42 protein-coding genes, 1 tRNA gene and 2 pseudogenes (1 of these 45 running past the window's edge) are annotated in these 57,671 nt (G+C 73.2%); 25 read left to right on the top strand and 20 right to left on the bottom strand.

Annotated elements, in window-relative coordinates; translation table 11 throughout:
• The 3 genes and pseudogenes from ACFQ79_RS03730 to ACFQ79_RS03720 all read left to right on the top strand — a co-directional run.
• A pseudogene (locus ACFQ79_RS03730) lies at positions 1 to 713 on the top strand (IS5 family transposase); its annotated part reaches 31 nt to the left of the window's first position; the annotation flags it as partial.
• Positions 714 to 939: 226 nt separating this feature from the next.
• Positions 940 to 1,248 carry a hypothetical protein gene (locus tag ACFQ79_RS03725; RefSeq protein ID WP_383579189.1) on the top strand — a complete coding sequence of 103 codons (309 nt, stop codon included), beginning with the start codon at positions 940 to 942 and terminating at the stop codon, positions 1,246 to 1,248.
• A gap of 424 nt (positions 1,249 to 1,672) precedes the next feature.
• Positions 1,673 to 2,236: pseudogene (locus ACFQ79_RS03720) on the top strand (tyrosine-type recombinase/integrase); the annotation flags it as partial.
• A gap of 99 nt (positions 2,237 to 2,335) precedes the next feature.
• Here ACFQ79_RS03720 and ACFQ79_RS03715 read toward each other — a convergent pair.
• Positions 2,336 to 2,409, bottom strand: a tRNA-Pro gene (locus ACFQ79_RS03715).
• Positions 2,410 to 2,462: 53 nt separating this feature from the next.
• Positions 2,463 to 5,369 (bottom strand): AAA family ATPase, encoded by a 2,907-nt coding sequence (locus ACFQ79_RS03710; RefSeq protein ID WP_383579188.1) that lies wholly within the window; start codon positions 5,367 to 5,369, stop codon positions 2,463 to 2,465.
• Between the two features lie 146 nt (positions 5,370 to 5,515).
• On the opposite strand from ACFQ79_RS03710, the gene ACFQ79_RS03705 reads away from it, so the two are divergent.
• Complete coding sequence (locus tag ACFQ79_RS03705; RefSeq protein ID WP_383579187.1) at positions 5,516 to 6,142, top strand: DUF309 domain-containing protein; 627 nt, start codon at positions 5,516 to 5,518, stop codon at positions 6,140 to 6,142.
• 3 nt (positions 6,143 to 6,145) lie between these two features.
• Here ACFQ79_RS03705 and ACFQ79_RS03700 read toward each other — a convergent pair whose 3' ends face one another.
• Entirely contained in the window at positions 6,146 to 6,553 is a 408-nt protein-coding gene (locus ACFQ79_RS03700; RefSeq protein ID WP_383579186.1) for a DUF488 domain-containing protein, read from the bottom strand.
• A gap of 29 nt (positions 6,554 to 6,582) precedes the next feature.
• Positions 6,583 to 7,311, bottom strand: a complete 729-nt coding sequence (locus tag ACFQ79_RS03695) for a TetR/AcrR family transcriptional regulator (protein ID WP_383579185.1) — start codon at positions 7,309 to 7,311, stop codon at positions 6,583 to 6,585.
• Positions 7,312 to 7,512: 201 nt separating this feature from the next.
• On the opposite strand from ACFQ79_RS03695, the gene ACFQ79_RS03690 reads away from it, so the two are divergent.
• The 7 genes from ACFQ79_RS03690 (at position 7,513) to ACFQ79_RS03660 (ending at position 18,573) form a co-directional block, all read left to right on the top strand.
• On the top strand, positions 7,513 to 8,328 hold the full coding sequence (locus tag ACFQ79_RS03690) for a phosphatase PAP2 family protein (protein ID WP_383579258.1): 816 nt from the start codon (positions 7,513 to 7,515) through the stop codon (positions 8,326 to 8,328).
• Complete coding sequence (locus tag ACFQ79_RS03685) at positions 8,325 to 9,707, top strand: DMT family transporter (RefSeq protein WP_383579184.1); 1,383 nt, start codon at positions 8,325 to 8,327, stop codon at positions 9,705 to 9,707. The genes ACFQ79_RS03690 and ACFQ79_RS03685 overlap by 4 nt, the downstream gene beginning before the upstream one ends.
• A gap of 118 nt (positions 9,708 to 9,825) precedes the next feature.
• On the top strand, positions 9,826 to 10,833 hold the full coding sequence (locus ACFQ79_RS03680) for an SPFH domain-containing protein (protein ID WP_383579183.1): 1,008 nt from the start codon (positions 9,826 to 9,828) through the stop codon (positions 10,831 to 10,833).
• Positions 10,830 to 11,729 (top strand): hypothetical protein, encoded by a 900-nt coding sequence (locus ACFQ79_RS03675; protein ID WP_383579182.1) that lies wholly within the window; start codon positions 10,830 to 10,832, stop codon positions 11,727 to 11,729. Before ACFQ79_RS03680 ends, ACFQ79_RS03675 begins: the two co-directional genes overlap by 4 nt.
• 290 nt (positions 11,730 to 12,019) lie before the next feature.
• Positions 12,020 to 12,895, top strand: a complete 876-nt coding sequence (locus ACFQ79_RS03670; protein WP_383579181.1) for a GNAT family N-acetyltransferase — start codon at positions 12,020 to 12,022, stop codon at positions 12,893 to 12,895.
• Positions 12,896 to 13,713: 818 nt separating this feature from the next.
• Positions 13,714 to 15,408 (top strand): S8 family serine peptidase, encoded by a 1,695-nt coding sequence (locus ACFQ79_RS03665; RefSeq protein ID WP_383579257.1) that lies wholly within the window; start codon positions 13,714 to 13,716, stop codon positions 15,406 to 15,408.
• A 228-nt stretch (positions 15,409 to 15,636) separates the two neighbouring features.
• Complete coding sequence (locus tag ACFQ79_RS03660; protein ID WP_383579180.1) at positions 15,637 to 18,573, top strand: AAA family ATPase; 2,937 nt, start codon at positions 15,637 to 15,639, stop codon at positions 18,571 to 18,573.
• On the opposite strand, the gene ACFQ79_RS03655 is transcribed toward ACFQ79_RS03660, so the two are convergent.
• Entirely contained in the window at positions 18,563 to 19,390 is an 828-nt protein-coding gene (locus tag ACFQ79_RS03655; RefSeq protein WP_383579179.1) for a caspase domain-containing protein, read from the bottom strand. The genes ACFQ79_RS03660 and ACFQ79_RS03655 overlap by 11 nt on opposite strands.
• 118 nt (positions 19,391 to 19,508) lie before the next feature.
• On the opposite strand from ACFQ79_RS03655, the gene ACFQ79_RS03650 reads away from it, so the two are divergent.
• The 3 genes from ACFQ79_RS03650 (at position 19,509) to ACFQ79_RS03640 (ending at position 27,094) form a co-directional block, all read left to right on the top strand.
• A complete protein-coding gene (locus ACFQ79_RS03650; protein WP_383579178.1) occupies positions 19,509 to 20,396 on the top strand; it encodes a DNA/RNA non-specific endonuclease in 888 nt (295 codons plus the stop codon).
• Positions 20,397 to 20,577: 181 nt separating this feature from the next.
• A complete protein-coding gene (locus ACFQ79_RS03645) occupies positions 20,578 to 26,007 on the top strand; it encodes a trypsin-like peptidase domain-containing protein (protein ID WP_383579177.1) in 5,430 nt (1,809 codons plus the stop codon).
• A gap of 7 nt (positions 26,008 to 26,014) precedes the next feature.
• Entirely contained in the window at positions 26,015 to 27,094 is a 1,080-nt protein-coding gene (locus ACFQ79_RS03640) for a trypsin-like serine peptidase (RefSeq protein ID WP_383579176.1), read from the top strand.
• 24 nt (positions 27,095 to 27,118) lie between these two features.
• Here the strand turns inward: ACFQ79_RS03640 and ACFQ79_RS03635 are convergent, their stop codons facing one another.
• A complete protein-coding gene (locus ACFQ79_RS03635; RefSeq protein ID WP_383579175.1) occupies positions 27,119 to 27,790 on the bottom strand; it encodes a 1,4-alpha-glucan branching protein in 672 nt (223 codons plus the stop codon).
• Positions 27,791 to 27,948: 158 nt separating this feature from the next.
• On the opposite strand from ACFQ79_RS03635, the gene ACFQ79_RS03630 reads away from it, so the two are divergent.
• A complete protein-coding gene (locus ACFQ79_RS03630) occupies positions 27,949 to 29,232 on the top strand; it encodes a serine hydrolase domain-containing protein (protein WP_383579174.1) in 1,284 nt (427 codons plus the stop codon).
• A 44-nt stretch (positions 29,233 to 29,276) separates the two neighbouring features.
• Positions 29,277 to 29,744: a GreA/GreB family elongation factor gene (locus ACFQ79_RS03625; protein ID WP_383579173.1), complete on the top strand. Its 468-nt coding sequence runs from the start codon at positions 29,277 to 29,279 to the stop codon at positions 29,742 to 29,744.
• Here the strand turns inward: ACFQ79_RS03625 and ACFQ79_RS03620 are convergent.
• Genes ACFQ79_RS03620 through ACFQ79_RS03605 form a run of 4 tightly spaced genes read right to left on the bottom strand, consistent with a single transcriptional unit; the run spans position 29,686 to position 33,755 of the window.
• On the bottom strand, positions 29,686 to 31,185 hold the full coding sequence (locus ACFQ79_RS03620) for a phytoene desaturase family protein (RefSeq protein WP_383579172.1): 1,500 nt from the start codon (positions 31,183 to 31,185) through the stop codon (positions 29,686 to 29,688). The two genes, ACFQ79_RS03625 and ACFQ79_RS03620, sit on opposite strands and share 59 nt — an antisense overlap.
• A gap of 41 nt (positions 31,186 to 31,226) precedes the next feature.
• Positions 31,227 to 31,862 (bottom strand): DUF1345 domain-containing protein, encoded by a 636-nt coding sequence (locus ACFQ79_RS03615; RefSeq protein WP_383579171.1) that lies wholly within the window; start codon positions 31,860 to 31,862, stop codon positions 31,227 to 31,229.
• A 39-nt stretch (positions 31,863 to 31,901) separates the two neighbouring features.
• Positions 31,902 to 32,762, bottom strand: a complete 861-nt coding sequence (locus tag ACFQ79_RS03610; RefSeq protein ID WP_383579170.1) for a family 1 encapsulin nanocompartment shell protein — start codon at positions 32,760 to 32,762, stop codon at positions 31,902 to 31,904.
• Positions 32,763 to 32,768: 6 nt separating this feature from the next.
• Complete coding sequence (locus ACFQ79_RS03605; RefSeq protein WP_383579169.1) at positions 32,769 to 33,755, bottom strand: Dyp-type peroxidase; 987 nt, start codon at positions 33,753 to 33,755, stop codon at positions 32,769 to 32,771.
• A 252-nt stretch (positions 33,756 to 34,007) separates the two neighbouring features.
• Between ACFQ79_RS03605 and ACFQ79_RS03600 the strand changes: the two genes are divergently transcribed.
• A complete protein-coding gene (locus tag ACFQ79_RS03600; RefSeq protein WP_383579256.1) occupies positions 34,008 to 36,290 on the top strand; it encodes an FdhF/YdeP family oxidoreductase in 2,283 nt (760 codons plus the stop codon).
• 7 nt (positions 36,291 to 36,297) lie between these two features.
• Here the strand turns inward: ACFQ79_RS03600 and ACFQ79_RS03595 are convergent, their stop codons facing one another.
• The 4 genes from ACFQ79_RS03595 to moaA form a co-directional block, all read right to left on the bottom strand.
• Positions 36,298 to 38,190: an FUSC family protein gene (locus tag ACFQ79_RS03595; protein ID WP_383579255.1), complete on the bottom strand. Its 1,893-nt coding sequence runs from the start codon at positions 38,188 to 38,190 to the stop codon at positions 36,298 to 36,300.
• Positions 38,191 to 38,435: 245 nt separating this feature from the next.
• A complete protein-coding gene (locus ACFQ79_RS03590) occupies positions 38,436 to 38,882 on the bottom strand; it encodes a molybdenum cofactor biosynthesis protein MoaE (protein WP_383579254.1) in 447 nt (148 codons plus the stop codon).
• 86 nt (positions 38,883 to 38,968) lie between these two features.
• A complete protein-coding gene (locus ACFQ79_RS03585) occupies positions 38,969 to 40,414 on the bottom strand; it encodes a molybdopterin molybdotransferase MoeA (protein ID WP_383579168.1) in 1,446 nt (481 codons plus the stop codon).
• A gap of 70 nt (positions 40,415 to 40,484) precedes the next feature.
• Entirely contained in the window at positions 40,485 to 41,504 is a 1,020-nt protein-coding gene (gene moaA, locus ACFQ79_RS03580; RefSeq protein WP_383579167.1) for a GTP 3',8-cyclase MoaA, read from the bottom strand.
• 296 nt (positions 41,505 to 41,800) lie between these two features.
• Here moaA and ACFQ79_RS03575 point away from each other — a divergent pair, with 296 nt between their 5' ends.
• From ACFQ79_RS03575 to ACFQ79_RS03565, 3 genes are all read left to right on the top strand, one after another.
• Positions 41,801 to 44,113 carry an FdhF/YdeP family oxidoreductase gene (locus tag ACFQ79_RS03575; protein ID WP_383579166.1) on the top strand — a complete coding sequence of 771 codons (2,313 nt, stop codon included), beginning with the start codon at positions 41,801 to 41,803 and terminating at the stop codon, positions 44,111 to 44,113.
• Positions 44,114 to 44,215: 102 nt separating this feature from the next.
• The gene (fdhD, locus tag ACFQ79_RS03570; protein ID WP_383579165.1) at positions 44,216 to 45,052 is read left to right on the top strand and encodes a formate dehydrogenase accessory sulfurtransferase FdhD; all 837 of its coding nucleotides are present in this window, start codon (positions 44,216 to 44,218) and stop codon (positions 45,050 to 45,052) included.
• A gap of 142 nt (positions 45,053 to 45,194) precedes the next feature.
• On the top strand, positions 45,195 to 46,112 hold the full coding sequence (locus tag ACFQ79_RS03565; RefSeq protein WP_383579164.1) for a LysR family transcriptional regulator: 918 nt from the start codon (positions 45,195 to 45,197) through the stop codon (positions 46,110 to 46,112).
• 136 nt (positions 46,113 to 46,248) lie between these two features.
• On the opposite strand, the gene ACFQ79_RS03560 is transcribed toward ACFQ79_RS03565, so the two are convergent.
• Together ACFQ79_RS03560 and ACFQ79_RS03555 are read right to left on the bottom strand one after the other, a co-directional pair.
• Positions 46,249 to 46,413: a hypothetical protein gene (locus ACFQ79_RS03560; protein WP_209497789.1), complete on the bottom strand. Its 165-nt coding sequence runs from the start codon at positions 46,411 to 46,413 to the stop codon at positions 46,249 to 46,251.
• A 5-nt stretch (positions 46,414 to 46,418) separates the two neighbouring features.
• Positions 46,419 to 48,971: an ATP-dependent Clp protease ATP-binding subunit gene (locus tag ACFQ79_RS03555; protein ID WP_383579163.1), complete on the bottom strand. Its 2,553-nt coding sequence runs from the start codon at positions 48,969 to 48,971 to the stop codon at positions 46,419 to 46,421.
• A 213-nt stretch (positions 48,972 to 49,184) separates the two neighbouring features.
• On the opposite strand from ACFQ79_RS03555, the gene ACFQ79_RS03550 reads away from it, so the two are divergent.
• Complete coding sequence (locus ACFQ79_RS03550; RefSeq protein WP_383579162.1) at positions 49,185 to 50,462, top strand: YhgE/Pip domain-containing protein; 1,278 nt, start codon at positions 49,185 to 49,187, stop codon at positions 50,460 to 50,462.
• Between the two features lie 39 nt (positions 50,463 to 50,501).
• On the opposite strand, the gene recQ is transcribed toward ACFQ79_RS03550, so the two are convergent.
• Positions 50,502 to 52,580: a DNA helicase RecQ gene (recQ, locus tag ACFQ79_RS03545; RefSeq protein WP_383579161.1), complete on the bottom strand. Its 2,079-nt coding sequence runs from the start codon at positions 52,578 to 52,580 to the stop codon at positions 50,502 to 50,504.
• Between the two features lie 233 nt (positions 52,581 to 52,813).
• Between recQ and ACFQ79_RS03540 the strand changes: the two genes are divergently transcribed.
• Positions 52,814 to 53,065 (top strand): EF-hand domain-containing protein, encoded by a 252-nt coding sequence (locus ACFQ79_RS03540; protein WP_073904417.1) that lies wholly within the window; start codon positions 52,814 to 52,816, stop codon positions 53,063 to 53,065.
• Between the two features lie 78 nt (positions 53,066 to 53,143).
• On the opposite strand, the gene ACFQ79_RS03535 is transcribed toward ACFQ79_RS03540, so the two are convergent.
• The gene (locus ACFQ79_RS03535) at positions 53,144 to 53,437 is read right to left on the bottom strand and encodes a hypothetical protein (protein WP_383579160.1); all 294 of its coding nucleotides are present in this window, start codon (positions 53,435 to 53,437) and stop codon (positions 53,144 to 53,146) included.
• Between the two features lie 217 nt (positions 53,438 to 53,654).
• Between ACFQ79_RS03535 and ACFQ79_RS03530 the strand changes: the two genes are divergently transcribed.
• On the top strand, positions 53,655 to 54,383 hold the full coding sequence (locus ACFQ79_RS03530) for a YoaK family protein (protein ID WP_383579159.1): 729 nt from the start codon (positions 53,655 to 53,657) through the stop codon (positions 54,381 to 54,383).
• Here ACFQ79_RS03530 and ACFQ79_RS03525 read toward each other — a convergent pair.
• Positions 54,373 to 54,948, bottom strand: coding sequence for a carboxymuconolactone decarboxylase family protein (locus tag ACFQ79_RS03525; protein ID WP_383579158.1), 576 nt, complete (start codon positions 54,946 to 54,948; stop codon positions 54,373 to 54,375). The two genes, ACFQ79_RS03530 and ACFQ79_RS03525, sit on opposite strands and share 11 nt — an antisense overlap.
• Before the next feature lie 110 nt (positions 54,949 to 55,058).
• On the opposite strand from ACFQ79_RS03525, the gene ACFQ79_RS03520 reads away from it, so the two are divergent.
• Positions 55,059 to 55,982 carry a pirin family protein gene (locus tag ACFQ79_RS03520; RefSeq protein ID WP_383579157.1) on the top strand — a complete coding sequence of 308 codons (924 nt, stop codon included), beginning with the start codon at positions 55,059 to 55,061 and terminating at the stop codon, positions 55,980 to 55,982.
• A 208-nt stretch (positions 55,983 to 56,190) separates the two neighbouring features.
• Complete coding sequence (locus ACFQ79_RS03515; protein ID WP_383579156.1) at positions 56,191 to 56,535, top strand: GNAT family N-acetyltransferase; 345 nt, start codon at positions 56,191 to 56,193, stop codon at positions 56,533 to 56,535.
• Positions 56,536 to 56,581: 46 nt separating this feature from the next.
• Here ACFQ79_RS03515 and ACFQ79_RS03510 read toward each other — a convergent pair whose 3' ends face one another.
• Positions 56,582 to 57,379: a VOC family protein gene (locus ACFQ79_RS03510; protein WP_383579155.1), complete on the bottom strand. Its 798-nt coding sequence runs from the start codon at positions 57,377 to 57,379 to the stop codon at positions 56,582 to 56,584.
• Positions 57,380 to 57,671 lie beyond the last annotated feature (292 nt).

Here is a 57,671-nt window from a genome sequence, read left to right as displayed (position 1 = left end):
CAGATCCGGTCCGCGGCCGGCGGTGGGCCGACCACCGCCGAACCCTGGAGGCCATCGCGTGGAAGTACCGCACGTGCTCGCCCTGGCGGGACCTACCCCACGAACTTGGCGCGTTCCAGACCGTTCACAAGCGCCTGATCAGGTGGGCTGCCGACGGCACCTGGCAACGGTACTTCGCCGCTGTGCTCGCCCAGGCGGACGCGGCTGACGAAGTGGAGTGGGCGGTTTCCGTGGATTCCACTGTCTGCCGGGCCCATCAGCACGCGGCCGGGGCGAGGAAAGGGGGCGGACAGGGCGGAACCTGCCGATCACGCACTCGGACGCTCCCGAGGCGGCCTGAGCACGAAAGTGCACCTCGCCAGGCACGGCCCCTCGCCGTCCATGTCACCGCTGGTCAGGCTGGCGACGCGCCTGCTTTCGAGGCGGTCATGGCTCGCATCCGAGTCCCGCGCACCGGCCTGGGCAGGCCACGAACCCGACCCGATGTCGTCCTTGCCGACCGGGCCTACTCATCCCGCTCAATCCGCCGGCACCTTCGCCGCCGAGGCATCCGGGCCATCATCCCGCAGCCTTCTGACCAGGTCGGACACCGTCTCCGGCGAGGCCGGGCCGGCGGGCGTCCGCCCAGCTTCGACGCGGAGGCGTACAAGCAGCGCAACACCGTCGAGCGGTGCATCAACCGTCTCAAGCAGTGGCGCGGCCTGGCCATGCGAACGGACAAACTCGCCATCGCCTACGAGGGCGCACTCCACCTCGCAGCCATCTTGACCTGGACGCGCCCTCGAAAGACTGAGGACGTCGGCTCACCAGGGAAGTCCTAGGGCGTTTCTTTCGGATCAGCGATGGGAGTGCAGGCGGCTTGCGAGCCGATGTTCGGTTGTTCCGAGGTGGGGATGGCTGGTGGCCGCACGTGTTCGAGGAAGCCGTACGATGCCTGCCGTGGATGCCTCACAAGACAACTTGCGCTGCGGTCTCTGTGGGCAGGTTATGGATGCCCGGCACGAGCAGAACCACGAGGAATCGGTGGCCAGCGCCGACAGGCGCGTGGAGTACGTAGTGATCGAACTGCGGGGCGCCACTGCCCACTGTCAAGCTGCCGATGACCCCTCTCGGACATCCAAGACCGGTGCCGCCGGGCTCGCGGAGCAACTGGGGATTGACCTGCCCGATCTTCTTGGCCGCCACTACACGTGCTGGGAGACGCCTGGGGAATACGGTGTCATCCGGAGGGGCTTCGAGCTGGTCTGACATGCAACAGCGCTGAACCGTTTCCGGCGGGATCATCTGATCGTTGGTTGATATGTGTCGTTGACTGACGCGCAGTGGGCGCGGATCGAGCCGATGCTGCCGGACCGGACGCCGAGACGTGGCGGTCGGTCAGGGCTTCGGCATTGTCGACGGATGTCCGATTCGTGGGCATGTGGCCTCAAGAGGGTGAGAGGCGTTCACGGATACGGATGTCCAGCCCGAGCTCCAGCCCTTACGGCAGCTTCAAGCTGTCGACCAGTTGCACCTGGGGATCCCACCCCGCCGGTCGTTCGCTCACCGATCCGCGCCAGGGACAGCCGGCCTCGATCCATGCAGCTCGCGCGGTCATGACCCCCGCATTCGAGGCGTCCTCGTAGCCGAACTCGATGACACAGCAGCCGCAGATCGCGAACGACGGCGTCAGTCCGTCCTCTTCGCCGCGTGTACGGCCGCGCGTATCGGCGAGGTCTCCGGCTGCCGAGTCGGGGACATCGACACCACCAACTGGATCTGGACCGTCCGGCGCCAGACCACCCCCGCTCCCGGCGGCCTCGTCGACAAGGGGACGAAGGGCAAGCGGGCCCGCCAAGTGCCCATCATCGAGGAGATCCGCCCCCTCGTCGCCCAGCGCATCCTGGCTGCCGGCCCCGATCCGGACGCCCGCATGTTCACCGGCCCCCGAGGCGGCCGCATCTCCACCGCGGTCCTGCGCGACGCGACGCACTGGGACGACGTCGTCCTGAAGCTCGGCTACGAGCACCTGCGCCGCCACGACCTCCGTCACACCGGACTCACCTGGTTCGCCGACGCCGGGGTCCAGGTGCACGTCCTCCGCAAGATCGCCGGCCATGGCTCGCTGACCACCACCCAGCGATACCTGCACCCCGACGTGCACAAGATCACCGCAGCCGGCGCCGCACTCTCGGCACACCTCAGCGTGCTCCGCGCGCCCCGGTCCCTGCCGAGCCCGATCGTGGTCGCCCGCTGACGCGGTCAAGGCGAGTTGGTCCCCAAGTGGTCCCCAAAAACGAGTCAGAGGCCGTTTCAGATTGCTCTGAAACGGCCTCTGACCTGCGACTCTTTCGAGTCGGGACGACAGGATTTGAACCTGCGACCCCTTGACCCCCAGTCAAGTGCGCTACCAAGCTGCGCCACGTCCCGATGCGCGTCTCCTTGGGGTTTCCCCCGCGTCGGCGTGCAGGGAAAACATTACCTCACTCCGGCGGGTGGGTTGACGCACGGGCTGTCACGGCGCCGCAGGTGGTGGCCAGGGACGTCGCCTCGGCGAGGGTGGTGGCCGAGCCCGTCGCGCGGGCGAGGTCCAGGCGGGCTCGGGACTCCTCGTAGCGGGACGGGGACGCCGCCAGGTGTGCGACGGCGCGGGCGAGGAGGCGGCGGGATTCGGCCGGGGTGGCGAAGAGGGCCAGGCAGCGGAGCGCTTCGCCACGGGCCGTCGGGGTGCCGAGGCGTTCCGCGTGGGCGTGGGCCTCGGCGGCGATGCGGGCCCCGCGGTCCGGGTCCGTCGTGGCGAGGGCGCGGGCGAGGTCGAAGGACCAGGGGGCCCAGACGACGTGGTGGCGGCCGCGGACGGTCAGCGCCTCGGCCGCCGCCTCCAGCGTGAGGACCGCCTCCTCGTGCCGTCCTTCGGCCAGCAGGAGGCGGCCGAGGACGCTCGGGCCGTCGGGCAGCACGATCGCGCCCGGCCAGGGCGGGCCGAAGGCGTACCGGTCGGCGACGTCCCGGGCCTCGGCGGTACGGCCCCGGGCGAGCAGCGTGTCGACGAGGAGGCAGGCCGTGTCCCAGTGGACGGGGAGCCCGCTGCCCACCCGGTCGGCGAGGCGGAGACCCTCCTCCAGGTGGTGCTGCGCCCCGGGCAGGTTGCCGCGCCTGCGGTGGGCCAGGCCCAGGAGGGTGTGGGCGAAGGCCAGGTGGGCTCCGCTCCAGCCGGAGATCTCGTAGGCCCGCACGGCCTCGCCGAACAGTGCCTCCGCCCGGTCGGGACGGTCGGCGAACGCGTACGCGATGCCCGTGAGCGCCGGGATCTCGAAGCCCCAGGTGGTGTCGGTCCAGCCGAGCCCGCGCGCTGGCGCGCCGTCGACGAGGGCGCTGTCGCAGAGGCGTACGACCTCGGCCGCCGGTTCGCCCCTGAGCATCGCGTCGAAGGCGCGCACCGCGAGCAGGGCCCGTTCCGCGTTGTCCGCGCCGGTGAAGTCCGCGGTGAGCGAGGCGAGGCGGCGCGAGCGGCCGGGCCCGTCGTCCTCGGCGGCCTGGAACCCCTCGTACATGAAGTGCGCGGCCTGGAGGCGCCGTCGGCCGGTGCCGGGCGGGGTGCGGACCGCCTCGGCCTCGACGGTCCTCGCCGCCTCCCCGAGCTGGTTGCTGTGGGCGAGGACCTGGGCGAGCCGGTAGGTGGCGTCGACGCGGAGGGTGTCGTCCAGGCCGGGCAGGTCGAGCGCCGAGCGGAGGTGCCGGACCGTGGCGGCCGGCGCGGTGAGCAGCGAGGCGCAGCCGAGTTCGTACAGGACGGTGGCGTACGCCTCCGGGCCCGGCGGCTCGGCGAGGGCCCGGCCCAGGCAGCGGCGTGCCGCGTCGGGGGCTCCGACGGCCAGGTGCTCGACGGCCGCGGCCCGCAGCCGGCGGACGACGTCCTCGTCGTCCGCCGGGTGCACGTCGAGGAGGTGCCGGGAGGCGGCGGCCGGACCGTGGCCCGCCTCGGCCAGCGCCCGCGCGGCGCGCCCGTGCAGGGCGGTCCGGGTCGCCGCCGGCACCGATCCGTAGACGGCCGTCGCGATCAGTGGATGTGTGAACTCCAGCGGGCCCGTGGGGGTGGGAGTCGTCGGCGTGGGCGTGGTCGGTGTGGGGGTGGTCCGCGTGGGAGTCGTCGGCGTGGTCGGCGTGGGGGTGGTCGGTGTCCCTGTCGGACTCGCCGCCGTCACGATCCTCGCCCGACGGAGACGGTCCGCGTGCGCCGCCACCTCGCTCCTCGCCATCCCCGTGAGCGCCCCCAGGAGCTGCGGCGTACTGTCCGTGCCCAGCACGGCGATCGCCCACGCCAGACGCGTCGGGCCGGCGCCGAGCGCCTCGAGCCGGGCGACGAGGCCCCTGCCGCGCGCCCCCGCACCCAGTTCGCGGAGGAGGCCGGCGGATCCGGCCACGGGCTCGACCTTCCGCTCGCGGGCCTTCGCGAGCAGTTCGACGGTCTCGTACGGGTTCCCCGACGTCACCGTCCACAGTTCGTGGCAGAACGGCTCGTCCGCGTGCCCGCCGAGTGCGTCGCGCGCCAGTACGGCGGTGGCCTCGGGCGTGAGCGACTCAAGGCCCAGGGTCAGGACCGCGCGGTCGCCGAGCGCCGCGAGGCCGGCGGGCACGCCGGGGTCGTACGGCTCGGACGACAGCGGGCGGTGGGCGAGGACGACCAGGACGGGGAGGCCGCCGTCCTGTCGGGTCCGCGCGTAGGCGTCGAGCCAGGCCAGTGATTCCGCGTCGGCCCACTGGGCGTCGTCGACCAGCAGCACCGGAGGCCGGTCCCTCAGCCGCTCGGCCAGGCCGTCCAGAAGCCGGACGAGCCCGCCGCGTACGCCCTGCGGGTCGGCGGGAGCGGCCGGGGGCGGAGGCGGAGGCGCGAGGCCGAGGGCGGGCGCGACTCGGTCGAAGTCGGCGGCGCGGTCGTCGTGGTCGTCGTGGTGGTCGTGGTGGTCGTGGTCGATGTGATCGACGTGGTCGTCGTCGGGCCGGTCGGGACGGTCGGGGAGCAGGTCGACCGCCGTCTCCGCTCTCAGGCCGTGCAGGGCCTCCAGGGCGGGTTGGAGCAGTTGGCGCGTGACGTGGAACGGGACCGACGCATGCGTCTCGTCGCCGCGGGCCGCCAGGACGGTGCACCGGTCCCGGGCGTCGCGGCCGATCGCGGCGAGGAGCGCGGTCTTGCCCACGCCCGGTTCGCCCCGGTAGACGAGAACGCCCCCACCGTGCGCGGGTTCCGCGACGAGGCCCTCGACCGCGCGGGCGGCCGCGGCGAGTTCCGGGCCGCGTTCGAGGAGGAGGCTCCCTCGCGCCGGGTCGGCGCCGGGCTCCGTACGCTCTGTGCGGGCTCTCGTCCCCTCCTCCAACGACTTTGCGGACACGAGCTGTTCAGGATCCGACGGCACCGGTGACTCACTCTCCCCACAAGAGCTGCTGCCGTAACCGGGCGGCGCGACCCACGCGGTCCGGTGTGCGGTGGACCGTCGAGCCTAGCGGTCCTGATCGTCCCGGGGGCGACAATGGAAGGGTGAACCGGACAGCGAGTGACCGCGGCAGGGATCGCGACGGAGAGGGGCGGGCCCGTAGCGCACGTCCCCGCGACGGGCTCGGCCGGCCGCTGCCGTACGGCGCCGAGGGCGTGCCCCGGCAGCCCGAGGGTGTCGTCCGCACTCCCGAGGAGACCCTGTGCGAGGCGCAGCGGCTGCTGGACGCAGGGATGCCCTTCCACGCGCACGAGGTCTTCGAGGACGCCTGGAAGTCCGGCCCCGAGTCGGAGCGTGACCTGTGGCAGGGCCTCGCGCAGCTCGCCGTGGGTCTGACGCACGCCGCCCGCGGCAACACGGCGGGCGGGGCGCGACTGCTGCGCCGCGGCGCCGACCGCCTCGCCGACGGGCCGGGGAGCGTGAGGGCGGCCGCCGCATACGGGATCGACGCCGGTGGACTCGTGGCGTGGGCCCGGGAGTTGGCCGACCGCGCCTCCGGCGGCAGCCGGGCCGAAGGAGCCGATGCGGGCGGAGCAGCGGATGGGGGCGGAGGGACCGATTCGGGCGGAGGGACCGTCGCGGCCGGAGGCGCCCACCCGGCCGCCATGGTGGACCCTGTCGCCGTCGACGCCGCAGCCGAGGCGCCCCGGCTGCGGCTGGACCAGGTCTGAGGGTTACGCCCCCGCGCCCGCTCCCGCCCCCGCTGCCGGGTCCAGCTCCCGCACCAGGACCGACGTATGGCTCACCGACGGGTCCTTGGCCGCCGTCAGGAGGGTGATCGTCCCCTTGGCCGCGAGGCTCCTCAGGCGGTCGAGGGCCGCCGCCGCGTCGGGGGCCTCGAGTTCGGCCTCGTACCGCCGGCTGAACTCCTCGTACGCGCCCTCGGTTGCGTGGTACCAGCGGCGGAGTTCCGTCGACGGCGTGAGGGCCTTCGGCCATTCGTCGATGTGGGCGTCGGTCTTGGCGAGTCCGCGCGGCCAGAGCCGGTCGACGAGGACCCGTACGCCGTCGTCCGGCGAGGGGGTCTCGTAGACCCGGCGGACGCGGACACGGTGGGCGGGCTGTGCGGGCTGTGCGGGCATGGTTCCAGCCTGACAAACCGGCCCGCTGCTCACCCCTCGACGCGCAGCGCCGGAAGGAGGACGGCGTCGACGAAGGTCCGCATGGTCGAGACGTCCGTGAAGCGGTCCTCGAAGAGCCGCTCGATGCGGAGCATGCCCAGGAAGCAGGGGGCGACGAAGCCGATCGCGGGGTTGTCGGCGGCGACCTCGCCCCGCTCGACCGCGCGCGCCACGACCGCGTCGATGGCCGCGACCTCGGGGGCGATGACGGTCTCGCGGAGTGCGGCGCGCAGGTCGGGGTGCTGGATGAAGGCCTGCGCCACGGCCTCCATGAGTTCGGCGTCGCGCTCACGGTGGGAGGCGGCGATCCGGCCCGCCTCGCGCAGGTCGCCCGCGAGGGTTCCGGTGTCGATGCCGGTGAAAACGGTGCAGCGGCGCTGGGCGAGCGCGGCCGTGACGAGCTGCGGCTTGGTGCCCCACTGCCGGTAGAGGGTGGCCTTGCCGCACTTGGTGCGGGCCGCGACGCCCTCCATGGTCACCGAGTCGTAGCCGCCCTCGCGCAGCAGGCAGAGCACGGCGTCGTACAGCTCCGTCTCGCGCTCCGGCGTGATCTTGCTGCGGCGGGCGGCCGCGGTGGCGGCCTCCGTGGACGCCGACCCCGACGTGACCCCCGTCGCGGACGCCGCGATGGGCGCCGACCCCGGCGTGGACGCCGATGCGGACGCGGACGCCGACGTGGACGTCGATTCGGACTCTGACCTGGACGCGGACGTGGACATCGATCCCTCCCGGACACCTCTGTCTCTGCACATACGAGAGTAGGGGGTGCACAATCGAGACGCAAACGTATCGAGACGCTTGCGTCTCGCTGAAATCGGATCTAGGCTCACTCCGTTTGTTGGCGATTTGACTGATTAGAGGGCCGCGCGATGGCTGCCGGGATACGCGGGATACGAGGACCACGTCCTGCCGGGTCGGGGCTGACGCCTACCCCCGCCCCCTCCGGGCTCGACGAGCACGGGAGCGGCGAGGGGGACGGCGGCGAGTCCGTCAGACCGCCCCTGCTGCGCGAGCTCGCGCTCGTCACCGCGCTCTTCCTCGTCTACAAGTTCGGCCGGCTCTTCGCCAACGGCCACGAGTCCCGCGCCTTCCGGAACGCCGACCGCGTCTGGGACGCCGAGCGCGCGCTCCACCTGCCGGGCGAGGAAACGATCCAGCAGCTGCTCCTGCACGGCGAACCGCTGATACGGGCCGCGAACACGTACTACGCGGCCGTGCACTTCCCGGCCACGCTCGCCTTCCTCGTCTGGCTGTACCTGCGCCGCCCCGCCCACTACGTGTGGTCCCGTCGCGTCCTCGCACTCGTCACCGGCGCCGCGCTCGCCCTGCACCTCCTGATGCCGCTCGCGCCGCCGCGGATGCTCGCCGCCAGCGGGCTCGTCGACACCGCGCGGGTCTACGGCCCCTCGGTGTACGGGGCGACGCCGGAGACCGACTCGATGGCCAACCAGTTCGCGGCCATGCCCTCGCTGCACTTCGGCTGGGCGCTGATGGTGGCGATCGGACTGATCGCCGCCACCCGGTCCCGCTGGCGGGTCCTGTGGCTGCTGCACCCGCTGTTCACCCTGCTCGTCATCGTCGGCACCGCCAACCACTACTGGTTCGACGCGCTCGCCGCCGCCGTGCTGCTCGGTCTCGCCCTGCTCGCCGTCCGCGCCCCCGGCCGCCGGACGGCGCCCCCACCCGTACCGCGTCAGGTCGGTACGGCCCCTCTCCCGGTCGGAGCCCTCCGATGAACCCCGCCACCGGCACCGTCGTCGCGGTGCTCCTCTCGCTCGTCTCCGCCGCCGGATACGCGCTCGCCGCCGTCGCCCAGTCCCGGCTCGCCGCCGCCTCCCCCGTCCAGGACGGACGCGGGGCGCTGCGCGCCCTGCTCGCCCGCGGGCAGTGGTGGTCGGCGGTCGGCCTCAACGCCGCCGGAGCACTCGCCCACGTGGCCGCCCTGCACTACGGGCCGCTGACACTGGTTCAGCCGCTCGGCGCGCTGACCCTGGTGGCGGCGCTGCCCCTCGGCGCGTACGCGGCACGGCGCCGGGTGACCCGCACCGAATGGCGCGGGGCGCTGTGGACCCTGACCGGCCTCGTCGGGCTGGTCGCGGTGACCGGCCCCACCGAGCCCGGCGAGGCGCTCAGCCTGCGCGAGTCCCTGGTCGTCGCCGCGGCGACGGCGCTCCTCATCGTCGCGCTCGCCTCGGGCCGGCACCCGGCCAAGGGGCACGCGCCCCGCGGGCTCGGGCACGCCACCGCCTCCGGGATCGCCTCGGGCGTCGCCTCCGCGCTCACCCAGACGCTGACCGCCGCGTTCGCGCTCGAACTCCCGGGCGGCAAGCCGACCTGGTGGCAGACCGCGCTCCTCGCGGTGCTGATCTCGGGCTTCGCGACGGGTGGCCTCCTGCTCTCCCAGGCCGCCTACCGGGGTGGCCTCGCGGCCCCGCTCGCCGTGGTCAACCTCTCCAACCCGGCGGCCGCCGCGATCATCGGCGTGGCACTGCTCGGCGAGACGTTCCGCGCGGGCGCATGGGGCTGGCTGGTCGCGGCCGGCGCGTCGCTTGTCGCGGCGCGCGGCGTGGTGCTCCTGACGAAGGGCGGCTCCCCGGAAGCGGCCCCTGCCGCCCGCCCTGAGGCGGCGACGGGGGCGGGGGCCGGGACGGCAGCGGTGGCAACGGTGGCAGCACCCGAGCCGGTGGCCGTGGCGAGGGCGGTGCCCGAGTCGGCGGCTGTAGCGATGACGGTGCCGGGGTCTGCGGCCGTGGCGATGACGGGGCCCGAGACGGTGGCGGTGCCGGCGTCCGCACCCGAGGCCGCGCCCGTACCCGCACTCTTCCCCGTACCCGTACCCGCACTCGAGCCCGTGGCGTTGCCCGATCCCGCGACGTCGTCCCGTCCCGCAGCACCGTCCGGGCCCGGAAACGCAGACTCCACGCGCACGCGTACTCCTGCCCGGTGGACCATCCTCCGGTCGGTTCCCACACCACGCTCGAAGACCGACGACCTCACCGTCCGCCGTTCGACCCGACCCGATCCGGCCACACCCGCGACGGGCACGACCCGGCTCGACCTGCCCGATCCGGCCACACCGGGCGCCGAGCCCGCGCACGCGCCGGCGGCGGGCTGAGCCCCCTCACACGGCGACGAGATGCCTCCTCCCACCCAGCGAACGACCTTGAATTCGTCATCTTGACGACAACCAGTGAACCCCCCTATCGTCAGCATGACGACAAGGGGGTTTCTTCATGGCCGACATCACCCGGCGGGCCGGCTGGCGCCATCTGCGCTCCGCGCCCACCGCGCACATCCGCCATCAGCGCCGCGGCAAGCTCGTGCACGACGGCGAGGGACTGAGCTTCTGGTTCCGCCCGCTCACCGCGGCCCTCTCCGAGGTCCCGGTCAACGACCGCGAACTGGCCATGGCCTTCCACGCCAGGACCGCCGACTTCCAGGACGTCAGCGTCCAGTCCACCGTCACGTACCGGATCGGCGCCCCGGCGGCCGCCGCCACCCGGCTCGACTTCTCCATCGACCCCGACACGGGCGCGTGGCGCGGCACCCCGCTGGAGCAGATCGCCACCCTTCTCACCGAGACCGCCCAGCAGCACGCCCTCGACGTCCTCGCCCGCACCGCGCTGGCCGAGGCGCTCGTCGACGGCGTGGCGGCGGTACGGGACCGCGTCACGGCCGGACTCGCGGCCGAGCCCCGCCTGCCGTCCACCGGCATCGAGGTCGTCGCCGTCCGGGTGGTCGCGATCCGCCCCGAGCCCGAGGTCGAACGCGCCCTGCGCACCCCCGCCCGCGAGCAGATCCAGCAGGAGGCCGACCGGGCCACGTACGAGCGCCGCGCGGTCGCCGTCGAGCGCGAGCGCACCATCGCGGAGAACGAGCTGGCGAGCAAGATCGAGCTGGCCCGCCAGGAGGAGCGGCTCGTCGAGCAACGCGGCACCAACGCCCGCCGCGAGGCCGAGGAGAACGCCGCGGCCGACGCCGTACGGGCCGAGGCCGAGGCCGTACGGAAGGTCCGCCTCGCGCGGGCCGAGGCGGAGGCGGCGCGCGAGGTCGGGCAGGCGCGCGCCGGAGCGCAGTCCTCCTGGCTGCGGGCGCACGCCGAGGTGGAACCCGCCACCCTGCACGCCCTCGCCGTGTCCCGCGCCGCCGAGAACCTGCCCCGGATCGAGCACCTGACGCTCTCGCCCGACGTCCTGACGGGGCTGCTCGCCAAGCTCGGCGAGGGCGGGGCCCGGCCGTGAGCCTCGCGCCGCGCGCGGTGCTCGTGCACCGGACCACGGAGTACGAGGAGTTGCTCGCCCGGCACGGTACGCACGGGCAGGCCGCGTTCTTCCTCTCCGCGCGCGGCCGCTCGGTCGACGCCGTGCGCGAGCGGCACGAGCGGAGCCGCCGGGCGCTGGCCGAGGTGGCCGCCGCCGTGCCCCTCACCTGGCGGCAGACCAGGGTGGAGCGCGCCGATCTGGACCGTTTCCTGTTCGGGCCCGAGGACGTGGTCGTGGTGGTGGGGCAGGACGGTCTGGTCGCCAACGCGGCGAAGTACCTCAGCGGGCAGCCCGTCATCGGGATCGACGCCGACCCGGGGCGCAATCCGGGCGTCCTGGTCCGCCACCGGGCGGACCGGGCGCGGCGCCTGCTGCCGTACGCGGCGGAGGCCGGGGCGACGGTCGACGAGCTGACGATGGTGGAGGCCGTCACCGACGACGCGCAGCGGCTCCTCGCGCTGAACGAGATCTACGTCGGGCCGCGGAGCCATCAGACCGCCCGGTACACCCTGGACCTCGACGCGACGGACCTTCCGCCGGAGACGCAGGCCTCGTCGGGGGTGCTCGTCGGCACGGGTACGGGGGCCACGGGCTGGCTGCGGTCGCTGTGGGGGCAGCGCTCCAGCGCGCTCGTCCTGCCGGCGCCGGCCGATGCCCGGCTCGCCTGGTTCGTCCGGGAGGCGTGGCCGTCTCCGACGACCGGAACGAGCCGGGTCGAGGGCCTCCTCGACCCGGGTCAGGGGCTGCGCCTCACCGTCGAGTCGGACCGGCTGGTGGTGTTCGGCGACGGCGTCGAGTCGGACGCGCTGGAGCTGACCTGGGGTCAGACCGTCCGCCTCACGGTCGCGGGGCCGCGCCTCCGCCTCGTCCACTGACGGCGGCCGGTCCGGTGCCGGAACCCGATCCGGCCGCGGGTCCCGGTCCGGTGCCGGGATCCGGTCCGGCGAGTCGCGGCCGGAATCGATCGGCCGCGGGCGGAGTCGGTCGCGCGGGGCGCTATGCTCGGCGCGCTTTGCCCGGCTTCCCTCGGGGGTTCTGTCCGCGTTTCACCTGGTTCCCCGTCCACGGGTCACCGCGCCCCAAGGCCCCGGTTCCCGGTGCTCCAGGTCCCGTTCCCCGGCTCCCGATCGAGTACGCGCCCGCTCCCGGCTGTTGAAGGATCCCCATGGCCTCCACCTCTTCCGCCTCCTCCGCCTCGCTGTCCGTCTCCCCCGCCACCGAGCGGGACTGGGCGCTCGTGCGCACCTGGGCGGCCGAGGAGGGGTGGAACCCGGGGCTCTCGGACGCGGCCTCGTTCTTCGCGCAGGACCCCCGGGGGTTCTTCCTCGGCCGGGTCGACGGGGAGCCCGTATCGGCCATTTCGGTCGTCACCTATGACGACGCGTACGCGTTCCTGGGCTTCTATCTCGTACGACCCGAACTCCGCGGCCTCGGTCACGGTCTGGCCACCTGGCGGGCCGCGCTCGCGCACGCGGGCGACCGCTCCGTCGGGCTCGACGGGGTGCCGTCACAGCAGGACAACTACCGGCGCTCCGGCTTCGCGACGGCGTACCGCACGGCGCGCTACGTGGGCGAGGTCCCGGCCGCGGACACCCCGGTGGCCGGGGTGGTGCCCGCCGGGTCCGTGAACCCGGCCGCGCTCGCCGCGTACGACAACGCCTGCCATCACGCCGACCGGCCGCGCTTCCTGGCCTCCTGGCTGGCCACGCCCGGCCATCGTGCGCTGGTACGGATCGTCGACGGACGCCCGGCCGGCTACGGGGTGGTCCGGCCGGCCCAGGACGGGGCGCGGGTGGGGCCGCTGTTCGCGGACACCCCGGCCGACGCGGCCGCCCTGCTCGACGCGCTCGCCGCCGAGGCGCGGGAGTTCGGCTCGGCGCGGATCGCGGTCGACATGCCGGAGTCGAATCCGGCGGCGGCGCGACTGGCCGAGGAGCGGGGCCTGGAGCCGACGTTCGAGACGGCCCGGATGTACACGGGCCCGGTCCGCCCGGTGGCACGCGAGCGCGTGTACGGGGTGACGACGCTCGAACTCGGCTGAGGCCAAGCCCGTCCAGGCCTCGCCCTCAACCGACACCAACCGAAGCAGGTCACCGCCGGCCACCACCACGCACCACCGGTCGTCACCGGCCGCCGCAGGGCATCGCCGAGCACCGCCACGCACCACCGGTCGTCACCGATCACCGCCGGCCACCACCGACCACCGCCACTCGTCGCCGCCCACCACCGGCCGCCGACCGCCGACCCTGGCGGCTTCGTCGTGGGGCCACCCTCAGGCGCCCGCCGAGAGGTGTGTACCTTTCCCGTTGAGCAGGTACGTACCTGCTCGCCGACACGTGCCTGCTCAGGCCGCCGACCGGGCGTACTCCCGCCGCTCGGCGCGCGGGTGACGTGGCGCCGCCTCCCGTGCCCGCGCCCCCGGTCGCACCTCCCCTCACCGGACCCCCGCCGCCCCGTGAGGGGTGACAAGGGTTTTCCCCGTATCGGGTTCACCCCCCCGTTCCCTACTGTCCTCCGCACCGGCAGATATCATCCCCCGACCGCACCCTGACAGGTGCATGCGGAGGGTGGCATCCGCCGGGGACGGCCTTGACCCGGGCCGTCGCGCCGGTGGCGGCGCACGGGCCCCCCAGCCCAGGGAATGCCGGATCGCGACCCCACTTCGCACCGGTGTCCCGCGCCGCCGCCACTGCTTCGCAGCTACGTCGTACTCGAAAGGGCCACACCTTGAACGGTTCCAGGCGGAGAGTCATATCCGTGGTCGCGAGCGCCGCGATCCTCGGCGCCGCTGCCACGACCGGGGCGATCGCCGCCGCCCCGGGCGCTGCCACCCCGAAGCCCGCACCGGCTTCGCAGACGATGCGGGCGCTCCCCAGCGCCCCGGTCGAGAAGGTCATCGTCACCTACAAGAGCAAGGCCGCCGAGGCCGGCTCGAACACCGCCGCGAAGAGCGACACGGCCGAGAAGGCCGCGAAGACGGGCGAGAAGCTCTCCTTCGAGCGTCGTCTCGCCGGCGGCGGCGCCCTGGTCGACCTGGGCGACAGCGCCAGCAAGCAGGACGTGACGGAGGTCATGGCCGCGTTCCGCGCCGACCCGTCCGTCGCCTCGGTCGAGCCCGACATCCGCGCCTACGCGATGGCGGTCACGCCGAACGACACCGACTACAGCAAGCAGTGGGACCTGTTCGAGCCCACCGGTGGCATGAACGTTCCTGCCGCCTGGGACAAGACGACCGGTTCCGGCGTCACCGTCGCCGTCATCGACACCGGCTACGCGGCCCACTCGGACCTGGCGACCAACGTGGTCTCCGGCTACGACTTCATCTCGACCTCCGCCGACGCCCGCGACGGCAACGGCCGTGACGCGGACGCGAAGGACGAGGGCGACTGGAACGCCACCGACAACGAGTGCGGCACCGGCTCCAAGGCGTCGAACTCCTCCTGGCACGGCACCCACGTGGCCGGCACCATCGGCGCCGTCACGAACAACACCAAGGGCATCGCGGGCATCGCGTACAACGCGAAGATCCAGCCCGTGCGGGTGCTCGGCAAGTGCGGCGGCTCGTCCGCCGACATCGCCGACGCCATCACGTGGGCCTCCGGCGGCACCGTGCCGGGCGTCCCGGCCAACGCCACCCCGGCGAAGGTCATCAACCTGAGCCTGGGCGGCGCGAGCGCGACCTGCCCGAGCGTCTACCAGACCGCGATCAACGGCGCCGTCTCGCGCGGTACCACCGTCGTCGTCGCCGCGGGCAACAGCAACGCCAACGCCTCCGGATTCACCCCCGCGAACTGCGCGAACGTCATCAACGTGGCGTCCACCAGCCGTGAGGGCAACCGGTCGTACTACTCCAACTTCGGCGCCATCGTGGACGTGGCCGCGCCCGGCGGCGAGACCCGCCGCTCGACCGACACGCCCGGCACCGTCACCACCCCCGAGAACGGCATCTACTCCACGCTGAACTCGGGCGCGACCACCCAGTCGGCCGAGAACTTCAAGCCCTACCAGGGCACCTCGATGGCGGCGCCGCACATCGCCGGCCTCGCCGCCCTCCTGAAGTCGGCCAAGGGCACCCTCACCCCGGCCGAGATCGAGTCCGCGATCAAGGCCAACGCCCGCCCGCTGCCCGGCACCTGCACCGGCGGCTGCGGCACCGGCATCGCCGACACGGCGAAGACGGTCGACGCCGTCACCACCACCCCGCCGGCCGGCACCGTCTTCACCAACGCGACCGATGTGACGATCGCGGACAACGCCACCGTGTCGTCCTCCATCGCCGTCACCGGCCGCACCGGCAACGCTCCCGCCGCCCTCAAGGTCGGCGTGGACATCAAGCACACCTGGCGCGGGGACCTGGTCATCGACCTGGTCGCCCCCGACGGCACGGTGCGCAACCTCAAGGCGTCCTCCTCCTCGGACAGCGCCGACAACGTCCTGACCACGTACACGGTCGACGCGTCGAGCGAGGTCGCCAACGGCACCTGGAAGCTTCAGGTCCGCGATGTGGCCACGGGTGACACCGGCTACATCAACTCGTGGAGCCTGACCTTCTAAGGCACCACCGCTCCACCACTGAACCACCCCCCACATCAGCATCATTGCTGGTCAGCGACGCGCTCGTGGTCTACACCACGGGCGCGTTCTGGCGTTTCGGGGTGCCGACCCGCCGGGGCACCCTGTCCGTATGCCGGACACAGGGCCTGGACTCCACCGGTGGGCTCCGTATTCTCTGCCCACGGGGCTCATGGGCCGGGGGCCCGAGCGCGCCGGAGGTGATGGACAGTGACGACAGCTCCGTACCTCGCCCTGCGCCCCACGGGTCCGGGGGGACCCCCGGCGCCGGTGGGCCGCGAGGAACTCCTCGCCCGTCTCGAACGCGCCCTCCACACCCGGGGCCGCGCCCTGCTCACCGGGCCCGCCGGCGTCGGCAAGACCGAGCTCGCGCTCGCCGAGGCGAGCCGCGCCGAGGCCCGCGGCGAGACCGTGCTGTGGCTGGCGACGCTGCCGTCCGACCGCGAGATACCCGGGGCGTCGGCCGCCGCGCTCGTGGCCTCGGTGGCGGCGACCGTGCACCGGCCGGAAACCGGCGGGGGCAGGCGCCGTGAGCCACGACCGGCCGACAAGGCACCCGCGGGCCCCGAGGCCTCCGCGGTCTTCGACGAACTGCCCGGGCCCCAGCGCACCGCCGTCGCCATGCTCTGCCGCGAGGCGCCGCTCGACGCCGGCGGCTGGGACCCCATCGCGCTCCGGCTCGGCATCGCCCAGATCCTCCGCACCCTGACCCGCCGGGGCCCCGTGCTCCTCGTCGTCGACGGTGTCCAGCACGTCGACGCGGACAGTGCGGACCTGCTCCGCTTCGCCCTCCACCTCGCGCCGCCCGCGCTGCGGGTGGTGGCCGTCGAGACGCCGGAGCCGTACGGCGAGGCGGGCGAGCCCTACCGTGCGTCCCACCGTCCCGACGATCCGCACGCCGCCCACCTCTGGGTGCCGTCCGAGGCGGACGTGCTGCTCGTGCCGCCGCTGCACGCCGACGAGATCGCCGAACTCCTCATCCACCACCGGCTGCCCTCCCGGATGGCCGGCCGCATCCACCGCGCCAGCGGCGGCAACCCGCGGCTCGCGCTCGCCGTGGGCCGCTCGCTGGCCGACGCGCGGACCCCCGTGCACCACGCCGAGGCGCTGACGCTCTCCGGGCGCGCCCGCGACCTCGCCCGCCAGCTGCTCGGCGCCGCGCCCCTCGCCGTACGGGAGACGCTGCTGCTCGCGGCCCTCGCGCTGCGCCCCTCGTCGACGCTGGTACGGCGGGCGGGGCGGCCCAACGCGGAGGCGGACCTCGCGGCGGCCGAGCGGGCCGGACTCGTATCGCTCGCCGAGGACGGGTCGGTGACCTTCACGGCGGGGCTGCTGCCCTCCACCCTGGTGCACGACGCCTGCTGGGCCGAGCGGAGCGCCGGGCACGCGGCCCTCGCGGAGGTCGTGGACGACCCCGTGGAGGCGGTGCGGCACCGGGCGCTGGCCACCGACAGCCCGGACGAGGAGCTCGCGGCCGAGGTCGCGAACGCCGCCGATCTGGCGCGGCGGCGCGGGAACAGCGCGCTCGCTGCCGAACTCGCCCTGCTGGCCGCCGAGTCGACGCCCGGACGGCACGGGACGCGGCGGATCGCGCGGCTCGTCGACGCCGCCGAGGAGGCCGCCCGCGCGGCCCGTGCCGACCTCGCCATGCGGGCCGCCACCGATCTCCTCGCCCGCGACGCGGTGCCCTCCGACCGGGTCAGGGCGCGGCTCGCCGTCCTCGACACCGCGGGTCAGGGGCTGACCGGGCTCGACGAGATGTACGTCCACGCCATGGAGGACTCGGAGGGCGACACCGCCCTGCGGGCCGCCGTGCAGCTCCGGCTCGCCGTCAAGTACGTGCTCGCGGACGGCGATCCGCAGCGCTCGCGGACGGCGGCCGTCGAATCGGCCGCGCTCGCCGCCTCCATGGGCGATCCGCGTACGGCGGCGCAGGCGCTGACCGTACAGGCGCGGATGGAGCGGGCGCTCGGCGCGCCGGACGCGGAGGCCGTGCTCGCGCAGGCCCGCGCCCTGGAGCTGGCCGAGCGGCCCCTCGGAATCCGCAACGCCGCACAGATCCTGACGATCCGTCACGCCCTGTTCGACGACCGGCTGACGGATGCCCGCGACGAACTGAACGCGCTGCTGCCCCTGGTCCAGCGGCGCGGTTCGGTGGAGGACACGATCGAGCTGTTCTCCACGCTGGCCGCCGTCGAGTCCCGCAGGGGAGCCTGCGCGGCCGCCCTCGCGCACGCCGGGCAGTCCCTCGCGCTCACCCTGGAGGCGGGCCTCTCCCCCGGCCCCGCCTGGTACACGCTGGCGCTGGCGGAGACGGCCGGCGGCAGCTTCGCGCGGGCGGCGAGCTACGCCCGGCGCAGCGTCCAGGCCTCGGAGGAGGAGGGCGACCGGGTGTTCCTCTCCCGCAGCCGGTACGCGCTCGGCCGGGTCCAGCTGATCAACGGGGACGTCGCCGCCGCCCTGGAGACCCTGCGGCGCGTCCAGGCCGACGAGCGCGCCCAGTCCACCGTGGACCCGTCGATGCTGCGCTGGCACGAGGAGCTGGCCGAGGCGCTGCTCGCCCATGACGCGGGCGAGGAGGCCCTGGCGCTCCTCGACGAGGTGCGGCCGGTGGCGGCCCGGCTCGGCCGCTCGACGGTCCTGCTCGGCTGCGACCGGGCGTACGCCCTGTGGCTCGCGGCGGAGGGGCGCACGGACGAGGCGGCGCAGCTGCTCACCCGCACGGCCGAGGCCTTCGGCCGGGCCGGGCTGCCGCTGGAGCGGGGGCGGGCGCTGATCGCCCTGGCCCGGGTGGAGCGCCGCAGACGGCGCCGGTCGGCGGCGCAGAGCGCGCTGCAGACGGCGGCCTCGGTGTTCGAGCGGGCCGGGGCGACGCCGTGGCTGGCCCTGGCGTGCGAGTCCCCGGCGGGCGCGGTGGGCGAGAGCCCCGGGGGCGGCTCCGGGGGTGAGGAGGCGCTGCCGGCGCTCTCCTCGCTGACGGAGGCCGAGCTGCGGCTGGCCCGTCTGGTGGGGCAGGGCGCCAGCAACCAGGAGGCGGCGGCGAAGCTGTATCTGAGTGTGAAGACGGTCGAGGCGCGGCTGACGCGGATCTACCAGAAGCTGGACGTCCGCTCGCGGGCGCAGCTCGCGACGGCGCTCAGACCGTGAACGGCCGCTGATCCACGAACTCCTGGTCCGGGCTGCCCGTGAGGTGGAGGTTCGGGCTCTGGGTCGGGGGCAGCCTGCGCTGGATCGCCCGGTGGAAGTCGCGGTAGCCGCCGCGGAAGGCGCCACCGTCCCACACCTGGAGCAGCGCCTCGGTGAAGGCGCCGTTGACGTCGCCGTCGGAGGCGACCTGGTTGTCCTGGCAGGCCGAGACGAGGAGCGCGTCGGGGCCCGCTCCGGCCGCGGGGCCGGACTCGGCGAGGGAGCGCCGGAGCTCGGCGTAGAAGCCCCGGTCGCGGTCGTAGAGCTGCCGCTGCCGGGGTTCGGGCATGAAGCGGGCGGTGGCGTCGGCCTCCGGTCCGCCGGGGATCTCGATGCTGCTGCCGCTGTGGCAGCAGTCGAAGAAGGACACGATCCGTACGTCGTCGGCGAAGGCGCCGAAGGCGTGCCGGACCTCGTCGTCGAGGAACTGCCGGTCGTAGAGGACGAGGGTCTCGTCGAGCGCGTCCGGTTCGTCGTCCGAGCCCGCGGCGGTCGGGCCGAGGTCCGCGTCGGGCACTTGGCCGCCGTGGCCCGAGTAGCTGAAGAGCAGGATGTCGCCGGGGCCGAGCCGGGCGGCCGCGTCGCCGAGCACGGCGGTGACGTTGGCGGCGGTCCCTTCGTGGGTGAGGAGGACCGTGCTCTCGAATCCGGCGCCGCGGGCGAGCCGTGCCATGTCGTGGGCGTCGTTCTCGCAGGCGACCAGGGTGCCTTCCCAGCCCTCGTAACGGGCGGGGTCGACGCTGTTGAGTCCGACGTGAAGGGCGAGTCCGGTGGTCATGGGGTGCCTCCTGGCGGAAGAGGAGGAAGGTGGAGGGCGGAGGGGAACCGGGGCGTCTGATCGAGTGGCCTGTGGTCCGGCGCCGAGCGCGCCCTTCTCCACGCGGTACTTACATCGTATGAACCCTTCCGATCCCCCGCCCCCTCCGGGCACGGACGGCGCCCGCGGCTCGGCGCTCGCCGACCGCGCCGGCTATGACGAGGCCTTCCTCGGACCCGTCGTCCCGCTGCCGCTGCCGGTCCGGCCGGCGATCGGGACGGTGATCCTGCCGTACACCCACTTCACCGTGGTCTTCCGGCCCGACCGGCGTCTCGCCGCGTCGACGGCCGTGTGCATCGAGGGACGGGAACTCCTGGAGGACGTACCCCGTGAAGACGTCTGGCGGTTCGACCCGCGGCTGCCCGAGGAACAGCAGGCGGGCGACGACGTCTACCGGAACAACAGCCTCGACCGAGGCCATCTGGTCCGCCGGCTCGACCCGGTCTGGGGGCCCTCGGCCCTGGCCGTCCGCGCCAACGCGGACACCTTCCACTTCACCAACGCCGCCCCCCAGGCGGATGTCTTCAACCAGGGCAGGCAGCTCTGGCAGGGCCTGGAGAACCACCTGCTCGACCATGCCGCCGCACATGACCGGAGGCTGACCGTCCTCACGGGCCCGGTCCTCCACGACTCCGACCCGCCGTACCGGGGGATCCAGGTGCCGATGCGCTTCTGGAAGGTGGCCGCCTTCCTCCAGGACGGGGCGCTCGCGGCGGCCGCGTACGTGCTCGACCAGAGCCCCGACCTGAGCCGCGACGCGGAGCGTGCGCTCGCGGGGGCGACGACCGGCGCACCGCCGCCGCTCGGCCCGTTCCGTACGTACCAGGTGCCCGTCTCGGACGTCGCGGAGATCACCGAGCTGGAGTTCGGGCCGCTGCCCGACGTGGACGTGATGCCGGCGACACGGGCGCCCGAGGAGCGGTGGCGGCGGCTCGAGTCGTACGAGGACATCGTGCTGCACCCCTGAGCCGCGGGCGCGCCCCTCCCCGGTCCGTCCCCGGTCCGCACCCTGCCCGCCCTTTCCCCACAGCGATTGCGACCCCTTCGGGCCGGTGAAACGATGGGAGGGACGGGCCGTCCGGCCCGATCACTCACGTCCCGGCGCCGGAGCGACCGGCGCTGCGCCAAGAGCGCCGGGCAGGTGCGGTATGCCGCTCACCGAGACCGAGTGGGGACTCGTCGCCAGCTGGGTGAGAGATCTCCTCCTCGACACTCCCGAACCACGCGAGAAGCTGCTGCGCTCCGGCCTCCCTGCCGACTTCGTCGACGACCTGCCGCTCACCCCGGAGGCCGACCGGAACGCCCATCTGGTGGTCTCGGCCGCCCGCCGGGACATCGCCCACCAGCGCCGGCTGCTCACCGTCCTCACCGGACTCGACGCGCTGGCCGCCATCGACGCCCCGCACGCCTTCGAACAGGGCGCCGAAGCCCGGAACCTCCTCACCCGGCTGCGGGAGGACGAGAGCCTGCGGCGCTCGCCGCGGGACCCCTTCGACAGCCACCTCCTGAAGCACGGTACGGCGGTCTTCCTGAACCGGTCAGAGCTCCGCGAGAAGCTGAGGGGCTTCCTGGCCGACCCGGAGCAGACGGTGCTGATCGTCGACGGTCCCCCCGACAGCGGCCGCTCCTACACGTACGAGTTCATCCGTCACATCGGCCAGCACGAGGACTTCCGGCCGGTACGGGTCACCCTGTCCCGCACGTCGACGGCGGCGGGACTGATGGAGCGCCTGGCGGCCTTCGTCGCGGGGCCGGAGGCCGACGGATTCCCGTTGAACCCCACACGGTTGAACGATCCACTGCCGTGCCTCGAGGACGCCGCGCACCGGATCGTCGCCCGCGCCAGCGCCGCCGAGAGCCGCCTCTGGCTGGTCCTCGACGACTGCGACCGGCTCGACCCGCACTCGGACGTGTGGGACGCCATCGGCGTCCTGGCGCGGGCGATCTACGAGCACACCCCGGTGCGCACCGACAGCGTGCCCCGTCTGGTGCTGCTCGGGTACGCCACGACGATGCGCCAACTCCCGTACGAGATCCGCAGGAACGAGTGCCGTGACACCACGCGCGTCGCCGACGAGGGCGATCTCCGCGCCTTCTTCGAGGAGTTCTTCACCGACTCGGCCTCCCCGGGGCACGAGGACACCGTCCGGGCACTGACGGAGACGGCCGTGGCCGAGGTGCTGCGTGCCGTGAAAGCCCCTTCGAACGGCGACCCTCACATGCGCCGGATGTGTACGGCGGTGGAGGACGTCGTACGACTCCACCGGACGCTTCCCCCATTGTCGCCGCGGTCCAACGGAGCCGCCCACGTCCTGCGCGACGCCCTGCGCGCGAGCCTCGCCGCTCCCGCGGCCACCCTGCCCGATCCGCGCCGCTCCTACCGTGAGGCGGCCTGCCTGCTCCAGGAGTTCGACCCGGCGCTGCTCCGCCTGCCCGGCGAGGAGCGGTCCACCGGGCGGGCCGTCCTGGAACTCGTCGACGACTGCACCGCGCTGCCCTCCCCCCGGGCCACGGTCTGGACGCTCAAGCCCGAGGTCCGCGACGCGGCCCTCGCGGGCCTCGCCGGGCCCGGAGCCGCGCTGGACGTCCTGCGAACCAACATCGGCCTGCGCCCCGGGGGCCCGGGCCCCGAGCGCACCGCCCTCGCTCTCCTCACCGGCGCCGGACCGGTCCTGCCGCCCGCCGACCCGCGCCCCCAGGCACAGGTACAGGCCCCGGCCAGGCAGGACGACGTCGAGGAGCTGTCCCACACCCTTCAGGCCGTGCTCTGGCTGAGCCGGGTGCCCGGCGTGACCGGCCTGCCCCCCGTCGACGAGGTCCAGCACCGGATCGAGACGGCCCGGCTGCTCCAGCCGATGCACCGGCTGATCCGGGGCACCTTCCACGGGCGCACCGCCGAACTCGACTCCCTGCGCGCCTACATCGCGCTGCCCGAGGAGCCGGCCGAGCCACCGGTGCTCCTCCACGGCATCGGCGGCATCGGCAAGAGCACCCTGCTCGCCAAGTTCCTCGTCGACGCCCTGGCCGCCTCGCCCACCGGATTCCCCTTCGCCTACATCGACTTCGCGCGTCCCACGCTCTCCGTCCACGAACCCTCCACCCTGATCGCGGAGATGGCACGGCAGCTGGCGGTCCAGCATCCCGCCCTGCACACCGACTTCGAGGCCCTCGCCGTCGAGTGCGAGCGGACGGCGGCGGCCCATCGCGGGGAGCGCAACGAGCTCGACGAGCTCCACCAGCTGGCCGGCACCCGCGCCACGCTCGCCCGCGACTACTCGGCCGACTTCCACACCCGCGCCAGCGCGCGGGAGCAGGAACTCGCGCGCCGGATCGCGTCCCTGGTCGCCGAGGCCTTCCGGCCGGCACCCGGCGGGACGAGGCCGCCGTTCGTCGTCGTGCTCGACTCCGCCGAGGAGGCCCAGTACCGGGGCTCCCCGCTGATCTCCCGGATGTGGGCCATCTGGGCGGCACTGAGGGCGGGCTACTCCCGCCTCCGGTACGTCGTGTCCGGGCGCGCGCCGTTCGACCATCCGGCCCGGGTGCTCACCCCGCGCACGATGGAGCTCACCGAGCTCGACCACCAGGCCTCCGTGGAGCTCCTCATGTCCTCCGGAGTCGCCGACGAGGCGCTCGCCCAGGACCTCGCGGAGCGGATCGGCGGCCATCCGCTGAGCCTCAAGCTGGCGGCCCGCACGGCGGTCACCGTGGGCAACGACTCCCCCGCGATCGGTGGACTCCTGCGCGGACTCCCCTCCCGGCGACGCTACTTCGACCGTCAGGTCGACCAGATGCTCATCCAGGGCACGCTGTACGACCGCATCCTCAAGCACATCACGGAGGACGACGTCCGGGCCCTCGTCCAGGCGGGACTCGCACTCCGCTTCATCACCCCCGACCTCGTCCAAGAGGTCCTCGCCGGTCCGGCGGGCCTGCAGGTGGAGACCGCCACGGAGGCCCGGCGGCTCTACGGACTGCTCACCTCGCGCGTCGACCTGATGGAGTCGGCCGGCCCCGACGCGATCCGCCACCGGGCCGATCTACGGGCGATCATGCTGCGTCTCTCGGACAGTGCGCGGACCGATCTGATGCGGGCCGTGGACCGCAGCGCCGTCGCGTACTACGAGGTCCGCTGGGGAGCCAGGAACCGCGCCGAGGAGATCTACCACCGGCTCCGGCTCGGCGAGAACCCCCGTACGGTGGAGGAGCGCTGGGATCCGGGCGTCGCCGTCTACCTGGGCGGGTCGACCCACCTGGAGATGCCGCACCGCTCGGCCGCCTTCCTCCTCGGCAGGATCGGCGGCCACGTGCCCGACCAGATCATGGCCGACGCCGACCAGGAGGACTGGGAACGGATCGCCGCGCGCGAGGTCGAGGACCTGCTCACCCAGGGGTACGTGGAGGACGCGGCGCAGCGGCTCGCCGAGCGGCGCCCGTGGACGCCGTGCAGCCGGCTGCACGCGCTGCTCGCCGAGACCCTCGCCCGCTCCGGACGGACGGCGGAGGCGCGCGAGAGCGCCGAGCGGGACGCGGACCGGGCCGAGGAGGCGGGCTGCGCGGAGACCCAGCTCGAACTGCTGCAGCTGTCGGCGCGGCTCGCCCAGGACACCGGCGACTTCGCGGCCGCGGACCGGGACCTCCAGGAGGCCGAGGAGATCGCGGCGGGTCTGGGACTGCGGTTCGAGTCCCTGGGCATCCTCGTCGCCCGGTCGAGGCTCGCCGACCTCGCGGACCTCACGGACGTCGACGCGGTCCCGGCGCGGGAACGGCTCGCCCGGACGCTGCGCGGGATGCCCGACGCCGACCTGGCCCGGCAGCCGTCGCTGGCCCGCACGGCGGCCGCCACGGCCTGCCCGGAGGATCCCCGGCTCCTGGAGCACACCCTGCGGCTGGTGGGGCTTCCGGCGGACGAGGAGGCGGTGGTCACCGAGCTCGCCCGCTGGATCGACACCACCCTCACCGACGAGCCGGGACTGCGTTGGCCGCTGACCCGCATCCTGGAGACGGCCGCCGGAAGGGCCGCCGTGTACCCGGACGACACGACGCGCCTGGACCGCGAGCGGATCGAGTGGGACCTGCGGGAGGCACGGCGGCGCGGCACCCTGGACAGCGTCGCCCGGCAGGCGCTCACGCTGCGGGACGACAGCGGGGCCCTGCTGCTCGGGGTCGCCTCCGCGATGGACGCGGGTCCGCACGTGCGCGCTGCGGGGGCCCGGGCGGCGCCGGGGTCCACGGCCGGGGGCGTACCGCAGGACGGTGCCGGAGACGCCCGCACTCCCGCCGGAACACCGTCGGAGCCCTGGGCGGGCCCGCGCCCCCGTCATGGCGGTACGGGTCTGTGGACCCGCCCGCCGCCGACCGCCGCCGGGGCCGCGGTCCGCAAGGAACCCTTCCTCCGTCAGCAGGAACTCGTCCGGGTCCGCAACGCCGCCATGGAGGCCGGGCTCGCGGACCGGGCCGTCCGGTCGTCCCTCCTCAAGGGCATCCCCGGCTACTTCACGGCCACGCTCGAATCCCTGGAAGACCCCCGGGAACAGATCCACGCCGACCTGAACACGATGAACCAGGTCGAGCGGCTCATCGACGGTCTGGTGCCGCTGGAGATCTGGCTGCACAACGCCATCGAGCAGACCCGTGAACCCGGCCCCCGCGCCGTCCTCCAGGGCGCCCTCGACACCGTCGCCCGCGCGAACACCGGGGAGGCGGAGCTGCCGGCGGAGATGCTGCCCGGGGAGCTGAAGGAGGAGATCGTCCTCCAGGACGACACCGTGCCGTACGAGTTCCTGCACGGCGGGATCCGGGCCGGCGCCTCCGTCGCGCTCCTGCGCATCCCCCCGTACGAGTCGGGCGCGCCGCTGCTGCCGTCCTATCCGCACGGCGGCACGGGGTGGATGATCGCCCCCGACCTGCTGATCACCAACCACCACGTGGTGATGGCCCGTTCGGCCGAGCAGCCGGGCGTCCGTCCGTACGTGAGCGACGAGGACCTGCGTCTCCAGGCGCTCATGTCCCGCTCCCGCTTCGACTTCGTCGAGAACGCGGCGGTCGCCCCGGAGGCCACGGCCGGTGAACTCGCCGCCTGGGACGCGGGCCTGGACTACGCCATCGTCCGGCTCGCCGCCGACCAGGAGCGCCGCCCCACGCTCCGGGTCGCCACCCGGCCGCTGCTCGTCCGCGAGCGGCAGCGCGTCCCGGTCAACATCATCCAGCACCCGGGCGGGCTGCCGAAGCGGGTCGCGCTGCGCAACAACCTGGTCTACCGGGCCGACGATCACGACATCCTGTACTTCACCGACACCCGCGGCGGCTCGTCCGGCTCCCCCGTCTGCCTCGACGACTGGACCGTGGTGGGGCTGCACCGGGGGACGCGGAAGGTGGACGAGGTCGAGTTCCAGGGCGCCAGGACGCGGTTCGTGAACGTCGGCACCCAGATGAGCGGCATCCTCGCCCATCTCCAGGAGTTCACGCCGGAGTTGTACGAGGAGATCATGGCGGCCCAGTCGGGCCGGCCGACTCCGGGACGCACGGCGAGCGCGACGAACGGCACTGAAGGCACGAACGGCAACGGGAAGCCGAGGTGAGTGAACCATGCCGAACGGATCACAGGGCGTGTCGCCGGTCGCGACCGCGACCGAGCAGATCTTCGGGGATCTGCAGGAGGTCGCCGCGCGGGTGCGCGGCCGGCTGGAGGCGGAGATCACCGAGTCCACCTTCGAGCTCCCCGCCGACGTGGCGCCGGCCGCCGAGATCTCCCGCTTCGCCCGCGAGGAGCGGGCGCGCGTCCTGGAGGCCGGGGTCAGCGGTCTCGAGAAGCTGGCCGCGCACCGGGAGGACGAGCTCGACGGCGACGAGTCCTTCGGCGTGGAGGCGATCGTGCTCATGGAGGGGCGCCCGGCGATCCTGGTGCAGCGCCAGGACTTCGCCCCGCAGCACGACGAGTGGGCGGTCCTCGACGGCCAACGGCCCGCGATCCGTGAGTCCCTGGCCCGGGTCGGCCGCGTGGAGGTGTCCGGCCATCCGCGTCTGGACTGGATCGGCACGGCGTTTCTCGTCGGGCCGCGCGCCGTCATGACGAACCGTCACGTGGCGGTGGAGTTCGCCCGGTCGGCGAACGGCGACGGCCGGTGGACCTTCGACCACGGGATGTCGGCGCGGGTCGACCCGGCGGAGGAGCTTCCCCTGGCGGGTGAGCCGCCCGGGGCCTCGGTGCCGTACGAGATCACGGAGATCATCGGCATCCACCCGGACGTCGACATGGCGCTGCTGCGGATCGAACCGTCGGCGGACGGCTCCCTGCCCACTCCGCTCGCGGTCGCGGCGGACGCCCCGGCGAGCGTCCCCGGCCGCCGGGTGTACGTGGTCGGCTATCCCGCCTGGGACGGCCGGCGCAACGAGCCCGAGTCGATGCGCCGGATCTTCATGGACGTCTACAACGTGAAGCGGCTCCAGCCGGGTGCGGCCACCGAGTTCACCCCGGGCGGCCTGGTCCTGAAGCACGACTGCTCGACCCTCGGCGGCAACAGCGGGTCCCCGGTCCTCGACCTCAGCGACCACCGCGTCCTCGGCCTCCACTTCGGCGGCCGCTACGGCACGGGCAACTTCGCCGTCCCGCTCTGGGAGATGGTGGACGACCCGCTGCTGACCGCGGCGGAGGTCAACTGGGTCTAAGAGAGGCCGATCGCCGGGGCCGCGCTAGGACCCGGACCCGGCTGCCACGACGGCGAACACGCCTCGGACGGCGGTTCCGTCGGGGAGCCGCCACTCGGCGGTGACCCCGCCGGCGGCGCCCGGGTCAAGGTCCGTGCCGGCGTCGAGGACCCGCCGTACGCGCAGGGTCAGCGGGGCGGGCGCGCCGGGGGTCCGGACCACCACGTCCGTGTGGTCCGGGCCGTCCGTGACCCGTACGAGCTCCGCATCGGCCGCGGCCGCCGCGCCCTCGACCGTCACCGGCGAGACGGCGACGGTGAGGTCGGGCACGTCGCTCAGGGACTGGGCCTGCGCCTGGGTGCGACCGGCGAGGAGCGCGTACAACTGGCCGGCGAGCACCGGGTCGTGGGCGCCGTCGTAGATCCAGCGCGTGCCGAGGACGCCGTGCTCGGACGTGCCGACCAGGGCGTGCTCGGCGCCGTCCAGCGGCGCTCCGCGGTACGTCAGGGGGACCAGGTACGTGGTGGCTCCGTCGCCCTCGCCGTCGGTCACCGCCATGAACTCGATGCCGACCTCGCCCGCCGGGTCGTCGAGCCGGAATCCGCCGGCGCGCTCCGGTCGCGCCTCACCTCCGGCGTACCACTCCCGGGTGGGGAGCCACTCGGTGAGCAGTTCCAGTTTGGTGGGCTGCATGGTGGTCTTGTGGACGACGGCCATCGTGCGGGTCTCCCTCTCGTTCGCGGGTCCGGCCCACCTCCTCCGTGGCCCGGCCATCGGCAACGTAACAGACCGTGCCGCGGAGCCGCCGTGCGAGGCCGGGCACCCCGGCCTAGCCTGGGAGTGGAGTGTTGTCCCCGGCCGGCAGGAGGCCCGCCGTGAGGTGTTCACGCACATGCCGCAGGCGCGTCTGCGCGGGCATCGCGGCTCTCGGAATCTTCGCGGCACCGCTGGGCGCGGGCACCGCCCTCGCCCAGGATCCACCCGTCCCCGGTCCCTACGCGGCGGCCCAACCACCGGTTTCCGGAACCTACTCGGTCCCCGCGGCACCCTCGGCGCAGGACGACTTCCCCGAACTCACCCCGGCGGTCACCGAACGTCTGGACAAGGCGATCCAGGACGTCATGAAGGAGGCCGGCGTCCCCGGTGTCACGGTCGGCCTCTCGGCGCCCGGCAAGGGCACCTACATCCGCTCCTTCGGCGTCGCCGACAAGGACACCGGGCAGCCGATGCGGCCCGACCTGTACATGCGGATCGGCAGCGAGACCAAGACGTTCACGGTGACCGCCCTGCTCCAACTCGCCGACCAGGGAAAGCTGAACATCGACGACCCGATCTCGAAGTACGTCGACGGCGTGCCGAACGGTGACAAAATCACTCTGCGCAACCTCGCTTCCATGCGCAGCGGGCTCTTCAACTACTCGGCGGACGAGGGCTTCTACAAGGCGTTCACCTCGAACCCGGATCGGCCGTTCACCCCGCAGGAGTTGCTGGACTTCGCGTTCAAGCACCCGATCCAGTTCCAGCCCGGGGCCGAGTTCGACTACTGCAACACCAATCTGATCCTGCTCGGACTCGTAGTGGAGAAGGTCGGCGGCACGCCGCTGCACGAGTTCATCCAGAAGAACGTGCTCGACCCGGCGGGCCTGGACCACACCGTCTTCCCGACCGACGCCGCGTTCCCGGACCCGCACGCCCACGGCTACACCATCCAGACCGCCTCGGGCCAGGTCGAGGACGCCACGAACTGGAACCCCTCCTGGGCCTGGGCGGCCGGCGCGATGATCTCGAACCTCCAGGACCTGCGCACCTGGGCCCGGGTGGTCGCCACCGGCACGCTGCTCACGCCGGAGACCCAGGCGGAGCGCCTCAAGGTCTATCCGACGGCCATCCCCGGTGCCGGATACGGGCTCGGCATCTTCAACATCCAGGGCTGGATCGGCCACAACGGCTCCCTGCCCGGGTACGAGTCGCTGACGATCTACCTGCCGGAGGCGCGGGCCACCCTCGTCGTCCTCCTCAACACGGACATGCTGCACGACGGCAACGAACCCAGCACCCTCTTCGGCCAGGCGATCACCCGCATCGTGACCCCGGACCACGTCTTCGACATCCCGGTCACGCCGGCGGCCCCGAGCAGCCCGAGCCCCAGCAAGAGCTGACCACCCGCGACACATCATCGTGCCGCCGCACCACGGGAGCAGGAATGACCGGTGGACCCGAGCCCATCAGCACCGTCGCCCGCGAGGCACTGGAGCGGGAGCTCGACGACCTCCGCACCGAACGCGCGGCCGTCGCCGTCACGCTCGAGGGCGGAGGCGGCGACCAGACGGGCGACCGGGCCGACCAGGCCGACGAACTGGAGCGCGCCACCGAACTCGACCGCCTCGACCGCCGCATCGACGGCATCGAAGGACGGCTGCGCGAGGCGGACGCCGCGGGTGCGCCGCCCACCGACGCGGTCGGCGTGGGCAGCACCGTGACCGTGCGGTTCGAGGACGGCACGGAGTCGACCGTGCAGATCGGCGAGGTCGCCGCCGTACTCGACCGGACGATGGTCACCGCCGACAGCCCGCTCGGCGGCGCGCTGCTCGGCCGTCGCGCGGGCGACACCGTCAGGTACGTGACCCCCGAGGGGCCGGCCACGGCGGTCGTCCTGTCCCTCGGCGGCTAGCCGGCCGGCCGGCCTGCCACGAGGCCCGCGCCCCGAGGTGGCGCAGCGCCGACGCCGCCGCTCCCGCGCCGCACATGCCGTGGGCGCCGGGACCGGGCGGGGTGGCGGCCGAGCAGAGGAACACGCCGGGCAGTCCGGTGGCGTACGGGTCGAGCGCGGGACGTGCGCCGAGGAGGAGCTGGGGGACGGTCTTGGCTCCGGTGAGGATGTCGCCGCCGGCGAAGTTGGGGTTGGCGGCGGCGAAGTCGGCGGGGCGGGTGAGGTGTTGCCCGACGACGCGTTCACGGACGCCGGGCGCGAAGCGTTCGAGCTGTCGCAGGACCGACTCCGTCGCGTCGCCGTCGTAGCCGTACGGGACATGGGCGTACGTCCACACGGGGTGGACGTCGCCGACGGACCGGGAGGGGTCGGCGAGGTACTGCTGGCCGACGAGCACGAAGGGCCGCTCCGGCATCCGACCTTCCGTCACCTCCTTCTCGGTGAAGGCCACTTCGGCGAGCGGACCGCCGAGGTGCACGGTGCCGGCGCGCCGGGCCCGTTCGTCCGTCCAGGGCACCCCGCCCTCGACGGCGAGGTCGACCTTGAAGGCGCCGGGGCCGCGCCTGAAGCGCCGGTACGCGGCCGCCACCCGGGCCGGCAGCCGGTCGCCGTAGAGGCGGACGACCTGGCCGGGGTCCAGGTCGAGGAGGGTCACGTCGGCGGGCGGGAGCTGCCCGCGGTCGGTGATCCGTACGCCGGTGCGGATCACACCGCCGTGCTCGGCGAGGACGGCGGCCATGCCGCGCGTGATGGCGTGCGAGCCGCCCTCGGCGACGGCCCAGCCGGCGGCGTGTCCCGCGGTGAGGATGCCGAGCCCGATGGCCGAGCTGAACGGGTCGGAGAGCGGGCGGAACGAGTGGGCCGCGATTCCGGCCCACAGCGCCCGGGCCTGCGGCGTGCGGAAGAGCCGGGCGAGGGCGGCGGCGGGCAGGACGGTCGGCAGCCCGAAGCGGGCGAGCGGCAGCGGATGCGCCGGGATCCGGAGCAGCGGGCCCATCACGTCGTCGGCGAGCGCGTCCCACCGTCGCACGGAAGGCTCCACCAGGGCCCGGTAGCGGGCGCCGTCGACGCCGAGCCCGGCGGCGGTCTCCGCCACGGACCGGAGCAGGACCCCGGCCGTGCCGTCGTCGAGGGGGTGGACGCAGTCGATCTCGGGGAGCCGCCAGCGCAGCCCGTGGCGCTCCAGGCCGAGCGAGCGGAGGGCGGGCGAGGTGACGGCCATCGGATGGATGGCGGAGCAGTGGTCGTGGAGCAGACCGGGCAGGATCGCCTCGAAGCTGCGGGTGCCGCCGCCGATCTCCTCGGCGGCCTCCAGGACGGTGACCTCCAGGCCTTCGCGCGCGAGCAGGGCGGCGGCGGCGAGCCCGTTGGGCCCGGCGCCGACGACGACGGCCGTGGTCATGACGTGGTCTCCAGGGGGCGGAGTCTCCGTGCGGAACTGCCTCAGCCCGTGACGATGCCCGTGACGAGGTTGATGGTGGTGGCCAGGATACTCGCGCCGAAGACGTACGAGAGCAGGCAGTGACGGAGCGCGATCGCGCGGATCGTCGTGCTGGAGACATCGGTGTCGGAGACCTGGTAGGTCATGCCGAGGTTGTAGCTGAAGTAGAGGAAGTCGCTGTAGCGGGGCGGTTCACGGGAGTTGAAGTCGATGCCGCCGCCGGGCTTCAGGTAGTACACGTACGCGTACCGGGTGGCGTACATCAGGTGCAGCGCCGCCCACGACATGAACACCCCGGCGAACGCGGTCGCCGCGGCGGCGTGGCTCAGGTCGGACCTGCCGACCAGGAGCAGGACGACGATGCCGACGAGTCCGGCCACCGCCGTTCCGACGACGGCGAGTTCCTCGACGACGGGCCGGAACTCCTCGCGGCGTACGTTGCGATGGGTGGTGGCGGCGTCCATCGGCCACAGCGTGACCCACCCGGCGACGACGAAGAGGGTCTCCCCGACGGCGATCGCGGAGAGGACGCCCAGCGGCGCGTGGGTGGTGGCGCCGACGACGGCGCCGACCGCCGCCGCGACCAGCGCCGAGACGGCGAGCCGGGGCACGGCGGAGAGCGGCAGCGGACTCTTCATGGCGTCGGGCCTCCCGGCTCTCGATCCGCCGGACAGGCCCTAGGGGGCCTCCAGGACGACCACGGCCTCGTCCGTGTACGTGCGGAAGGTCAGCGTCTCCTGGAAGTACAGCTGCACGCTGTCGGCGTCGTGGCCCGTGTAGCCGATCGCCAGGTCCTGGCCGAGGATCAGCTCGAAGTCGCCGCCCCGGGTGGACAGGACGAAGCCGCCGCTGAGGGCGGGGGCCCAGATCGGCGAGCCGTCGAGCATCCGGCCGAGGTGGGCCGCGATCGGGTAGCCGTGGTCGGAGGTCTCGCTGACCGCCCGGTACTCGTCGGCGCCGAGGAGCAGCGCGTAGGGGCCGTCGACGCCGGCGAGGCGCAGGGCGGTCAGGGCGCGGCTGACGGCGTCGGGGTAGTCGCTCGGTTCGGTGGGGAGCTGGACGACCGGGTTGGACGACCGGGCGCGCAGGCCGTCGACACCGGCCGCCCCGTACCCGTCGAAGATCGTGCGGTCCTCGACGAACGCCATGGCGCGCGCCGCGTCCTTGACGGGCTGCCAGTCGGAGTCCTTCGAGCCGCGCTCGACGTCGTCGACGGCGGCCCGGTCGACGGTGAAGGGCACCCGGAGTTCGAACAGCGGCTTGGCCTCGCGCAGCCGCGCGGTGACGCCGGGGGCGGGCGAGCCCAGGTCGCCGAGGTGCCCGGTGCCGACGGCGGCGAGGCCCGGACCTCCGGGGTCGGGGACGTCGACGACGCGGCGGCCCGCGACGTTGCGGCGGAAGGTGCGGCGGGCCTCCTCCTCGATCTCGGCCCAGGCCGCCGGGGTGATCGGGGCGAGTTCGCGGTGCAGGTTGTTCGTGTCGGGGCCGAGGTACGGGGCGCTCGTGGGGCCGGGGGTCGTGGCGTCGGGGGTCGTCATGGGGAGTCAGGCTCCTTTCAGGCCGCCGATGCCCAGGGAGTCTCCCTGGCGGACGGCGGCGTCCGGCGGCGCGGCGGGCAGGTCGTCGAGGAGGTCGGCGCTCGGCACGAAGAAGAGGCCGCCGGTCAGGGCACGGGAGAAGTCGAGGATGCGATCGGTGTTGCCCGGGGGATCGCCGAGGAACATGTTGCGCAGCATGAGCTCGGTGACGGCGGGTGTGCGTGCGTAGCCGATGAAGTACGTGCCGAACTCGCCGCCGCCGATCCGGCCGAACGGCATGTTCGCGCGGAAGATCTGCCGGGTGACGCCGTCCTCGTCGACGACGGTGTTCAGCGCGACGTGCGAGTTCGGCGGTTTGACGTCATCGGGCATCTCCACGTTGGACGCCTTGCCGCGTCCGATGACGTGCTCCTGCTGCTCGACGGTGAGCGCGTCCCAGGCGGGCATCTCGTGCAGGTACTTCTGCACGATGACGTAGCTGCCGCCGCGGAAGTCGGGGTCCTCGTCGCCGATGTGGACCGCCGCGGCGGCCACCCGGCCGCCCGGGTTCTCGCTGCCGTCGACGAAGCCGAGGAGGTCGCGCTCGTCGAAGTACGCGAAGCCGTGCACCTCGTCGACGACGGTCACGGCGCCGCCCAGGCTCTCCACGATCAGCCGGGCGAGTTCGAAGCAGAGGTCCATGCGCCGTGCACGCACATGGAACAGCAGGTCGCCCGGGGTGGCCGGGGCCCGGTGGCGGGGGCCCGTGAGGGCCGGGAAGGGGTGGAGTTCACGGGGGCGCGGACCGCCGACGAGCCGGTCCCAGCCCTCGGAGCCGATCCCCGCGACGCAGGTGAGGTCGGAATCGGGATACCGGAAGGACACCGACCGGACCAGCCCCGACAGGTCCTGGAGCGCCTCCCGCACCGTGTCCTCGCCGCCGGGGTTGACGGTGGCCACGAGGAAGACGGCCGCCCGGGAGGGCGGGGCGACGACGGGTTGTACGACGACCATGGGACTCCCGCCGAGAGACAATGTGGCAAAAGATTACAAAAAGGACAGCGCCAGCGTAGGCGCCCATGATCCGGTACGCAGCCCGTGCGGCCCGCCTGGGCCGAGTGGCACCCGGGAACCGGCGGGCATAGCCTGCCCGAAGGGGTGACTTCTGCCCCGTCATGCCCCGAATCTCCGCAGGTGAAAGGGTGAACGGCCGTGAGCACCGACCAGGACGCGCAGGAACCTCCGGCGCCCGGCGCCCCGGAGCCCGTGGAGGCCCGGGTGGGGCCCACCCCCGAGGGCGACCCGGAATTCCACCCCTACCACCACCCCGCGGCGGGCTGGGGCGCGGCCAAGAGCGTGACCGGCTTCCTCGTCCGCGAGGGAGCCCTCGTCGACGGCCCGCGCGCGATCATGCGGATGAACCACGAGAACACCGGCTTCGACTGCCCCGGCTGCGCATGGCCCGACGACACCAAGGGCCTGCACCTGGACATCTGCGAGAACGGCATCAAGCACGTCACCTGGGAGATGACCCGCAAGCGCGTCGGCAGCGAGTTCTTCGCCGCGCACTCGGTGTCCGAGCTCGCCGAGTGGAGCGACTACGACCTCGAGAACGAGGGCCGGCTGACCGAGCCGATGGTCTACGACCCGGAGTCGGACCATTACGTCCCGATCACCTGGAAGGACGCGTTCGAGGTGGTCGGCCGTGCCCTGCGCGGCCTCGACACCCCCCACCAGGCGTCCTTCTACACCTCGGGACGGCTCGGCAACGAGGCGACCTTCCTCTACCAGCTGATGGCCCGCGAGCTGGGCACCAACAACCTGCCCGACTGCTCCAACATGTGCCACGAGGCCAGCGGCCGCGCCCTCCAGGCCTCCCTGGGTACGGGCAAGGGCACCGTCGACCTCAAGGACTGGGAGACCGCCGACGCGCTGTTCATCTTCGGGGTGAACGCCGCGTCGAACGCGCCCCGGATGCTCACCGCGCTCGCCGAGGCACACCACCGCGGCGCGCAGATCGTCCACGTCAACCCGCTCGTCGAGGCCGCCGCCACCCGGACCATCGTGCCGCACGACTTCACGGACATGGCCCTCTTCAAGACCACGAAGACCAGCACCCTGAACCTCCAGCCGCGCATCGGCGGCGACATGGCGCTGATCCGCGGCATGGCCAAGGCGGTCCTGGAGCAGTCGGGTACCGACCCCAAGGCCCTCGACCAGGAGTTCATCGACCGCCACACGAGCGGCTTCGAGGAGTACCGCGCGCTGTGCGAGGCCACACCGTGGGAGGAGATCGAGCGGCAGTCCGGACTCAGCCGCGCCGACATCCTCAAGGCCGCGCGGGTGTACGGCGAGGCGGACCGCTCCATCGTCAGCTGGTGTCTGGGCCTCACCCAGCACGAGCACGGCGTCGACACCGTGCGCGAGATCGTCAACCTGCTGCTGCTCCGCGGCAACCTGGGGCGCGAGGGCGCCGGCCCCTCCCCCGTACGCGGACACAGCAACGTCCAGGGCAACCGCACCTGCGGCATCGACCACCGCCCCAGCGAGGCGTTCCTCGACCGTCTCGCCGAGGTCTGCGAGATCGATCCGCCGCGCGAGCACGGCATGGACACCGTCCGCACCATCGAGGCGATGCGGCGCGGCGAGATCAAGGTCTTCGTCGGCATGGGCGGCAACTTCGCGCTCGCCGCCCCCGACACCCCGCTCACCTACGCGGCGCTGCGCACCTGCGACCTCACCGTCCAGGTGAGCACCAAGCTGAACCGCAGTCACATCGTCCACGGCAGGCAGGCACTGATCCTGCCCTGCCTCGGCCGCACCGAGAAGGACCACCAGCGCAGGGGCGTCCAGAGCACCTCCGTCGAGGACTCGATGAGCATGGTCCACCTGTCGATCGGCATGAAGCGCCCGGCCTCCCCGCACCTGCTGTCCGAACCGGCGATCGTCGCCGGCATGGCCCGGGCGGCGCTGCCCGACAGCGCGACGCCCTGGGAGTGGTACATCGAGGACTACGACCGCATCCGGGACACCATGGCCAAGGCCCTCGACGGCTTCGAGGACTTCAACCGGCGGGTACGCCTCCCGCTCGGCTTCCGCATCAAGCAGCCCGCCCGCGAGCTGGTCTTCCTCACCCCGTCCGGGCGCGCCGAGTTCTCCAGCGCCCCGCTGCCCGACGTCGTGCCCGAGCCGGGGACCCTGGCACTCGGCACCATGCGGTCCCACGACCAGTGGAACACCACCATCTACTCCGACAACGACCGCTACCGCGGCATCAAGAACCTGCGCACCCTGGTCTTCATGAACCGGGCCGACATGAGGGAACGCGGGATCGCCGACATGGGGCCGGTCGACATCACGAGCACCGCGAAGGACGGCAGCCAACGGTCCGTCAGCGGCTACCTGGCGGTGCCGTACGACATCCCCCGGGGCTGCGCCGCCGGCTACATGCCCGAGATGAACGTGCTGTGCGCGCTGGTCGACTACAGCACCCAGAGCGACCAGCCGATCATGAAGCACGTCAAGGTGACCATCGTGCCCACCGGTTGACCTTCCCTCACCGCCGGCGGGCGAGCCGCTCCAGGAGGACGTAGCCGCGGTGCTCCGCCGCGGCGAGTTCGGTCGGGTCGATCTCCGCCGGCCACAGCTCGCCGGCGGCGGCATCGTCAGCCTCCCTCAACTCCACAACAGCGGCGGCCAGTTCACCCTGCACCGCCGGGAACGACTCGAGATCCCGCTCGTCCAGGGCCCGTTCGGCACGGGCCGACACCGAACGGCACGCGGTGAGCGCACGCTGCGCCCGTACGGCCGCCCGGTCGTGGACCACGACGAGCGCGCACACCAGCGCGATCCCGACCCCGAGCAGACTGCTCAGCGCCCGGTCCTGGACGAGGTCCCCGGCCGGCGAGGGCGCGGCCAGATCGGTGAGGAGCAGGGCGAGCGGGGTGAGGAAGACGACGCCGAGACCGTAGTTGCGGGCGACGACGTACTCCAGGAGGAACTCGAGGAGCACGATCACCAGGACGAGGACGACGGGATCGGGGCGCGCGGCCAGCACGCCGAGCGCGAGCATCAGGCCGGCCATCGTGCCCAGGGTCCGCTGCACGGCCCGCTGCGCCGCCGTCCGTACGTTGACGGAGTGCAGGACGGCGGCGGCGGAGATCGCCGCCCAGTAGCCGTGGCCGAGCCCGAACAGCAGGGCCGCCCCGCCGGCGAGGCCGGTCCCGAGGACCATCCGCAGGGCGGGAACGAGCAGGACGGCCGTACGGCCGGGAGCGACCCGGCCTGGTGCGACCCGACCTGGACCGACCCGGCCTGGATCGACCCGGCCTGGATCGACCCGGCCTGGATCGACCCGGCCGGCTGCGCCCGCGCCGGAAGGGCCCTCGCCGGAAGGGCCCTCGCTGGAGGCTGCCGCGCCGGAGGCTGCGGTGCCGGAGGCTGCCGCCCCGGAAGCTCCCGAGCCGGAGGCTTCCGCGCAGGCAGCATCCGCGCGGGGAACCTCCGCGCGGGGAGCGTCCCGCCCCATCACGAGTTGCGTGGCCCGCAGTTCGGTGGCCCGCGGCGTGGTGGGACCGGGCGCTGTCGCCCCGGGCGCGGCGGTGCCCCGGGCGATCAGGGAGGGGACCGCGAGCTCCGGCAGCATCCGGGGCAGGCGCCGGCGGCGGCTCACCAGCAGCCGGACCTGCCGGCGCAGGTTCCGTGCCAGGCCGGCGGGGTCGTCCGGCACCCCCCGCGCGGACCCGACGAGGAGCGCCCACGCGAGGTCGGTGAGGCGGAGGCAGGTGTCTCCCCGGCCATCCCGCCGGGCGCCGCTCGAGGGCAGGACGCCGAGCGTGCGGTACGCCTGGAGGACCGCGGCCGTCGCCCGGTGCCGTACGAGCCCGTGGCCGTTCCCCGTGCCGGCCGCCTCCCACAGGTCCGCCAGCTCGCGCAGCGCCGCCGCCACGGCGAGGCGCTGCGGCCGGTCCGGGTGCGCGAACCACCCGAGGACGGCGAGGGCCCAGGCCACGGCCGCGCCGATCGCGGCCAGGGCCGTCTGCAGGAGGACGTCGGCGGGATCGGTGGAGCCGTTGGCCGCGACGGCGAACGAGAAGAGCAGCAGGACCGCACCGAGGCCGCTCAGCCGGGCCGCGTCACAGGCGAACTTCGCCGCACCGGCCACCACCGCCATCGCCGCGACCGTCACGGCGGCGCCCGCTCCCCCGTCCCGTGGCTGCGCCCACACGGCGAGCGCCGAACCACCGCCCACGCAGGCCGTCATGGCCACCGCGACGAGCGCGAGCACACGGGCCCGCCGCGCGTAGGGCAGGTTGCGGCCGAAGGTGGTGGTGAAGGAACCGAGCATCGTGTAGACGGCGTGATCGGCGCGTCCGGCCAGGGCCAACGGCAGCGCGGGCACGGCCATGGCGAGGGCGGCGCGCAGCGCGAAGGACAGGGCGCCGTCCACGCTCTGGAGCGCGAGCGCGCCCCGAGGGGAGAGCGCCCGGCCGACGGCCCGCCGCCAACCACCCTTCGTGTCAGCCCTCTTGGACCCGCTCTCCGAGCCGGGCCGCGTCCGACGGTCCGACTCCCCCCGGCCACCCGACCCGTCCCTGCCACCCGACCCGTCCCTGCCACCGGGCCCGTCCTGGCCGCCCGACCCGTCCCCGCCACCCGGTTCCTGCCGGTCGTCGCCCGGCTCCTCCCGGTCGCTCAGCACGCGCCGACCCACTCCTCAGCACCGTCCACGAAGATCTGCCGCTTCCAGATCGGCACCTCGTGCTTGAGGTCCTCGACCAGGCGCGCGCAGGCGGCGAACGCCTCCGCGCGGTGCGGGCAGGAGACGGCAGCGATGACCGCGACGTCGCCCACGGCCAGGTGACCGGTCCGGTGTACGGCGGCCACCGCGCGTACGGGGAAGTCCGCGGCGACCTTCCCGGCCACCCGCCGAAGCTCGGCCTCGGCACCGGGGTGCGCGCTGTACGCCAGGGACGCCACCGGCCTGCCGCCGTCGTGGTCACGCACGGTGCCGACGAAGAGGGCGGTGCCACCGGCGGCGTCGTCGCCCACGGCCGCGTACACCTCGTCGAGGGAGAGCGGGGTGTCCCGTACGGCGAGCAGCCGCATCGGGCCGCCGGAGGCGTCGAGCGGGTGCGCCATGCGGTCGCGGATGGTGTCGGCGGGTGTCGTGGACGACGTCACGTGTGGGTCTCCTCGCTGCTCGGACGGGTTCTCGTGCGTGCCGGTCAAGGCGCCGGGCACGGTCCGGGGACGGGAAGGACCTGGACGTCGCCCCCGGCGGCCACTCCGCCGGGAGGCACGACCGCGAGCCCGTCGGCGACGGCGAGGCCGCGCAGCATGGCCGGGCCGTCGAAGGGCAGCGCCGCCACCTCGCCCCCGGCGCGGCGTACCGGCAGCAGCCGGGTGTCCTTCGGGTGCCCCGGCAGGGCGGCGGCGCAGGGCGCACGGAGCGGCTCGGCGTCCTGGTGGCCGCCGAGCCGGCGCAGCAGCGGTACGGCGAGGGTCACCGTGCCGGCCACGGCGGCCAGCGGGTTGCCGGGCAGGCCCACCAGCCGGCGGGGGCGGCCGTCGGCGCGCGGGGGCAGTTCGGCGAGCAGCATGGGGTGGCCGGGCCGTACGGCGACGGAGTCGACCAGGAGCCGGGCGCCCAGCCGCGCGAGCGCGTCGTGGAGGAAGTCCACCGGCCCGGCGGCGGTGCTTCCGGTGGTGACGACGACATCGGCGGTGGAGTCGCGCAGGGCCTCGTACAACGGCCGCAGGTCGTCGGAGACCAGGCGGCGACCGGTGACGTCCGCGCCGCCCGGTCCGCGCAGCCAGTGCGGCAGGAGGGGCCCGAGCGCGTCGCGCACGCGGCCGGCGCGGGGCAGCCCGGACTCCAGCAACTCGTCTCCGAGGACGAGGAGTTCGACGACGGGCCGTCGGTACACGGTGAGTCGGTCGTACCCGGCCGCCGCGGCGAGGCCGAGGACGACGGGGGTCACGGTCGTACCGGCGGGGAGGAGGACGTCGCCCGAACGGCCCTCCTGCCCCTGGGGCCGGATGTCGCGGCCGGGTGCCGGGGAGCCGGGGCCGGCGGTTCGGTCGAGCAGCATCCCGTTCCGGGCGTCGACCTCCCCGTGCTCACGGCGGAGCACGGCGCCGGCCCCCGAGGGCAGTCGGGCGCCGGTGGCGATGGGGACGGCGGTGCCGTCGACCAGCGGCGGGGGCTGCGCACCGGCCAGGACGCCCCGGCCCCGCAGCCGCCAGGGTCCGGCTCCGGCCACGGCCCATCCGTCCATCGCGGAGCTGTCGAAGGGCGGCAGGTCGGTGAGCGCGGCCAGTGGCCGGGCAAGCACCTGCCCGACCGCCTCGCCGAGGGGACGGCCGACGACGGCCAGGGGCGGGACGTCACGGGCGAGACTCCTGGCCCGCTCCCAGTCGACGGCGTGCGCCCGCGATGCGGGCCCGCCGGCGGAGGGGACTCCGGACGAAGGGACTCCGGACGAAGGGACTCCGGCGGAGGGGACTCCGGACGAAGGGACTCCGGACGAAGGGACTCCGGCGGAGGGGACTCCCGACGAAGGAACCCCGCAGGAAGGGAACTCGGAGGAGCGGACCGCCGAGGCCTCCCGCTCCACACCCGTCCGGAGCGTCCCGACCCCCGTGCCACCGCTCGAAGGTGCCGCAGTCATGTGTCGCTTCCTCGCTTCGTGTCGTACGTCGTCCGTGAACCCGCGTCCGCCGCCCCGGGCGGCGCCCGACTCACCCCCCGATCGCCGACATCGGCCGTTCCGGTCGCCGGAACTCCGGGCTGTCGATCGCGTGGCCCGGGCCCTTGCCGCCGATCGAGGTGCGCCAGGCCGCTTCGATCTCCGTGTCGTCCGCGCCGCCCCTCAGCAGGGCCCGCAGGTCCGACTCCTCCGTCGCGAAGAGGCAGTTGCGCAGCTGTCCATCGGCCGTGAGCCGCACCCGGTCGCAGCCGCCACAGAACGGGCGGGTCACGCTCGCGATGACGCCCACCGGCGTGTCCGTGCCGGCGATCCGCCACTCCTCGGCCGGTGCGTTGTCCCGCCGTCCGACCGGTATCAGCTCGAAACGCTCGCGGAGGCGGTCCAGGATCTCCTCGGCGGTGACCATCCGGTCCCGGTCCCAGGCGCCCTGCGCGTCCAGGGGCATGGACTCGATGAACCGCGCCCGGTAGCCGTGCTCGACGGCGAACGCGGCGAGGTCGGCGATCTCGTCGTCGTTGACCCCGCGCACCGGAACGGTGTTGATCTTGACGGGGGCGAGGCCCGCGTCGCGGGCGGCCCGCAGGCCGGCCAGGACGTCGGGGAGCCGGTCGCGCCGGGTCAGCGCCGCGAACCGCTCGCGGCGCAGGGTGTCCAGGCTGACGTTGACCCGGCCGAGCCCGGCCGCCCGCAGGGCGCCGGCGGCACGCGCCAGGCCGATGCCGTTGGTGGTCAGGGACAGCTCGGGGGCCTCGGGCAGGGCGTGCAGCCGGGCGACGAGACCGGGCAGCCCACGGCGCAGCAGCGGTTCACCCCCGGTCAGCCGTACCTCGGTGATGCCGAGCCGCAGCGTGGCGACCCGGACGAGGCGGACGACCTCGTCGTCGGTGAGCAGCTCGGGCCGGGGCAGCCAGTCGAGGCCCTCGGCGGGCATGCAGTACGTGCAGCGCAGATTGCAGCGGTCGGTGAGCGACACCCGGAGATCCTTGTGGACCCGGCCGAAGCGGTCGGTCAGCGGAGCCGGAGCGGTCCTGTCGAGAAGCGGTCGGGACACGGGGCTGCCTTCTTCCTCTGCCTGGAGGCAGTCGCGCATTTCTCACCCGCCGACCACTTTCGATGCATCACCGGATGAAGTCAAAGAGGGTTTCTCTATTACGTGATCGGTGGCGCCGATCCGACCGATCCCATCCACCCTGACCTGCGACATCACTGCAATAGGCCGCACTTGTCAGCTCATCGAATTCACCTCTTTGACTTCCTGCAGAGAATAAGCGGATATTCGGCGCACGATCCCTGGAAGAAGGGCCGGAACGAAGGCCCCGATACAGAAGAAGACGAGGCGCGACCGGCATGAGCAGCCGCATCGAGGACGATCCGAGCGACGACCTGAAGGTCACCCCGCCGAAGACCTGGGCGACCGGTCTGCCCGCGGTGACGCACGCGCTGGAGTACTCCCTGAGCCAGACGTCCCCGCGCCGTACCGCGCTGACGCTGCTGAACATCAACCAGCCCGAAGGCATCGACTGCCCCGGCTGCGCCTGGCCCGAGCCCGCGCCGGGCAAGCGGCACATGAACGAGTACTGCGAGAACGGCGCCAAGCACATCAACGACGAGGCGACCTCGCGCCGCGTCACCCGGAAGTTCTTCCGCGAGCACTCGATCGCGGAGCTCGACGGCAGGTCCGACTACTGGCTGAACCAGCAGGGCCGGCTGACCGAGCCGATGGTGAAGCGCCCCGGCGGGACGCACTACGAGCCGATCGGCTGGGACGAGGCGCTCGGGCTGCTCTCCGACGAGCTGCGGGGCCTGGACTCCCCCGACGAGGCCCTCTTCTACGTGTCGGGCCGGCTCAACAACGAGGCCGCCTTCCTGCTCCAGCTCTTCGCCCGCGCGTACGGCACGAACAACCTCCCCGACTGCTCCAACATGTGCCACGAGTCCAGCGGGTCCGCCATGTCGGAGACGCTCGGCATCGGGAAGGGGAGCGTCTCCCTCGACGACATCCACCACGCGGACCTGATCTTCGTCGTGGGGCAGAACCCGGGCACCAACCACCCCCGGATGCTGTCGGCACTCGAGGAGACCAAGCGCAACGGCGGCCGGGTCGTGGCGGTGAACACGCTGCCCGAGGCCGGTCTGATGCGCTTCAAGCACCCGCAGAGGGCCCGCGGGATCATCGGCCGCGGCACACCGATCGCCGACCAGTTCCTGCACATCCGCGCCGGCGGGGACCTCGCCCTGTTCCAGGCCCTGAACCGGCTGCTCCTTGAGGCCGAGGACGCCGCCCCCGGGACCGTACTGGACCACGAGTTCATCCGTACGTACACGACCGGCTTCGAGGAGTTCGCCGAGCACGCGCGGAAGATCGCCTGGGAGGACGTCCTGGCCGCCACGGGGCTGTCCCGCGAGGAGATCCAGGAGGTCTTCGAGCGGGTCCTGAGCAGCGAGCGGATCATCGTGTGCTGGGCGATGGGGCTGACCCAGCACAAGCACGGGGTGCCGACCATCCGAGAGGTGGTGAACTTCCTCCTCGTCCGGGGCAACATCGGCAGGCCCGGCGCGGGCGTGTGCCCGGTGCGCGGCCACAGCAACGTCCAGGGCGACCGCACCATGGGGGTGTGGGAGCGGATGCCGCAGGAGTTCCTCGACGCCCTGGGGGCCGAGTTCGGCTTCACCCCGCCGGCCCACCACGGTCTGGACGCCGTGAACGGCATCCGGGCCATGGACCAGGGCCGTGCCAAGGTCTTCCTGGGCGTCGCGGGGAACTTCGTGCGGGCCACCCCCGACAGCGAGGTCACCGAGGCCGCGATGCGGAAGTGCCGGCTCACCGCACACGTCTCCACCAAGCTCAACCGCTCCCACACGGTCTGCGGCGACACCGCCCTCATCCTGCCCACGCTCGGCCGCAGCGACCGGGACGTGCAGGCGACCGGCGAGCAGTTCGTCACCGTGGAGGACTCGATGAGCGACGTCCACGCCTCCCGGGGGAAGCTGCCGCCCGCCTCCCCGCACCTGCTCAGCGAGGTCGCGATCATCACCCGGCTGGCCCGCCGGACCCTGGGCGACGAGCCGGCCGTCCCGTGGGAGCTGTTCGAGGCGGACTACGGCACCATCCGCGACCGGATCTCCCGCGTCGTCCCGGACTTCGAGGACTTCAACGCCCGGGTGGCCGTGCCCGGCGGCTTCACGCTGCCCAACCCGGTGAACCGGAGGGTCTTCCCGACCCCGAGCGGCAAGGCCGTCCTCACCCGCAACGACTTCACGATGCCGCACGTACCCGAGGGCCATCTGCTGCTGCAGACCCTGCGCTCGCACGACCAGTGGAACACCGTCTGGTACGCGCCGAACGACCGCTACCGGGGGATCCACGACGCCCGCAGGGTCGTCCTCGTGAACCCCGCCGACCTGGCGGACCTCGGCCTCGCCGACCGTGACACCGTGGACCTGGTGAGTGTCTGGCACGACGGGCGGGAGCGCCGTGCGGCGGGCTTCCGGGTCGTGGCGTACCCGGCGAGCCGTGGCTCGGCTGCGGCGTACTACCCGGAGACCAACGTCCTGGTGCCGCTGGACAGCGTCGCCGACATCAGCAACTGCCCGACCTCGAAGGGAGTCGTCGTCCGCCTCGAACGGTCGCCCGGGGAGATGCCGGCGCCGAACGCGTGACAGAGTCGTGGACAGCCCCCGAACAGGCACGACCGGACCACCGGACGACCGGGCCACACACCGAGCACCGTCGGAGCGGCGCTCCGAGGAGAGGATCGAACCATGGGACGAGTGACCGTACGGCGGCGCGTCCTGCGCGTGCGCGAGGGGGACTCCTCCTACCGCCCGGACACCCTGGCCGCCGAGGAGCCGATGGAGATCAGGGTCGGCGGGCGCCCGCTGACCGTGACCATGCGGACCCCGGGCGACGACTTCGACCTCGCGGTCGGCTTCCTGGTCAGTGAGGGCGTGGTGCACTCCGCCGAGGACGTGGCCGGCATCCGCTACTGCGCGGGTGCGACGGCGGACGGCGGCAACACGTACAACGTGGTCGACGTCGGTCTGGCGCCCGGCGTCGCCGCCCCCGACGCGTCCCTGGAGCGGAACTTCTACACGACCTCCTCGTGCGGACTGTGCGGCAAGGCCAGCCTGGACGCGGTCCGCACGACGGCCGCCTGGTCGGTCGCCGAGGACCCGCTGCGGATCGGTACGGACGTCCTCGCGGCCCTGCCGGACCGGCTGCGGGCGGCCCAGCGGGTCTTCGACACCACGGGCGGGCTGCACGCCGCCGGGCTCTTCACCGCCGAGGGCGAGCTGGTGTGCCTGCGGGAGGACGTCGGCCGGCACAACGCCGTCGACAAGGTCGTCGGCCACGCGCTGCGCGAGGGGCTCCTGCCGCTGCGCGAGTCGGTCCTGATGGTGAGCGGCCGGGCCTCGTTCGAGCTGGTGCAGAAGGCGGTGATGGCCGGGATCCCGCTGCTCGCGGCGGTCTCGGCGCCGTCCTCGCTCGCGGTGGACCTCGCTGCGGAGAGCGGGCTGACGCTGGTCGGCTTCCTGCGCGGGTCCTCGATGAACGTGTACACGGGCGACGAGCGGCTGAGCTCGGTGCCGGTGTCCTGAGGCGTACGCGCCGGGGGGCTGAGGCGTAGTGCCGGCGGCCTGAGGCGTACGTGCCCGGGGGTTGCTGCGTACGCGCCGGGAGCGGGTGGGGCGCACGGTGGGGCGATTGGTGTTCCGCCGACCCGTCGGGTACACCCATGAGGTGCTGTTCCGTCAACTCGAGTACCTGGTGGCCCTCTCCCGCGAGCGCCACTTCGCCCGCGCCGCCCAGGCCTGCCACGTCTCCCAGCCCGCGCTCTCGGAGGCGGTCCGCAAGCTGGAGGAGGAGCTCGACGTCCCGCTGGTGCTGCGCGGCCGCAAGTACGAGGGCCTCACGCCCGAGGGCGAGCGCATCGTGGTGTGGGCGCAGCGGATCCTGGCCGACCGCGACGCCCTGAAGAGCGAGGTCGGTCATCTCCGGAACGGACTGAGCGGCCGGATGCGGATCGGTTCGGTGCCGACGGCGTCCGGCGCCGTCGCCCTGCTGACCGCGCCGTTCTGTCTGGCGCATCCGCTGGTCACGGTGGAGGTGCGAGGGGACCTCCAGTCGGAGGACGTGCTCCGGCAGCTGCGGAACTTCGAGATCGACGCCGGGATCACCTACCTCCACGAGGGCGTCGGGGAGCAGTTCCGGACGGTCCCGCTGTACGAGGAGCGGTACGTGCTCCTCACCGGCGCCGCCGACACCCCCGCCCACCGGGCGTCGGCGACCTGGGCGGAGGCCGCGCGGCTGCCGCTGTGTCTGCTGACGGAGGCGATGCAGGGACGCCGGATCCTCGACGAGCTGTTCGCGGAGGCCGGTGTGCGGCCGTCGCCCCGGGTCGAGACCGATTCGGTGGCCGTGCTCTTCGCCCACGTCAGGACGGGCCGGTGGGCCGGCGTCGTACCGCACACCTGGCTGCACGTGTTCGGCGTGCCGCACGGCATGCGGGCGGTGCCGCTGGTCGAGCCGGCCCGGTCGGTACCGATGGGCCTCGTGACGATCGCTCGGGAGCCGGGGTCGGTGACGGCCCGCGCCCTCCGCGAGATCGCGGCCGACACCGATGTGGCCGCCGCCCTGGAGCGGCTGCCCGTGGACTAAGCGGACCAGGTGGGGCAGGGAGGCAGGGGGGCAGGGGGGCAGGAGGGCAAGGGGTGTCCTGCCGATCCGGTGCGATCGGCGGGACACCACCGGGGCCGGGGCAGGTCCTGTCCGACCCCGATCGGCCGGACAGGCCCTAGTCGGCCTGCCGTTCGCCGTCCGGGGGCAGGCCGACCTCCTCGCGGTCCTCCTCCAGCCGCTCCTCCAGCTCGTCCTCGTCCGGGCGGCGGGGCATGCCGCGGCTGTGCCCGGTGTCGGGGTCGCCCTCGACCTGTTCGTTCGACTTGTGGTGCGGGGCCATCGGTCTCACTCCTTGCCGTCGGTGGCAGCGGCCGTCACGGAGGCCTCGGCGGTCTTCCCTGCGCCGTCGCCCTTCTGGATCGTGCAGTGGAGGGAGTCGTCGATCACGTCGGCGACGATCGTGTCCCCCGGCTCCGCCTCTCCGCCGAGCAGCAGGGAGGCGATGCGGTTGTCGAGTTCCGTCTGGATCGTGCGGCGCAGCGGGCGGGCGCCGAACTCCGGCTGGTAGCCGTGGGCCACGAGCAGCTTCTTCGCCGCCTCGGTGACCTCGAGGGTCATGTCCTGGGCGTGCACCCGGTGCTTGCTGCGGTCCAGGAGGTGGTCGACGATCTCCGACAGGTCCTTCTCGGTGAGGCTGTGGAAGACGATGATGTCGTCGATGCGGTTGAGGAACTCGGGCAGGAACCGGCCCCGGAGATCCTCCATCAACTCGCCCTTGAGCTCGGCCGCGTCGCCCTCGTGGGCGAGGATCCGGTGCGCGCCGATGTTGGACGTCATGATGATGACGCAGTGCCGGAAGTCGACCGTGCGGCCCTGTCCGTCGGTGAGCCGCCCGTCGTCGAGGATCTGGAGCAGCGTGTTGAAGACGTCGGGGTGCGCCTTCTCGACCTCGTCGAAGAGGACCACGCTGTACGGGTTGCGGCGCACCTTCTCGGTGAGCTGGCCGGCCTCCTCGTAACCGACGTATCCGGGAGGCGCTCCGACGAGCCGGGCGACGGTGTGCTTCTCCTGGAACTCGCTCATGTCGAACCGGATCATGCGGTCGTCCTCGCCGAAGAGCAGTTCGGCGAGGGTCTTGGCGAGTTCGGTCTTGCCGACGCCGGTGGGGCCGAGGAAGAGGAACGAGCCGACGGGACGGTTCGGGTCGCCCATGCCGGCGCGGTTGCGGCGTACGGCCTCGGAGACCGCGGTGACCGCCTCGTCCTGGCCGACGATCCGGGCGTGCATCTCCTCCTCCAGCTTGAGGAGCTTCTCCTTCTCGCTGGCGGTGAGCTGGGAGACGGGGATGCCGGTGCGGCGCGAGACGATGTCGGCGATGTCGGCGGCGGTGACCGAGACGACGCCCTCGCGGCGCTCCTCGATGCCCGCGAGTTCGCCCTCCACATCGGCGATCTGCCGCTTCAGGTCCGAGGCCTTCTCGAACTGCTCGGCGGCCACGGCCTGGTCCTTCTCCCGCTGGAGCTTGGCGATCCGGTCCTCCCGGCTGACGACCTCGGTGGAGCGGCCGGCGCTGCGCAGCCGTACGCGCGCGCCCGCCTGGTCCATCAGGTCGATGGCCTTGTCGGGCAGGAAGCGGTCGCCGATGTACCGGTCGGAGAGCTCCGCCGCCGCCGCGAGGGCGCCGTCGGCGAACCGGACCTGGTGGTGGGCCTCGTACGCGTCCCGCAGTCCTTCGAGGATCTGCACGGTCTCCTCGACCGTGGGCTCCGGGATGAGGACGGGCTGGAAGCGCCGTTCGAGTGCGGCGTCCTTCTCGATGTGCTTGCGGTACTCGTCGATCGTCGTGGCGCCGACGACGTGCAGCTCGCCGCGCGCGAGGGCGGGCTTGAGCATGTTGCCCGCGTCCATCGCGCCCTCGCCCGACGCGCCCGCGCCGACGACCGTGTGGAGTTCGTCGATGAAGAGGATGATGTCGCCGCCGGCCTGCTGGACGTCCTCGATGACCTTCTTGAGGCGCTCCTCGAACTGGCCGCGGTACTGCGCTCCGGCCACCAGACCGGACAGGTCGAGGGAGACGACCCGCTTGTCCTTCAGGGTGTCGGGCACCTCGCCCGCCACGATCCGCTGGGCGAGGCCCTCGACGATGGCGGTCTTGCCGACGCCGGGCTCGCCGATGAGCACGGGGTTGTTCTTGGAGCGCCGCGAGAGGATCTCGATGGTCTGCTCGATCTCCTCGGCGCGGCCGACCACCGGGTCGAGCCGGCCCGCCTTCGCCTCGTCCGTGAGGTCCCTGCCGTACTCGTCGAGGGTGGTGGCCGGCTGCTTCTGCTGCTTTCCGGCGGCCGGGGCGCCGCCGTCGGAGCGGGCGGCCTGGTCCGTGAGGCCGCGCAGCTTCTTCACGTCGTGGTCGTCCGCGCCCAGGAGCCGGGTCGCCCCGGAGTCGGAGTCGTCGAGGAGCGCCGCGAGGATGTGCTCGGGGCCGATGTACGACACGCCCGTCTCCTGCGAGCGGCCGTAGGCGGCGGCGAGCGTGCGCTTGGCGGCCGGGGTGAGTCCGGGCTCCGAAGAGGGTTCGCCGGACTCCCTGGGCAGCACCCGGTCGAGCTGGGCGGCGAGCGCCTCGGGGTCGACGCCGACCTGGGACAGCAGCCGGCGCGAGGGGTCGACGTGGGTGGCAGCCCAGAGCAGGTGCTCCGTGTCGAGGTCGGATGTGCCGTCCTCGACGGCCTTCCGGGCGGCCAGGTTGAGGAGTTCGTGCGAGGACTCGGTCAGGAGACGGCCGATCGGTACGCGCTGGACGGCCGGGGGCGACGACGCCGGCGACATTCCGAAGAACCGGTTCAGCATGTCGCTGAACGGGTCGGACGAACCGAAGGGTGAACCGAACGCCATCGACATGTCAGCTCCAGAGACGCATGAAGGGTCATTCCCACTCAAACGTGACGCCTGGGGCGACGCAACCGGAGTGGACCCCCCTGATCCGGCACCCGTCCCGACGTCCGTCCCACCCTCGATCCCAACCCCGGCACCCGCCCCGACGTCCGACACGCCCGCCCCACCCGTACGGGCCGCAATCCCCGCCACGACGCCGTACGCGTCGACGATGACACCATGACGTCCGAGATCCCCCCGCACACCCCCGGCCCGCTGGTCCGCGCCCGGACCCTCGTCCGGAACCCCAAGCTGTGGCTCGTACCGACCGTCCTGAGCGCGCTGGTCGCCGTGGGCCTCTCGCTCCTCTACATGGGCGGCATCCTCAACCCGAACGACAACCTGCACAGGCTGCCCGTCGCCCTGGTCGACGAGGACCGGGGCACCCCGCTGCCCGGACAGCGTGAGCCCCTGGGGAAGCAGATCACCGACGGGATCGTCGCCGCCGGTTCCTCGAACGACAGCGTCGACTGGCGACGGCTCGACCGCGCGCAGGCGCAGGACGCGCTGGCCTCCGGCGAGATCTTCGGCGCCCTCGTGGTCCCGGAGGACTTCACCGCGTCCGTCGCCGCCCTGACCACGAACCGGGCGACGGCACGGCCGACGATCACCGTGCTCACCAATCCCGGCCTCGGCAGTCTGGGTTCCTCGATCACGGCCCAGATCAACCAGAACGCGGCCCATCAGGCCTCGCTGACCATCGGCAAGCAGCTCGCCGCCTCCACCGACGTCCCGACGACCCGGCTGCTCCTGGCCGACCCGGTCGCCGTCACCACCCAGGTCGGCCATCCGATCGGCCGCCACAGCGGTCTGGGCCTGACCGCCTTCTACTACACCCTGCTGCTCGTCCTCGGCGGCTTCATCGGCGGCAACCTCGTCAACAGCGCCGTGGACACCTCGCTCGGCTACGCCGACAGCGAGATCGGCCCCTGGCACTCCCGGTACCCGACGGTCCCGATCGACCGCACGCAGACGCTGGTCCTGAAGATGCTGATGACGGCGGGCATCTCGGTCCTCACCACGACGCTCGTCATGGTGGCCACGATCACGGTCCTGGGCATGGACGCCTCGCACCTGCCGATGCTGTGGCTGTTCTCCTACTGCGCGACGGTCGCCGTCGGTCTGGGCGTCCAGGCCATCAACGCCGCGTTCGGCGGCATCGGCCAGCTCGTCTCCATGTTCGTCTTCATCGCCCTCGCCCTCCCCTCGTCCGGCGCGACCGTCCCCCTGGAGGCCACCCCGGGCTTCTTCCGCTTCCTGGGCATCTTCGAGCCGATGCACCAGCTCGGCGCGGGTGTCCGCGCCATCCTGTACTTCGACGCCCGCGCCGACGCGGGTCTGGCCCGCGGCTGGATCATGATCGCCGTCGGCACGGCTCTCGCCCTGGCGTTCGGCTTCGGCATGACGCGGTACTACGACCGCCGGGGCCTGCGCCGCCTCACCCCGCAGCCCGCCTGAGGACCGCGGGGGGGGGGAGGGCAGGACCTGCCGGCCGCCCTATCGCCAGTCGTCGTAGGGCGGAGGCGGCTCCTCCATCCCGTCCATGTCGTAGGGCGGCTCCTCGTCGAACGGCGCCTCGGGCTCCGGTGCCGAAGGTGCGGACGCCACGGCCCTCGTGGACCGCGCGGGCCTCGCTGCCGGCACCGCCGGGGCGGCCGCGGCGACGGGCTCCGCGGCGGGAGCCGCACCGGGCGCGGCTTCCGACCCGGCGGCCGCTGCGTCGGCCCCGCTCTCGGCCAGCGCCTCCAGCACACCCTCGGCGTACTTCGCCAGCTTGGCCTCACCGACGCCGCCGATGGTGCCGAGCTCCTCGACCGTCGCGGGGAGCCGCGTCGCGATCTCCCTCAGTGTGGCGTCGTGGAAGACGACGTACGCCGGGACGCCCTGCTCGCGTGCCGTCGCGGCACGCCAGGCGCGCAGCGCCTCGAAGACCGGGAGGGCGGCCGCCGGCAGGTCGACCGGTACGCGGGCGCCCTTCCCGGAGCGCCCGCCGGACTCCTTGCGGGAGGCGGCGGCCGGGGCCTTCTCCTTGCGCATGGTGACGGTGCGGCGCCCGCCGAGCACCTCGCCGCTCTCCTCGGTGAGCACGAGCGTGCCGTAGTCGCCCTCCACCGCGAGGAGCCCCAGCGCGAGGAGCTGCCGCACGACCCCGCGCCACTCGGCGGTGCCCAGGTCGGCGCCGACGCCGAACACCTTGAGGCCGTCGTGGTCGAACTGGATGACCTTGGCCGTCTTCTTGCCCTGGAGGATGTCGATGATCTGTCCGGCGCCGAACTTCTGGCGGCGCTCCTTGGCCAGCCGCCACACGGTGGACAGCAGCTTCTGCGCGGCGACGGTGCCGTCCCAGGACTCGGCCGGCGTCAGGCAGGTGTCGCAGTTGCCGCAGGGCCGGCCGGACTGCCCGAAGTAGGCGAGGAGGCGGACGCGGCGGCAGTCGACCGTCTCGCAGAGCGCGAGCATGGCCTCCAGGTGCATGGCGAGGGCGCGCCGGTGCTGCTCGTCGCCCTCGGAGCCGTCGATCATCTTGCGCTGCTGGACGACGTCCTGGAGGCCGTACGCCAGCCAGGCGGTGGCGGGCTCGCCGTCGCGGCCGGCGCGGCCGGTCTCCTGGTAGTAGCCCTCGACGGACTTGGGCAGGTCGAGGTGGGCCACGAAACGCACGTCGGGCTTGTCGATGCCCATGCCGAAGGCGATGGTCGCCACCACGACGACCCCGTCCTCCCGGAGGAAGCGGGCCTGGTTCGCCGCGCGCGCACGGGCGTCCATGCCGGCGTGATAGGGGACGGCGTCGATGCCGTTCTCCACGAGGAGGGCCGCGGTCTTCTCCACCGAGGCGCGGGAGAGGCAGTAGACGACTCCGGCGTCCCCGTCGTGCTCGGTCCTGATCAGTTCGAGCAGCTGCTTGTGCGGGCTGTTCTTCGCGACGATGCGGTACTGGATGTTCGGCCGGTCGAAACCGGCGACGAAGTGCCGGGCGTCCTCCAGACCGAGCCGCGCGGCGATCTCCTTGTGGGTGGCCTCGGTGGCCGTGGCGGTCAGCGCGATCCGCGGCACCTTGGGCCAGCGCTCGTGGAGCATGGACAGCGCGAGGTAGTCCGGCCGGAAGTCGTGGCCCCACTGGGCGACACAGTGCGCCTCGTCGATGGCGAAGAGCGACACCTTGCCCCGGTCGAGGAGCCGCTGGGTGCCCTCGGTCCGGAGACGCTCGGGAGCCAGATAGAGGAGGTCGAGCTCGTCGGCGAGGAAGGCCTGCTCGACGGCCTGCCGCTCGTACGGATCCTGGGTCGAGTTCAGGAACCCGGCCCGGACCCCGAGGGCCCTGAGCGCGTCCACCTGGTCCTGCATGAGGGCGATCAGCGGCGAGATCACGACGCCGGTGCCGTCTCTGACCAGGGCGGGGATCTGGTAGCAGAGGGACTTTCCGCCGCCGGTCGGCATCAGCACGAGGGCGTCGCCGCCGTCGACGACCTGCTCGATGATCTCCTGCTGCTCGCCTCGGAAGGAGCTGTAACCGAAGACGCGGTGGAGCACCTGCGCTGCCTCGGAGATCACGGCGGAACCGTCGGAAAGGACCATTCACCCACCCTATCGGCCGCCACGGACACCCCGGCCGCACCGCCGAAACCTGTGGACAACCTCTCGCCGCCTCTCGCCGCCTCGCGCCGCCGCCTGCGCCCGGCGAGCCCGCGCCGCCCGGCTAGGCTCGATGACGAGCCCCGAGGCAACGCGAGGGGCGAACCCTGCGTCCTTCTGCACAGGGACGCATCGGCCGATGCACCAGCCACGGCCACAGGGAAGCAGGACACATCATGAGCGACAAGGCCCGTACTCTCTTCGACGCGCTCGACCTCGACCATGACGGCAGCCTGACGCGCATCGAGGTCATCAACGCGCTGCGGGCCAAGGGCCCGACCCTTGCCGCCCAGGGCGTGATCCCCGCCTGGGGAGTGGGAACCGACGACGACGCCTCGGCCCTGTTCGACCAGGCCGACCAGAACGGCGACCGCGTCCTGTCGTTCGAGGAGTTCGCCGCGCTGGTCGACCGCCGCTTCGGCTGGTGACACCGGACCGCACCCGCACGACAGGGAACCGGCACCGCGCTCTCCGCGCGATGCCGGTTCTTCCGTCCGGAGGACCGGTCAGGAGACCTCGGGCAGCAGGCCGGTGGCCGGCGCGGCCAGGTCGGTGAGCTGGCGGAGCTGGTTCACCTGGTGCACCTGGCTGAGCCCGCCGAGCTGGCCCGCGATGCCGGGGAACTGCGCCTTGGACTCCTCGGGGATCCCTGTCGTGGCGAGCGCGTCGAGCTCGCTGACCGGATTGATCGGCGGGCCGAGCGGGCTGGTGGTGGCGACGGCCTGCGCCGCGGACGCGCCGAGGCACGAGAAGGCGGCGGCGACGGCGAGAACTGAGGAAATGCGTCGTGTAGAGATCACACCCTCACAACGCCCCGCCCCCGCCGGCGGACACGGCCGCGCCCTTCCCGCACCGCCTGAAAGCACCAGCCGCGCACACCACGGGGACACGGGCGGCGACACGGCGCGCGGACCGCTCCGGCGTGGCGACGCACGCGATCGGGAGTGAACCGGTGTACGTCACAGGAGGGCTTCGGCACCTGGCCACGGACCCCGTCGCGGAAGGAGCGTCCGAGGGATGCGCAAGCTGCTGGTCGACGTCGCTCACACGCTGGTGCCGCCCAAGGGGGACCGGCACGGGCCGCTGCCGCCGCTCATGCTGACGCTGACCATGGTCACCGGACTTGTGGACGCGGTGAGCTTTCTGGGGCTCGGGCAGGTCTTCGTGGCCAACATGACCGGCAACGTGGCGCTCCTGGGCTTCGCCCTCGCGGGCGCCGAGGGGCTGTCCGCGCCCGCCTCCCTCGTGTCCCTGGCCTCGTTCCTCGGCGGCGCGGTGGCGGGTGGCCGGTTCGGCACCCGGTTCGCCGCGCACCGCGGGCGGCTGCTCGCCTCGGCGCTCGCCCTGCAGGCGGTGCCCGTCGCGGCGGCGCTCGTCATCGCCCTCGTGGCGCACGACCGCGTGGGCGCGCCGGGCAGGTACTCCCTGATCGTCGCCCTCGGCCTCGCCATGGGGATGCAGACGGCGGTGGCCCGCCGCGTCGGGGTGCCGGACCTCACCACGACCGTGCTGACCCAGACGCTGACCGGACTGGCCTCGGACTCCGCCCCGGCCGGTGGCGACGACCCCCGGCCCGGTCGGCGGATCCTGTCCGTCCTGGCGATGGTCCTCGGCGCCCTCGTCGGCGCCCTGCTCCTCGACGCCGGGCTCGCGGTCGTGCTGGGGGTGGCCCTCGCCCTGCTGGTGGTGGCCGCCGCCGTCACGCGACGTCTGGCGGCCACCGACGCGCCGTGGGTCAGGCCGTAGCGTCCACCGGGATCGGGGCGGATGCGGGGACGGGGGCGGTGTCGCGGACGGGATGGCGGCTCAGGATCGACACGCGGTTGAACGCGTTGATGGTGATCGCCACCCAGATCACCGCCGAGATCTCCTCGTCGTTCAGGACCGTGCGGGCCGCGCCGTACGCCCTGTCCTGCGCGAGGCGGTCCGCCGGGTCGGTGGTGGCCTCCGCCAGGGCGAGGGCCGCGCGTTCCCGTGCGGTGAAGAGCTCGGTGTCCCGCCAGGCGGGGAGCACGCCGAGGCGCCGGGTGGTCTCGCCGGCCCGGAGCGCGGCCCGCGTGTGGACGTCGAGGCAGGAGGCGCAGCCGTTGATCTGCGACACGCGGAGGTTGACCAGCTCGACCAGAATCCGGTCGAGCCCCGCCTCTGCGGCGGTCGCGCGGACGGCGTCGGCGGTGTGGACCAGCGCGCGGTAGGCCGCGGGGCTCTGCTTGTCGAGGTAGACCCGTCGACCGCCCGTCGAGTCGTTCACATCGTTCACATCGTTCACGCCGTTCGCGTCCTTCACGTCGTTGTTCGCGTCGTTCACCATGCGCTCCTTCGAGGAATCCGTGCGCGTCACGGGTTCTGGGGCTATGATCACCATAGTTGTTGAAAGCGCAACTATATCGCTGGACGAGAACGGACGGAGAGGGGTCGGGCATGAGCGACACGGAGGTCGAGATTCTCTCCGCGCGGGACGTCCCGCTGGGCGGGCCGCGCGCCATGACCGTACGGCGCACCCTGCCCCAGCGGTCCCGGACGCTGATCGGCGCCTGGTGCTTCGCCGACCACTACGGCCCCGACCGGGTCGCCGAGTCGGGCGGCATGGACGTCGCTCCCCACCCGCACACCGGTCTGCAGACCGTGAGCTGGCTCTTCAGCGGGGAGATCGAGCACCGCGACAGCCTGGGCAGCCACGCGTTCGTACGGCCCGGGGAACTGAACCTCATGACCGGCGGCCACGGCATCAGCCACACCGAGGTCTCCACCCCCGGCACCACCGTCCTGCACGGGGTGCAGCTGTGGGTGGCGCTGCCCGACGAACACCGCCACGCCGACCGCGACTTCCAGCACCACGCCCCGAAGCCGGTACGGCTCGACGGCGCGGAACTCCGGGTGTTCCTCGGCTCGCTCGCCGGCGAGACCTCCCCCGTGCGCACCTTCACCCCTCTCCTCGGCGCCGAACTCCTCATCGACCCCGGCGCCACGGTCGTCCTTCCCGTCGACCCGGCCCACGAGCACGGCCTGCTCGTCGACGAAGGAGACGTCCGGCTCTCCGGCACCCTCCTCCGCCCGGCCGAACTCGGTTACGTCGGCACCGGACACGACACCCTGACCCTGACGAACGAGTCGGACCGCCGCGCGCGGGCGGTCCTCATCGGGGGTACGCCGTTCGGCGAGGAGATCGTCATGTGGTGGAACTTCATCGGCCGCAGCAACCAGGACATCGTCGAGGCCAGGGAGGAGTGGGAGCGCGCCTCCGACCGCTTCGGGCACGTCGACGGCTACCCCGGCGACCGCCTTCCGGCCCCGGCCCTGCCGAACGCCGCCCTCACCCCCCGCGGAAACCCGCCCCGCGCCTGAGCCACGCACGACCTCACCACCGCGCCTCACGGCCCCCACGGCCCTCACGGCCCTCACGGCCCCCACGGAACGTACGCACCACAGACGCGGATCCCGCCGGACCGTACACACCTCCCAGACGCGGACCCCGTCGGACCGTACGCACCACACAGACCCGCACAGCCCCACAGACACTCCACGGACCCTTCGACCCGAGAGGCACGTCATCATGAGCGAGCAGGCAGCAACCACCCCCGTCGTCCGCCGCGTCGACCCCCGCCACCGCTACGAGATCCTGGTCGACGACCAGCGCGCCGGCCTCACGGCGTACCGCGACCGCGACGACCGGCGCGTCTTCTTCCACACCGAGATCGACGACGCCTACGCGGGCCAGGGTCTCGCCTCGATCCTGGTCGAGCAGGCGCTGACCGACGTCCGTGCCTCCGGGATGCGGATCGTGCCGGTCTGCCCGTACGTGGCCAAGTTCCTCAAGAAGCACGAGGAGTTCGCCGACATCACCGACCCGGTGACGCCCGAGGTCCTGCAGTGGCTGGACAGCCGGCTGGCCCGCTGATCCGCGATCCCGGCCCCGCCGGCCCCCGCCCCGGCCGTCCCGCCGCTCAGCCCGCGGGCGGGGCCAGGACGACGAAGTCGGCGTTCGACGGGTCGAGGCAGACGGCGAGCCGTCCGACGCCCTCCGCGTCGTCCGGCCCCATCTGCACGTTGCCGCCGCTCGCGGTGACCCTGGCGACCGCGGCGTCGCAGTCGGTGACGGCGAAGACGGGGTGCCAGTACGGCCGCCCGTGCGCGAGCGCGAGGTCCGCCTCGCCGACCTGCATGAGGCCGCCGTGCATGCGCTCCTCGGGCAGTCCGGCGGGGGTGATGATCGTGTACGTGCCCTCCCCGCCGGGCATCGGCATGTCGCTGAACTGCCAGCCGAAGACACTGCCGTAGAACTGCCTCGCCGCCGCGGCGTCGGTCGTGTACAGCTCGGTCCAGGACAGCGATCCCGGCGTGTCGACCTGCTCGACGCCCTTGTTCGAACCCGGCTGCCAGACGGCGAACTGGCCGCCCAGCGGGTCGCTGTACTGCGCCATCCGACCCCACTCGTCGAGGTCCATGGGCGCGACGCGCACGGTGCCGCCGGCCTCCTCCACGGCCCGGGTCGTGGCGTCGGCGTCGGCGACGCTGTAGTAGATCATCCAGGCCGACCGCGCACCCTCCTCGGTGAGCTTGCCGAGACCGGCGACGATCTTCCCGTCGTTCCGGAACATCCCGCCTTCCATGTCCTCCCCCTCCCCCATGGACTCGTAGTCCCACCCGAGCACACCGCCGTAGAAGGCCGCGGCGGCCGGGACGTCGGGGGCGCCGAGGTCGAGCCAGCAGGGGGAGCCGGGGACGAAGTCGGTGGTGATCATGGCGAAGGCCTTTCACGGTTCCGGGGTACGCCGGGTACGCCCTCAGCCTCGCACCGGACACGACCCCTCGCGCGTCGACCGGAACGCGCGCGGACGCCGTCGCTCCGACCACCTGCGGCCGGAGCCGCTCCACGGACACCACCGAGTCCAGGGACCGCGCCCGGGATGCGTACGTCGGTGGGTGCGGGGCGGCTGCCGGGCCTGGCGCTGCCGGGCTCGATCGTCCTCGGCACCCCGGCCGGGGCTCTGGTCTTCCCGGGCACCGGCCGGTGGCTCCTCGCGGTGACCGCCC

Source organism: Streptomyces sp. NPDC056480, from assembly GCF_042795405.1.
Lineage (GTDB): Bacteria > Actinomycetota > Actinomycetes > Streptomycetales > Streptomycetaceae > Streptomyces.
The sequence above is the reverse complement of the archived record's forward strand: the minus strand, read 5'-3'. Positions and strand labels throughout refer to the sequence as shown.

Bases quoted from the DNA above. Each gene is read 5' to 3' on its own strand.
- ACFQ79_RS03700 (WP_383579186.1), bottom strand. From the start codon at position 6,553: ATGCCCGCACAGCCCGCACAGCCCGCCCACCGTGTCCGCGTCCGCCGG.
- ACFQ79_RS03695 (WP_383579185.1), bottom strand. From the start codon at position 7,311: ATGTCCACGTCCGCGTCCAGGTCAGAGTCCGAATCGACGTCCACGTCG.
- ACFQ79_RS03685 (WP_383579184.1), top strand. From the start codon at position 8,325: ATGAACCCCGCCACCGGCACCGTCGTCGCGGTGCTCCTCTCGCTCGTC.
- ACFQ79_RS03680 (WP_383579183.1), top strand. From the start codon at position 9,826: ATGGCCGACATCACCCGGCGGGCCGGCTGGCGCCATCTGCGCTCCGCG.
- ACFQ79_RS03670 (WP_383579181.1), top strand. From the start codon at position 12,020: ATGGCCTCCACCTCTTCCGCCTCCTCCGCCTCGCTGTCCGTCTCCCCC.
- ACFQ79_RS03665 (WP_383579257.1), top strand. From the start codon at position 13,714: ATGCGGGCGCTCCCCAGCGCCCCGGTCGAGAAGGTCATCGTCACCTAC.
- ACFQ79_RS03655 (WP_383579179.1), bottom strand. From the start codon at position 19,390: ATGACCACCGGACTCGCCCTTCACGTCGGACTCAACAGCGTCGACCCC.
- ACFQ79_RS03650 (WP_383579178.1), top strand. From the start codon at position 19,509: ATGAACCCTTCCGATCCCCCGCCCCCTCCGGGCACGGACGGCGCCCGC.
- ACFQ79_RS03645 (WP_383579177.1), top strand. From the start codon at position 20,578: ATGCCGCTCACCGAGACCGAGTGGGGACTCGTCGCCAGCTGGGTGAGA.
- ACFQ79_RS03640 (WP_383579176.1), top strand. From the start codon at position 26,015: ATGCCGAACGGATCACAGGGCGTGTCGCCGGTCGCGACCGCGACCGAG.
- ACFQ79_RS03635 (WP_383579175.1), bottom strand. From the start codon at position 27,790: ATGGCCGTCGTCCACAAGACCACCATGCAGCCCACCAAACTGGAACTG.
- ACFQ79_RS03625 (WP_383579173.1), top strand. From the start codon at position 29,277: ATGACCGGTGGACCCGAGCCCATCAGCACCGTCGCCCGCGAGGCACTG.
- ACFQ79_RS03620 (WP_383579172.1), bottom strand. From the start codon at position 31,185: ATGACCACGGCCGTCGTCGTCGGCGCCGGGCCCAACGGGCTCGCCGCC.
- ACFQ79_RS03615 (WP_383579171.1), bottom strand. From the start codon at position 31,862: ATGAAGAGTCCGCTGCCGCTCTCCGCCGTGCCCCGGCTCGCCGTCTCG.
- ACFQ79_RS03610 (WP_383579170.1), bottom strand. From the start codon at position 32,762: ATGACGACCCCCGACGCCACGACCCCCGGCCCCACGAGCGCCCCGTAC.
- ACFQ79_RS03605 (WP_383579169.1), bottom strand. From the start codon at position 33,755: ATGGTCGTCGTACAACCCGTCGTCGCCCCGCCCTCCCGGGCGGCCGTC.
- ACFQ79_RS03590 (WP_383579254.1), bottom strand. From the start codon at position 38,882: ATGGCGCACCCGCTCGACGCCTCCGGCGGCCCGATGCGGCTGCTCGCC.
- ACFQ79_RS03585 (WP_383579168.1), bottom strand. From the start codon at position 40,414: ATGACTGCGGCACCTTCGAGCGGTGGCACGGGGGTCGGGACGCTCCGG.
- ACFQ79_RS03575 (WP_383579166.1), top strand. From the start codon at position 41,801: ATGAGCAGCCGCATCGAGGACGATCCGAGCGACGACCTGAAGGTCACC.
- fdhD (WP_383579165.1), top strand. From the start codon at position 44,216: ATGGGACGAGTGACCGTACGGCGGCGCGTCCTGCGCGTGCGCGAGGGG.
- ACFQ79_RS03560 (WP_209497789.1), bottom strand. From the start codon at position 46,413: ATGGCCCCGCACCACAAGTCGAACGAACAGGTCGAGGGCGACCCCGAC.
- ACFQ79_RS03555 (WP_383579163.1), bottom strand. From the start codon at position 48,971: ATGTCGATGGCGTTCGGTTCACCCTTCGGTTCGTCCGACCCGTTCAGC.
- ACFQ79_RS03550 (WP_383579162.1), top strand. From the start codon at position 49,185: ATGACGTCCGAGATCCCCCCGCACACCCCCGGCCCGCTGGTCCGCGCC.
- recQ (WP_383579161.1), bottom strand. From the start codon at position 52,580: ATGGTCCTTTCCGACGGTTCCGCCGTGATCTCCGAGGCAGCGCAGGTG.
- ACFQ79_RS03540 (WP_073904417.1), top strand. From the start codon at position 52,814: ATGAGCGACAAGGCCCGTACTCTCTTCGACGCGCTCGACCTCGACCAT.
- ACFQ79_RS03530 (WP_383579159.1), top strand. From the start codon at position 53,655: ATGCGCAAGCTGCTGGTCGACGTCGCTCACACGCTGGTGCCGCCCAAG.
- ACFQ79_RS03525 (WP_383579158.1), bottom strand. From the start codon at position 54,948: ATGGTGAACGACGCGAACAACGACGTGAAGGACGCGAACGGCGTGAAC.
- ACFQ79_RS03520 (WP_383579157.1), top strand. From the start codon at position 55,059: ATGAGCGACACGGAGGTCGAGATTCTCTCCGCGCGGGACGTCCCGCTG.
- ACFQ79_RS03515 (WP_383579156.1), top strand. From the start codon at position 56,191: ATGAGCGAGCAGGCAGCAACCACCCCCGTCGTCCGCCGCGTCGACCCC.
- ACFQ79_RS03510 (WP_383579155.1), bottom strand. From the start codon at position 57,379: ATGATCACCACCGACTTCGTCCCCGGCTCCCCCTGCTGGCTCGACCTC.